The sequence below is a fragment of the Gordonia sp. GN26 genome, from assembly GCF_054823965.1.
In genome coordinates, this window is sequence record NZ_JSYC01000074.1 from 1 (window position 1) to 49,541 (window position 49,541).

General features: G+C 67.8%; 50 protein-coding genes and 1 tRNA gene. 25 read left to right on the top strand and 26 right to left on the bottom strand.

Features of this window, described 5'->3' with window-relative positions; genetic code table 11:
- Positions 1 to 30: 30 nt before the first annotated feature.
- The 7 genes from OK17_RS15545 to OK17_RS15575 form a co-directional block, all read right to left on the bottom strand.
- Positions 31 to 852, bottom strand: a complete 822-nt coding sequence (locus OK17_RS15545) for an MBL fold metallo-hydrolase (protein WP_461417984.1) — start codon at positions 850 to 852, stop codon at positions 31 to 33.
- A 76-nt stretch (positions 853 to 928) separates the two neighbouring features.
- Positions 929 to 1,345, bottom strand: coding sequence for a DUF2628 domain-containing protein (locus OK17_RS15550; RefSeq protein WP_232715649.1), 417 nt, complete (start codon positions 1,343 to 1,345; stop codon positions 929 to 931).
- A 93-nt stretch (positions 1,346 to 1,438) separates the two neighbouring features.
- Complete coding sequence (locus OK17_RS15555; RefSeq protein WP_232715695.1) at positions 1,439 to 2,668, bottom strand: MFS transporter; 1,230 nt, start codon at positions 2,666 to 2,668, stop codon at positions 1,439 to 1,441.
- Between the two features lie 75 nt (positions 2,669 to 2,743).
- Complete coding sequence (locus OK17_RS15560; RefSeq protein WP_461417986.1) at positions 2,744 to 4,303, bottom strand: MFS transporter; 1,560 nt, start codon at positions 4,301 to 4,303, stop codon at positions 2,744 to 2,746.
- Positions 4,304 to 4,421: 118 nt separating this feature from the next.
- Positions 4,422 to 5,183, bottom strand: coding sequence for a TSUP family transporter (locus OK17_RS15565; protein ID WP_232715651.1), 762 nt, complete (start codon positions 5,181 to 5,183; stop codon positions 4,422 to 4,424).
- Between the two features lie 7 nt (positions 5,184 to 5,190).
- Positions 5,191 to 5,664 (bottom strand): RidA family protein, encoded by a 474-nt coding sequence (locus OK17_RS15570; RefSeq protein ID WP_232715652.1) that lies wholly within the window; start codon positions 5,662 to 5,664, stop codon positions 5,191 to 5,193.
- 2 nt (positions 5,665 to 5,666) lie between these two features.
- Entirely contained in the window at positions 5,667 to 5,831 is a 165-nt protein-coding gene (locus tag OK17_RS15575) for a DUF4177 domain-containing protein (RefSeq protein WP_004022081.1), read from the bottom strand.
- A gap of 43 nt (positions 5,832 to 5,874) precedes the next feature.
- Here OK17_RS15575 and OK17_RS15580 point away from each other — a divergent pair, with 43 nt between their 5' ends.
- Positions 5,875 to 6,945, top strand: coding sequence for an ArsA family ATPase (locus tag OK17_RS15580; protein WP_232715653.1), 1,071 nt, complete (start codon positions 5,875 to 5,877; stop codon positions 6,943 to 6,945).
- The gene (locus OK17_RS15585; RefSeq protein WP_232715654.1) at positions 6,945 to 8,039 is read left to right on the top strand and encodes an ArsA family ATPase; all 1,095 of its coding nucleotides are present in this window, start codon (positions 6,945 to 6,947) and stop codon (positions 8,037 to 8,039) included. The genes OK17_RS15580 and OK17_RS15585 overlap by 1 nt, the downstream gene beginning before the upstream one ends.
- 87 nt (positions 8,040 to 8,126) lie before the next feature.
- Here the strand turns inward: OK17_RS15585 and OK17_RS15590 are convergent, their stop codons facing one another.
- Entirely contained in the window at positions 8,127 to 8,438 is a 312-nt protein-coding gene (locus OK17_RS15590; protein WP_024499565.1) for a WhiB family transcriptional regulator, read from the bottom strand.
- A gap of 283 nt (positions 8,439 to 8,721) precedes the next feature.
- Here OK17_RS15590 and OK17_RS15595 point away from each other — a divergent pair, with 283 nt between their 5' ends.
- The 4 genes from OK17_RS15595 to OK17_RS15610 all read left to right on the top strand — a co-directional run bounded on the left by OK17_RS15595 (position 8,722) and on the right by OK17_RS15610 (position 13,197).
- Positions 8,722 to 11,172, top strand: coding sequence for a penicillin-binding protein (locus OK17_RS15595; RefSeq protein ID WP_461418009.1), 2,451 nt, complete (start codon positions 8,722 to 8,724; stop codon positions 11,170 to 11,172).
- Between the two features lie 96 nt (positions 11,173 to 11,268).
- Positions 11,269 to 12,264, top strand: coding sequence for a metallophosphoesterase (locus OK17_RS15600; RefSeq protein ID WP_232715656.1), 996 nt, complete (start codon positions 11,269 to 11,271; stop codon positions 12,262 to 12,264).
- Between the two features lie 34 nt (positions 12,265 to 12,298).
- Complete coding sequence (locus OK17_RS15605) at positions 12,299 to 13,009, top strand: haloacid dehalogenase type II (protein WP_232715657.1); 711 nt, start codon at positions 12,299 to 12,301, stop codon at positions 13,007 to 13,009.
- Positions 13,006 to 13,197: a hypothetical protein gene (locus OK17_RS15610; RefSeq protein ID WP_232715658.1), complete on the top strand. Its 192-nt coding sequence runs from the start codon at positions 13,006 to 13,008 to the stop codon at positions 13,195 to 13,197. The genes OK17_RS15605 and OK17_RS15610 overlap by 4 nt, the downstream gene beginning before the upstream one ends.
- A gap of 104 nt (positions 13,198 to 13,301) precedes the next feature.
- On the opposite strand, the gene OK17_RS15615 is transcribed toward OK17_RS15610, so the two are convergent.
- Positions 13,302 to 13,375: transfer RNA gene (locus OK17_RS15615), tRNA-Pro, on the bottom strand.
- 200 nt (positions 13,376 to 13,575) lie between these two features.
- On the opposite strand from OK17_RS15615, the gene OK17_RS15620 reads away from it, so the two are divergent.
- Together OK17_RS15620 and OK17_RS15625 are read left to right on the top strand one after the other, a co-directional pair.
- The gene (locus OK17_RS15620) at positions 13,576 to 14,001 is read left to right on the top strand and encodes a DUF7144 family membrane protein (RefSeq protein WP_006866583.1); all 426 of its coding nucleotides are present in this window, start codon (positions 13,576 to 13,578) and stop codon (positions 13,999 to 14,001) included.
- A 142-nt stretch (positions 14,002 to 14,143) separates the two neighbouring features.
- Positions 14,144 to 14,758 carry a lipocalin family protein gene (locus OK17_RS15625; RefSeq protein WP_232715659.1) on the top strand — a complete coding sequence of 205 codons (615 nt, stop codon included), beginning with the start codon at positions 14,144 to 14,146 and terminating at the stop codon, positions 14,756 to 14,758.
- A gap of 82 nt (positions 14,759 to 14,840) precedes the next feature.
- Here OK17_RS15625 and OK17_RS15630 read toward each other — a convergent pair whose 3' ends face one another.
- Positions 14,841 to 15,296, bottom strand: coding sequence for a helix-turn-helix domain-containing protein (locus tag OK17_RS15630; RefSeq protein ID WP_154882019.1), 456 nt, complete (start codon positions 15,294 to 15,296; stop codon positions 14,841 to 14,843).
- 195 nt (positions 15,297 to 15,491) lie between these two features.
- Between OK17_RS15630 and OK17_RS15635 the strand changes: the two genes are divergently transcribed.
- Complete coding sequence (locus OK17_RS15635) at positions 15,492 to 16,553, top strand: acyl-CoA dehydrogenase family protein (protein ID WP_461417988.1); 1,062 nt, start codon at positions 15,492 to 15,494, stop codon at positions 16,551 to 16,553.
- On the opposite strand, the gene OK17_RS15640 is transcribed toward OK17_RS15635, so the two are convergent.
- The 3 genes from OK17_RS15640 to OK17_RS15650 form a co-directional block, all read right to left on the bottom strand.
- Complete coding sequence (locus OK17_RS15640; RefSeq protein WP_461417989.1) at positions 16,550 to 17,941, bottom strand: M20/M25/M40 family metallo-hydrolase; 1,392 nt, start codon at positions 17,939 to 17,941, stop codon at positions 16,550 to 16,552. The genes OK17_RS15635 and OK17_RS15640 overlap by 4 nt on opposite strands.
- A 69-nt stretch (positions 17,942 to 18,010) precedes the next feature.
- Positions 18,011 to 19,402, bottom strand: a complete 1,392-nt coding sequence (locus OK17_RS15645; protein WP_232715662.1) for a DUF2252 domain-containing protein — start codon at positions 19,400 to 19,402, stop codon at positions 18,011 to 18,013.
- A 64-nt stretch (positions 19,403 to 19,466) separates the two neighbouring features.
- Entirely contained in the window at positions 19,467 to 20,921 is a 1,455-nt protein-coding gene (locus OK17_RS15650) for a hypothetical protein (RefSeq protein ID WP_461417991.1), read from the bottom strand.
- A gap of 208 nt (positions 20,922 to 21,129) precedes the next feature.
- On the opposite strand from OK17_RS15650, the gene OK17_RS15655 reads away from it, so the two are divergent.
- On the top strand, positions 21,130 to 21,657 hold the full coding sequence (locus tag OK17_RS15655) for a hypothetical protein (RefSeq protein WP_006866576.1): 528 nt from the start codon (positions 21,130 to 21,132) through the stop codon (positions 21,655 to 21,657).
- 105 nt (positions 21,658 to 21,762) lie between these two features.
- Here the strand turns inward: OK17_RS15655 and OK17_RS15660 are convergent, their stop codons facing one another.
- From OK17_RS15660 to OK17_RS15685, 6 genes are all read right to left on the bottom strand, one after another.
- The gene (locus tag OK17_RS15660) at positions 21,763 to 22,236 is read right to left on the bottom strand and encodes a Dps family protein (protein WP_232715664.1); all 474 of its coding nucleotides are present in this window, start codon (positions 22,234 to 22,236) and stop codon (positions 21,763 to 21,765) included.
- 106 nt (positions 22,237 to 22,342) lie between these two features.
- Positions 22,343 to 22,774, bottom strand: a complete 432-nt coding sequence (locus OK17_RS15665) for an organic hydroperoxide resistance protein (RefSeq protein WP_005194509.1) — start codon at positions 22,772 to 22,774, stop codon at positions 22,343 to 22,345.
- A 156-nt stretch (positions 22,775 to 22,930) separates the two neighbouring features.
- Positions 22,931 to 23,605 (bottom strand): hypothetical protein, encoded by a 675-nt coding sequence (locus OK17_RS15670; protein ID WP_232715665.1) that lies wholly within the window; start codon positions 23,603 to 23,605, stop codon positions 22,931 to 22,933.
- A gap of 87 nt (positions 23,606 to 23,692) precedes the next feature.
- Positions 23,693 to 24,982, bottom strand: coding sequence for a lipase family protein (locus tag OK17_RS15675; protein WP_461417993.1), 1,290 nt, complete (start codon positions 24,980 to 24,982; stop codon positions 23,693 to 23,695).
- Between the two features lie 231 nt (positions 24,983 to 25,213).
- A complete protein-coding gene (locus OK17_RS15680) occupies positions 25,214 to 26,608 on the bottom strand; it encodes a GntP family permease (RefSeq protein ID WP_232715667.1) in 1,395 nt (464 codons plus the stop codon).
- A gap of 2 nt (positions 26,609 to 26,610) precedes the next feature.
- Entirely contained in the window at positions 26,611 to 27,114 is a 504-nt protein-coding gene (locus tag OK17_RS15685; RefSeq protein WP_232715668.1) for a gluconokinase, read from the bottom strand.
- A gap of 122 nt (positions 27,115 to 27,236) precedes the next feature.
- Here OK17_RS15685 and OK17_RS15690 point away from each other — a divergent pair, with 122 nt between their 5' ends.
- Entirely contained in the window at positions 27,237 to 27,986 is a 750-nt protein-coding gene (locus OK17_RS15690; protein ID WP_461417994.1) for a FadR/GntR family transcriptional regulator, read from the top strand.
- Here OK17_RS15690 and OK17_RS15695 read toward each other — a convergent pair.
- Together OK17_RS15695 and OK17_RS15700 are read right to left on the bottom strand one after the other, a co-directional pair.
- Positions 27,983 to 29,008, bottom strand: a complete 1,026-nt coding sequence (locus OK17_RS15695) for an aspartate-semialdehyde dehydrogenase (protein ID WP_232715670.1) — start codon at positions 29,006 to 29,008, stop codon at positions 27,983 to 27,985. The genes OK17_RS15690 and OK17_RS15695 overlap by 4 nt on opposite strands.
- 2 nt (positions 29,009 to 29,010) lie before the next feature.
- Positions 29,011 to 30,276 carry an aspartate kinase gene (locus OK17_RS15700; protein ID WP_461417996.1) on the bottom strand — a complete coding sequence of 422 codons (1,266 nt, stop codon included), beginning with the start codon at positions 30,274 to 30,276 and terminating at the stop codon, positions 29,011 to 29,013.
- A 168-nt stretch (positions 30,277 to 30,444) separates the two neighbouring features.
- Between OK17_RS15700 and OK17_RS15705 the strand changes: the two genes are divergently transcribed.
- The gene (locus OK17_RS15705; RefSeq protein WP_232715671.1) at positions 30,445 to 31,770 is read left to right on the top strand and encodes a hypothetical protein; all 1,326 of its coding nucleotides are present in this window, start codon (positions 30,445 to 30,447) and stop codon (positions 31,768 to 31,770) included.
- Positions 31,771 to 31,810: 40 nt separating this feature from the next.
- On the opposite strand, the gene OK17_RS15710 is transcribed toward OK17_RS15705, so the two are convergent.
- Positions 31,811 to 32,485 carry a TetR/AcrR family transcriptional regulator gene (locus OK17_RS15710; protein ID WP_461417998.1) on the bottom strand — a complete coding sequence of 225 codons (675 nt, stop codon included), beginning with the start codon at positions 32,483 to 32,485 and terminating at the stop codon, positions 31,811 to 31,813.
- Between the two features lie 120 nt (positions 32,486 to 32,605).
- Here OK17_RS15710 and OK17_RS15715 point away from each other — a divergent pair, with 120 nt between their 5' ends.
- Both OK17_RS15715 and OK17_RS15720 read left to right on the top strand, forming a co-directional pair.
- Positions 32,606 to 34,198 carry an MFS transporter gene (locus tag OK17_RS15715; RefSeq protein ID WP_461417999.1) on the top strand — a complete coding sequence of 531 codons (1,593 nt, stop codon included), beginning with the start codon at positions 32,606 to 32,608 and terminating at the stop codon, positions 34,196 to 34,198.
- Positions 34,186 to 34,764 (top strand): nitroreductase family protein, encoded by a 579-nt coding sequence (locus OK17_RS15720; RefSeq protein WP_461418000.1) that lies wholly within the window; start codon positions 34,186 to 34,188, stop codon positions 34,762 to 34,764. The genes OK17_RS15715 and OK17_RS15720 overlap by 13 nt, the downstream gene beginning before the upstream one ends.
- Positions 34,765 to 34,834: 70 nt before the next feature.
- Here the strand turns inward: OK17_RS15720 and OK17_RS15725 are convergent, their stop codons facing one another.
- Positions 34,835 to 36,265 carry an MFS transporter gene (locus tag OK17_RS15725; RefSeq protein WP_232715675.1) on the bottom strand — a complete coding sequence of 477 codons (1,431 nt, stop codon included), beginning with the start codon at positions 36,263 to 36,265 and terminating at the stop codon, positions 34,835 to 34,837.
- A gap of 180 nt (positions 36,266 to 36,445) precedes the next feature.
- Complete coding sequence (locus OK17_RS15730; RefSeq protein WP_232715676.1) at positions 36,446 to 36,853, bottom strand: RidA family protein; 408 nt, start codon at positions 36,851 to 36,853, stop codon at positions 36,446 to 36,448.
- A 74-nt stretch (positions 36,854 to 36,927) separates the two neighbouring features.
- Between OK17_RS15730 and OK17_RS15735 the strand changes: the two genes are divergently transcribed.
- From OK17_RS15735 to OK17_RS15765, 7 genes are all read left to right on the top strand, one after another.
- On the top strand, positions 36,928 to 37,341 hold the full coding sequence (locus tag OK17_RS15735; protein ID WP_461418001.1) for a winged helix-turn-helix transcriptional regulator: 414 nt from the start codon (positions 36,928 to 36,930) through the stop codon (positions 37,339 to 37,341).
- A 208-nt stretch (positions 37,342 to 37,549) separates the two neighbouring features.
- Entirely contained in the window at positions 37,550 to 39,400 is a 1,851-nt protein-coding gene (leuA, locus tag OK17_RS15740; protein WP_461418002.1) for a 2-isopropylmalate synthase, read from the top strand.
- Positions 39,401 to 39,572: 172 nt separating this feature from the next.
- Positions 39,573 to 40,184, top strand: coding sequence for a TetR/AcrR family transcriptional regulator (locus OK17_RS15745; RefSeq protein ID WP_461418003.1), 612 nt, complete (start codon positions 39,573 to 39,575; stop codon positions 40,182 to 40,184).
- 66 nt (positions 40,185 to 40,250) lie between these two features.
- Positions 40,251 to 41,270, top strand: coding sequence for an LLM class flavin-dependent oxidoreductase (locus OK17_RS15750; protein WP_461418004.1), 1,020 nt, complete (start codon positions 40,251 to 40,253; stop codon positions 41,268 to 41,270).
- An 89-nt stretch (positions 41,271 to 41,359) separates the two neighbouring features.
- The gene (locus OK17_RS15755; RefSeq protein WP_461418005.1) at positions 41,360 to 41,680 is read left to right on the top strand and encodes a putative quinol monooxygenase; all 321 of its coding nucleotides are present in this window, start codon (positions 41,360 to 41,362) and stop codon (positions 41,678 to 41,680) included.
- 215 nt (positions 41,681 to 41,895) lie between these two features.
- Entirely contained in the window at positions 41,896 to 42,564 is a 669-nt protein-coding gene (locus OK17_RS15760; protein ID WP_006866554.1) for a TetR/AcrR family transcriptional regulator, read from the top strand.
- 36 nt (positions 42,565 to 42,600) lie between these two features.
- Positions 42,601 to 43,752 carry an acyl-CoA dehydrogenase family protein gene (locus tag OK17_RS15765; RefSeq protein ID WP_006358975.1) on the top strand — a complete coding sequence of 384 codons (1,152 nt, stop codon included), beginning with the start codon at positions 42,601 to 42,603 and terminating at the stop codon, positions 43,750 to 43,752.
- A 64-nt stretch (positions 43,753 to 43,816) separates the two neighbouring features.
- On the opposite strand, the gene OK17_RS15770 is transcribed toward OK17_RS15765, so the two are convergent.
- Complete coding sequence (locus OK17_RS15770; protein ID WP_461418006.1) at positions 43,817 to 44,701, bottom strand: LysR family transcriptional regulator; 885 nt, start codon at positions 44,699 to 44,701, stop codon at positions 43,817 to 43,819.
- A gap of 68 nt (positions 44,702 to 44,769) precedes the next feature.
- Between OK17_RS15770 and trxA the strand changes: the two genes are divergently transcribed.
- Together trxA and OK17_RS15780 are read left to right on the top strand one after the other, a co-directional pair.
- Positions 44,770 to 45,132, top strand: a complete 363-nt coding sequence (trxA, locus tag OK17_RS15775) for a thioredoxin (protein WP_232715683.1) — start codon at positions 44,770 to 44,772, stop codon at positions 45,130 to 45,132.
- A gap of 101 nt (positions 45,133 to 45,233) precedes the next feature.
- Complete coding sequence (locus OK17_RS15780) at positions 45,234 to 46,262, top strand: EamA family transporter (RefSeq protein WP_461418007.1); 1,029 nt, start codon at positions 45,234 to 45,236, stop codon at positions 46,260 to 46,262.
- Here OK17_RS15780 and OK17_RS15785 read toward each other — a convergent pair.
- A complete protein-coding gene (locus OK17_RS15785) occupies positions 46,259 to 47,353 on the bottom strand; it encodes an alpha/beta hydrolase (RefSeq protein ID WP_461418008.1) in 1,095 nt (364 codons plus the stop codon). The genes OK17_RS15780 and OK17_RS15785 overlap by 4 nt on opposite strands.
- 75 nt (positions 47,354 to 47,428) lie before the next feature.
- On the opposite strand from OK17_RS15785, the gene OK17_RS15790 reads away from it, so the two are divergent.
- A complete protein-coding gene (locus OK17_RS15790; protein WP_232715686.1) occupies positions 47,429 to 48,730 on the top strand; it encodes a Mur ligase family protein in 1,302 nt (433 codons plus the stop codon).
- The gene (locus OK17_RS15795; RefSeq protein ID WP_232715687.1) at positions 48,727 to 49,449 is read left to right on the top strand and encodes a type 1 glutamine amidotransferase; all 723 of its coding nucleotides are present in this window, start codon (positions 48,727 to 48,729) and stop codon (positions 49,447 to 49,449) included. Before OK17_RS15790 ends, OK17_RS15795 begins: the two co-directional genes overlap by 4 nt.
- Positions 49,450 to 49,541: the final 92 nt, after the last annotated feature.

Consider the following 49,541-nt stretch of genomic DNA (forward strand, 5'->3'; position numbering starts at 1 on the left):
TGAGGTGCGAGCGAAGCGAGCCTCGAAGGGTCAGACCTCGCGCAGATACTCCAGCTGCGCCTTCACCGACATCCGCGCGGCCGGCCACAACTTCTTGTCGACGTCGGAGTAGACCCGGCGCACGACCTTCATCGGCTTCGCCTCGTGCGGAGACACGCCCATGTCGTCGAGGGCGGCCACGATCTGGTCGATCCGCTCCTCGCGGTGGGCCTTGTAGAACCGGGCGACCGGGACGAGATCGGGATGGTCGGGGCCGTGCGCGGGAAGCAGTGCGGCACCGTCACCCTCGACGATCAGCCGGTTGAGGGAGTTCAGGTAGTCGCGCAGCCCGCCGTCGCTGGGGTCCAGTACGGTCGTGCCACTGCCCAGGATGGTGTCACCGGTCAGGACCGCGCGCTGGTCCTCGTGCTCGACGAGGAAGCTCACCGAGTCCCCCGTGTGTCCGGGCGTGTGCAGCACGGTGATCCGCAGACCGGCGATCTCGATGACCTCGCGGTCGCGCAGCGGTTCCGCATTGCGGCAGAACTTGTCGAGACGTGCGCGCACGGGTGCGCCGGTGCGCTTGTGGAGGCGCTTGACCCCACCGGTGTGGTCGAAATGACGGTGGGTGATGAGGGTCAGTGCGACCCCGGGCAGTTCGGCGAGGCGTCGTGCGTGGTGCTTGTACTTCGGCGGGCCGGGGTCGACGACCACACACTCGTCACTGCCCGGTGCCCGCAACACATAGGTGTTGGTGCCGTCGAGCTCCATCATCCCGGAGTTGTCGCACAACAGGACCGAGGCGAAGGGCGTGACCTCCCGCAGCACCCCGTAGGCGGGATGTGCGGGAACAGCATCGTCGGAGGCACTCATGACTCCGAGCCTATCCATTGACGGCGACCCGGGTCACACTGCTCCGCGCATCCGACCACGCTGAGTCGATCCGCGGTCAGCTCTTGCTGCGGCCCATACCCTCGAAGGGGTTCCACGACCGGTTGTCGTTCCGGACGTGCAGGTACCACGCGTAGTTCGCGGTCGTCGCGTACAGCGCACCGACACCACACGCGATGGCCAGGTCGAAGCTGCTCGGGACGTTCAAGGTCATGAGCACGAGGTTGAGCACCAGCGTCAGCGCGAACAGCGTCAGACCCTTGCGCCACATACCCTTCACGGCGAAGTAGATCGGTCCGAAGAAGAACGCGAGAGGATTGAACGTGAGCCGCGCGCGCTGTCCGAAGGACAACTGCCTCATCGCCTCCCGGGCGGGCGGGTCGGCCGGCGGCCCGTAGGCGTCGAAGAAGGCGAACCGGCTGTGCCAACTCGGCGGTACGGCCTGATCACGGATGGGTTGTTCGGAGAAGGTCATCTGTTCCTGTTCCTCGGCCCCCGACCGGGGTTCCTGTCACGTGTTGCTCGTCGGCCGCCTCGTTCACGCCGCGGCACTGCCTGCGGTCGAACTCTAGGCCATCGCCGCCGGCCGTCGCCCGCGTGCACCGTCGACGACGACGTACACCGCGGTGACGACGGCGATCGTCCCGGCGCCCAGGACGAGGGCGGCGTAACCGAACGCCCCCACCACGACTCCGGCGAGCGCACCCGCCCCGGCACCCGCGAGACTCATCGACGTGTCCGAGACACCCTGCGCAGCAGCTCGTCTCGTCGTGTCGACAGCGTCGGTCAGCAGGGTCGACGCCGCGACCGTGGACGCCGACCACCCGATGCCGAGCAACACCAACGCGACGACCAGACCGGCCTGCGAGTCGACGAAGACGAACCCAGCGACGCAACTGGCCACCAGCACCGCCTGTCCGCCGAGGATGACCGGCACCCGGCCCACCCGGTCGGCGAGAACACCCATGACCGGCGAGAGCGCGTACATCCCGGCGAGGTGGGCGCTGATCGACAGTCCGACGAGCGTCACCGACGCACCGCCGTGATGCATGTGGACGGGAGTCAGAGCCATCACCCCGACCATCACCGCGTGCGCGGAAACCACCGCGGCCAACGCCGCCCGGGCCGACGGAGACCCCACGATCGCCGAAAACCCCTCTGCCAGTGACGGCTTCGAAATCGACTCCGGGGCCCCGCGCCTGGCTTCGATCAGCGGGTCGGGCCGCAGAGCGATGACGAGTACGGCTGCGGCACAAAGGCATCCGACAGCGCCCAGCAGGAACGGCCCGGCCAGGTCGGCCATTCCGACCCATCCCGCGACCGTCGCACCCAGCGGTACCAGCGCGGGACCGACGACAGCGCCGACCATCGTCATCCACACCACCAGCGACAGGTCACGTCCCCGTGTCTCCGGCGCCGCCAGATCCGTTGCCGCGAAACGCGCCTGGAGGCTCACCGCGGTGCCGGACCCGAGGGCCATCATCCCGGCGAGCATCACCGGGAACCAACCCCGATCCACGCCGAGGGCCACGATGAGCGCGCCCGTGGCGGCGATGAGCAGACCGGTGGCGAGTGCGGGCCGTCGACCCCGCGCTGACGCCAGGGCGGCCAGCGGCAGGCCGGCCGCGGCCGCACCGAGGGTGAGCACCGTCGTCGGCAGCCCGGCCAGCGACTCCGTCCCGGACAGTTCCTCGCCGAGGATCGCGCCGAGGGCCAGCGCGCCGCCCATGGACACGCCACCCAGGACCTGGACCAGGCACAACAGGACGACGGTGCGGCACTGGATCATGGCACGCATCGGATCGAAGACGGGTTCACTCGGGGCGTTCACCCCCACAGCATCGACGTTCCGGCGCGAGACCACCAAGCCATTTCAAACCGCACGGCGCATGCGCAACGCGTTCAGGGTGCCGAGCGCACCCGCGACCAGCGGGATCCCCAGGGCAACCTGCAACGCCAAGGGCCGGACGTCGGTGTTGATCCGGAGGATCTCGGCACGGACATCCTCGGGTTGTCCGGCAAGCAGTTCGGACAGGTGGGAGTTGCTCATGACCTGCGCGTCGTCGTCGAGCACCTGTGCGACACGTTGCTGCTCGGCAGGTTCCAGCACCGCGCTCGACTCCGACTCGCGGGTGAACCCGAACGCCAGCGACGCCAGCAGGACCGCGCCGGCGCAGGCCAGGCCGAAGGAGAGTCCGAACGACCCGGCGGCGGAGTTCGTCCCGGCGGCCTCGCTCACCCGTTCCTCGCTCATCGGTCCCAGCGTGTAGTCGTTGAGTTGGGAGACGAGCAGTCCGAGTCCCGAACCGACCACGAGGAGCGGGACGATCAGTCCCCAGCCGAATTCGGCGCGCGGCACGATCGGGATCAGCACCGCGATGCCCGCGGTGAGGAGCGCGAAGCCGACGAGGACGATGGCCGATGCGGGTCGCTCGCCCGCCTTCCTACCCGCGAGCAGTGCCACCGCGAACATGCTGAGCGACAAGGGCGCCAACGACAGCCCGGCCTGCATCGCGTCGTACTCGAGCACCATCTGCAGGTAGATCGGCAACGCGATCATGATGCCGCCGAGCGCGATCTGTTGGAGCAGTTGCTGACTCACGCCGAGCCGGAACGGCTTGGGCCGGAACAGGTCCGGGTCGAGCAGAGTGGACCGGCCGGCTCGTTGCCTGCGGATCAGCCACCAGGTCAACCCCGCGAGTGCGGCGGCCCCGACCACCAGCAGTGCTCCAACGGCTTCACCACCCTCCTGCCACACCAGGATTCCGAGGACGATGCCACCCATGCCGATCACCGAGAGCAGGGCACCGACGAGGTCGACGCCGCGCGACCCCGTGAACTCGACATCACGCACGAGCCCGATGCCGCACAACACGATCGCGATGATGACGACCTCCCCGAGAAACGCGAGCCGCCAGGAGAGGTACGTCGTGATGAATCCGCCGAGCAGCGGGCCGACCGCCGCCGCGATCGCTGCGGCCGCACCGACGAGGGCGTAGACCCGCTTCTGGTCGTCGCCGGTGAAGTTCCCGTGGACGAGTGACTGCATCGCCGGCAACAGCAGGGACGCCCCGATGCCGCCGATGATCGCCCAGAAGACGATGACGGCCATGAGTCCTTGCGCGAACACCATCGCCATCGCTCCGACGGCGTAGCCGAGCAGGCCGAGGACGTAGGCACGGCGTCGTCCGATGAGATCCCCCACCTTGCCGCCGATCAGGATGAACGCCGCCGACACCAGGGCCTCGAGCGCGATCGCGGACTGCACGCCGCTGACGGTCGTCTCCAGGTCGCGGACGACGGCCGAGATCGATACGTTCATGACCGACGTGTCGACGACGAGCACGAACATGGCCATCGCAAGCAAGAGGGCGAGGACCCGTTGCTTTCCCGACAGTGGCGCGGCCGTTCCGGGAGTCGTGGCATCGGTCATTCCGCACCGCCTCGCCGGGCGGCCGTCGAAGCATCGGGTGACGCATGCGACCGACCTGATGACGAGGATAAGTCCGCGGGTCGCTCCCGGTTCGTGGTTCGGTCCTCCCGGTCCCGGATCAGTCCGTGATCAGGTCGTACCCAAGCTTCCCGACCATCACCACGACGACGGCGAGCAGGACCCACCGGACGAAGGAGCTTCCGCGCCCGATGGCCATGTGCGAGCCGATCTGGGCGCCGACGATGTTGGCCGCCGCCAGCCCGAGGCCCAAGAGCCACAGCACATTTCCCTGGAGCCCGAAGACCGTCAGCGCCCCGAGGTTGGTGCCGGTGTTGATGACCTTGGCCATCGCCGAACTCTCCAGGAACGACGTCCCGACGAGCGCGGTGAGGCTGATGATGAGGAAGGTGCCGGTACCCGGCCCCATCACCCCGTCGTAGAAAGCGATCACGACACCGGCGATCACCAGTCCGGCGATCGTGGACAGCCGCGACCGCGGGCCCGTTGAGGCGTCACCGCCGAACCCGGGGTTCAGCGCGACGAACAGGCCGACGCCGACGAGCATCACCAGCACGATAGGGGTGAAGATCTCGGTCGGCAGCGAGATGGCCACCAGCGCACCGAGAGCCGAGAACACGAGGGCGGCGGCGAACACCGGGACGAGCCGGCGCAGGTCGATGCGCACGTGCCGCACATAGCGCCAGGCGGCCGACGCGGTGCCGAAGACGGCGGCGAGTTTGTTGGTGCCGAGAGCCGTCGCCGTCGGCAGGCCGGGCTGCGCGATCAGCATCGCGGGGATCAACACCAGTCCCCCGCCGCCGACCACGGCATCGACCCAGCCGGCAGCGGCGGCCGCGACGATCAGTAGCGCGACGTCCAAGGAGACGTCAGGCCACTTCGACGATCAGTTCCACCTCGACGGGTGCACCGAGCGGCAACTCTGCGACACCGACGGCCGACCGGGCGTGGACACCCGCATCCCCGAAGATCTCACCGAGCACGTCCGATGCGCCGTTGATGACCTTCGGCTGCCCGGTGAAGCCCGGGGCGGACGCCACGAAGCCGACCACCTTGACCACGCGCACCACCGAGTCGATGCCGACCAGCGCGTGCACCGCGGCGAGCGCGTTCAGCGCGCAGATCCGTGCCGCGGCGGTGGCTTCGTCCGGACGCACGACGCCCTCGGCACCGTCGTGCACCTTGCCGTTGACAGTGAGTTCGCCGTCGACGATCGGGAGCTGCCCCGAGGTGTAGACGAGGTTGCCCGTCCGCACGGCCGGCGTGTAGCTGGCCACCGGCGGCACCACGTCGGGCAGCGCGATACCGAGCTCGGCGAGTCGATCTGTCCAGGTCGCAGCCATGTTCAGCCCTTCGGTCGCTTCAGGTAGGCGACGTGCTGCTCACCGGTCGGGCCGGGCAGCACCGACACCAGTTCCCAGCCGTCGGCACCCCACTGGTCGAGGATCTGTTTGGTTGCGTGCGTCAGCAGCGGCACCGTCACGTATTCCCACGCGGTCACTTCACTCATGGACTCACCCTAACTGCCGACGATGAATGGATAAGGTGTTGCGGTGGCCAATGAACAGGGCTCACGTTCCGGGGCGGGGGAAGGTCTCGATTCCGGCGTGACAGACAAGTCTTCAGTCACTGTCGACAACGAGTGGCCGGACGCGGCATCGCGCGCCCGGTTGCACTTCGTATCGGGCAAGGGCGGAACAGGTAAGACGACGATCGCGGCGGCGCTGGCACTCGCGCTGGCCGCCGACGGCAAGAAGGTCCTCCTCGTCGAGACCGAGGGTCGGCAGGGCATCGCGCAGCTCTTCGACATCCCGCCGCTGCCGCCGACCGACACCAGGATCGCGACCGCCGAGGGCGGCGGCGAGGTGTCGGCGCTCGCCATCGACATCGAGCACGCACTGCTCGAATACCTCGACATGTTCTACAACCTCGGCTTCGCGGGTCGGGCGATGAAGCGCATCGGCGCCATCGACTTCGTGACGACCGTCGCGCCGGGTCTGCGCGACGTGCTGCTCACCGGCAAGATCAAAGAGCGCATCATCCACACCGACAAAAAGGGCGACCGCGTGTACAATGCGGTCGTCGTCGACGCGCCGCCGACCGGCCGGATCGGCAACTTCCTCGACGTCACCCAGGCGATGGCCGACCTCGCCAAGACCGGCCCGATCCGCAATCAGAGCGAGGGCGTCGTCCGCCTGCTCCATTCGGAGGAGACCGTCGTCCACCTGGTGACGTTGCTCGAGGCGATGCCGATCCAGGAGACCATCGAGGCGATCGACGAGCTGCGCGGCAAGAACCTCAACCTCGGCAGCCTCATCATCAACCGGGTCAGCGCCCCGCACCTGCCCGCCGACGCGATCGACGAGATCGCCGAGGGCCAGATCGATGCCGCGCGCATCGAGGAGAACCTGACAGCCGCCGGGATGAAGCTCGCCGACGGCGACCTGTCCGGCCTGCTCACCGAGACGATCGAACACGCGACCCGCCTGCAGGCGCAGCAGATCGCGAAGGCCCAACTCGACGAGGTGGAGCTGCCGACACTCGAACTGCCGTCCCTCGGCGACGGCATCGACCTCGGTTCCATCTACGAGCTGGCCAACCTCCTCCAGAAAGCGGGTGCGTGATGCCACTCGACCTCAAGATGGGAGCGGTGCTCACCGACCCCGGGACACGTGTCGTCATCTGTTGTGGCGCAGGCGGCGTCGGCAAGACCACCACCGCGGCCGCCATGGCGATGTACGCGGCCGAGCAGGGGCGCACGGTCGCAGTCCTCACCATCGACCCGGCCAAACGGCTCGCCCAGTCACTCGGCATGTCCGAGCTCACCAACGAGCCGCAGCCCGTGCCGATCGAGGGCAAGGGCACGCTCGACGCGATGATGCTGGACATGCGCCGCACCTTCGACGAGATGGTGCTCGAGTACTCCACTCCGGAACGCGCCGAGGCGATCATGCAGAACGCCTTCTATCAGACCGTCGCATCCTCGTTCTCCGGCACGCAGGAGTACATGGCGATGGAGAAGCTCGGCAAGTTGCTCGAGCAGAACCACTGGGATCTCATCGTCGTCGACACCCCGCCGTCGCGGAATGCACTCGACTTCCTCGACGCCCCGCAGCGCCTCGGCTCGTTCCTGTCGGGTCGGCTGATGAAGGTGCTGGTCGGCGGCGGACGCGGCGTGGGCCGCATGGTCACCGGCGCGATGAGCCTGGCGATGCGCGGCGTCTCCACCATCATCGGCGGCGACATGCTGCGCGACGTCGCGATGTTCGTGCAATCGCTCGACTCGATGTTCGGCGGTTTCCAGGATCGGGCGCTGAAGACCTACGAACTGCTGAAGCAGCCAGGAACGCAGTTCGCGGTGGTCGCGGCGGCCGAGGCCGACGCCCTGCGTGAGGCCGCGTTCTTCGTCGACCGACTGTCGGAGGAGACGATGCCGCTCGCGGGTCTGATCCTCAACCGGACCCACCCGAACCTCACCTCGATCCACGAGGAGGCCGCGCTGGTGGCGCTGGAGTCGGTCACCGACGACCTGACTCGCGGGGTGCTGCAGATCCACGCCGATCGCGCCGCCACCGGAAAGCGCGAACTCCATCTGCTGCAACGGTTCACGGCCGCCCATCCGCGGGTCCCGATCGTCGGGGTCCCGGCGCTGCCGTTCGAGGTCGCGGACGTGACCGCCCTCCGCGCCGTGGCGGAGCAGATCACCGGACGCGGCTGAGTTCTTCTCACCACCCACGATGACAATTCGGCTCGGCCGGCATCTGCCGGTCGAGCCGAATTGCTCTGACTGAAGGGTCTGCGGTGATCAGACCGCGTCGGCGCGCTGGCGACGACGCTGCGCTTCGAAGAACGCCGACCACGAGGTGACCTCGGGGTGCTGGCGCAGGAGAGCGCGACGCTGACGTTCGGTCAGGCCACCCCACACACCGAATTCGACGCGGTTGTCGAGCGCGTCCGCACCGCATTCGAGCTGTACCGGGCAGTGCCGACAAATGGTCGCGGCCTTGCGCTGAGCTGCTCCTCTCACGAACAGATCGTCCGGGTCTCCGCCACGGCATCGTGCCCTGGCCACCCAGGCCAAGCGATCTTCTCCGGTAGAAACTGCCGCTGTCGCCATCCGCCACCCCTACTTGTCGTGTTCCGCATAGCCCCGAGCTCGGGACTCAACTCGCTGCTCAGACCACATTTACAACTCACTGTTAAGTGAGTCACATTCTGCACTCAATCTAGGGATCTGTGCATGGGTGCGCAACCCCTGGGGCGCAACAAAGTGGGACCACCGTGCAAACTCATCCGATCGGAGGGTTGCGAGATCGTGGTCCGGGCGCAGCGGCCCCCGCGGATCCCCGGGGGCGAGGCTGGGCGATGTTCCGGCCGATCGCACGTATCCTGTCGGGGTGATGTCGAAGAAGCTGTGGTCACTGGCCTGGGCGAGCCTGCTGGCCGGCATTCTCGTCGCGGGCCTTCTCTATCCGGTGGCCAGTGGGGTCGGCGTCGTCTCCAACCGGGCGGCAGCGGCAGTCGAGAACGTCTCCTCCGAACTACTGAACGGCACGTTGCCGGAGGTCACCACCATGACCGACGTCAACGGGAAGCCGATCGCGGTGCTGTTCGACCAGTACCGCTACCAGGTCGGATACAACGACATCTCGCCCGACATGATCCGCGCGATCATCTCCGTCGAGGACCGACGCTTCCTGGAGCACGACGGCGTCGACTGGAAGGGCACCATCCGCGCCGCGCTGAAGAACTCGTCGTCGGGCGAGGTCCAGCAGGGTGCGTCGACGCTCGACCAGCAGTACATCAAGAACTATCAACTGCTCGTCCTGGCCCGCACCGACGCCGATCGCCAGGCCGCGGTCGAGACGACCCCCGCGCGCAAGCTGCGCGAGGTGCGCATGGCGCTCACGCTCGAACAGACCCTCATCGACCAGGCCAAGCGCGACAAGGGCCTCGACGACGCCGCCGCCAAGCAGGAGGCGAAGAAACAGATCGTCACCCGCTATCTGAACGTCGTCCCCTTCGGCAACAACGCCTACGGCATCGAGGCGGCCGCGCAGACGTACTTCGGCATCCCGGCCAAGGATCTCCAGGTCGAGCAGGCCGCGATGCTCGCCGGCATGGTCCAGTCCAGTTCGGCGCTGAACCCCTACAGCAACGCCGAGGGCACCCTGACCCGGCGGAACCTCGTGCTGGACACGATGATCGACAACTTCCCCGAGCGACGCGCCGAGCTGGTGGCGGCCAAGGAGAAGCCGCTCGGCGTGTTGCCGCGTCCGCGGACGCCGACCCAGGGCTGCATCGCCGCCGACAGCGAGGGCTTCTTCTGCGACTACGCGCTGCAGTTCCTCGCCGAGAACGGCATGTCGCGCAATTCCGTGTTGCGCGGCGGCTACATCATCCAGACCACCCTCGACCCCGACGTCCAGCGCGCGACGGATCGAGCGGTGAAGGCCCAGGCCTCCCCCACCGCCGACGGCGTCGCCGACGTCATGAGCACCATCCGTCCCGGCGCCAAGTCCCACGACGTGCTGTCGATGGCATCGAGCCGCCGCTACGGTCTGAACCTCGCCGCCGGCGAGACGATGCAACCGCAGCCGTTCTCCACCGTCGGTGACGGCGCGGGCTCGGTGTTCAAGATCTTCACCGTCGCCGCGGCCATGGAGAAGGGACTCGGTGCGGGCTCGAGCATCCCGGTCCCCGGCTTCGTCGCCGTGGAGGGCATGGGTAACAGCGCCGGAGCCAACGGGTGTCCGGCGAACTCCTACTGCGTCAAGAACGACGGCCGCTACCCGGCGTCGCTGTCGGTGTCCGATGCGCTCGCCCAGTCGCCGAACACCGCCTTCGTCAAACTGCTGCAGCAGGTCGGCGTGAAGCCGGCGGTCGACATGGCCGTCCGCCTCGGACTCCGTTCGTACACGGTGCCCGGCTCGTCGGGTTACGGCGAGAAGAGCATGGCTCAGTACGTCAAGGACGGGAACTTCGGCTCGTTCACGCTCGGACCGCTCCCGCTCAACGGACTCGAACTCGCGAACGTCGCCGCGACCCTCGCTTCCGGCGGGGTCTGGTGCCCGCCCAACCCGATCAAGGCGATCAGCCGCGTCAAGCGCGACCAGTACGGCAACCCGGTGATCGGCCCCGACGGGCAACGCGCCCTCACCTCGGTCCCGTTCAACGCGCCGGGCTGCGAACAGGTCGTCGACAAGGGTCTTGCCGACACGCTTGCCAACGCACTGAGCAAGGACGACAAGGGCGGCGGCACCGCGGCCGGCGCGGCAGGTTCCGCCGGGTGGACACTCCCGATGTCGGGCAAGACCGGTACCACCGAGGCTCACCGCAGCTCCGCGTTCATCGGTTTCACCAACCAGATCGCCGGCGCCGCCTACGTCTACAGCGACGGCCCGAACCCGCAGGGCGTCTGCAGCAGCCCGCTCCGGTCCTGCTACGACGGCGACCTGTACGGCGGTATGGAACCCGCGCGCACCTGGTTCCAGGCGATGAAACCGGTGGCCACGAAGTTCGGTCCGGTTCGACTGCCCCCGGTGGACCGCGAATACTGGCGCGGCAGCGATCGCGGTCGGATTCCGCAGGTCAGCGGCCTGACCGCCAGTGAGGCCACGTCGCGGCTCCAGCGGGACGGTTTCAAGGTCAACGAGCTCGAGGTCGACAGCGGCCGCCCGAAGGGCACCGTCGTCTTCACCGCGCCGTCGGACTCGGCGATGCCCGGCAGTACGGTGACGATCTACGTGAGCAACGGTCGCCGCGCCGGCGGGGACAGCGGCAACGGTCCCACCGAGACCACCGTCGTGGTTCCGGGCGTCGGACCCGTCGTCATCCAGCTGCCCGGCTGAGTCACCGGCCAGAGCACCTCTGCTCTCGACGGTGGGTCGCCCGTGCGGCCCACCGAAGGGGGTGGGCATGGGCTCGGAGGTGCGTATTCTGAACAGATGCAGCACTCCGAACTCGACTTCCGCTCACGCCTCGGTTCGTCCGGTTCCGGGGTCGGTTCGCGCGCACTCATCGGTGCCGCGGGGCTGGCCGCCGCCGGCCTCGTCTACTCGACCGTCATCGAGCGCAACGCCTTCGCCCTGCGCCACACGACGCTGTCGGTCCTCGAACCCGGCGCCTCTCCCCTGCGGGTCCTGCACATCAGCGACCTGCACATGATGCCCAACCAGCGGCTCAAGCAGGCGTGGATCTCCGAGCTCGAGGCCCTCGAACCCGACCTCGTGGTGAACACCGGCGACAACCTCGCGCACCCGCAGGCAGTGCCCGCGGTGATCCAGTCCCTCGGTGGCCTCCTGTCGCGGCCGGGCCTGTTCGTCTTCGGGTCCAACGACTACTTCGGCCCCAAGCCGAAGAACCCGTTGAAGTACTTCAAGAAGGACCATCAGCGAACGCACGGTGAACCGCTCCCCTGGCAGGACCTCCGGGCGGCGTTCACCGAACGCGGCTGGCTGGACGCCACGCACACCGTGCGGGAGCTCGAGGTCAGCGGCGTCCGCGTGGTCGCATCCGGCGTCGACGATCCGCACATCGAGCGGGATCGCTACGAGACCATCGCCGGGCGCCCCAACCCGCTCGCGCATCTGCGCCTGGGCCTCACCCATTCGCCCGAGCCGCGGGTCCTCGATCGCTTCGCCGCCGACGGCTACGACCTCGTGATGGCCGGCCACACCCACGGCGGGCAGCTGTGCCTGCCGTTCTTCGGCGCGCTCGTCACCAACTGCCACATCGACCGCTCCCGGGTGAAGGGGCCGTCGAACTGGGGCTCGTCGATGAAGCTGCACGTCAGTGCCGGACTGGGCACCTCCCCGTACGCACCCGCACGCTTCTGCTGCCGTCCGGAGGCCAGCCTGCTGACCCTCACCCCGGTCTCACACGGCGACGCCGACTACGACGCCGACCAGTCGCTGCCGCAGCTGGCCCGCGAGACCCTGTGACGGGCAACCGAACACGTCGGGAGCACACCGGCTCGTGAACTCCCTCGGGGTGAAGGTCCTGGCGTTCGACACCTTCGGGACGGTCACCGACTGGTTCACCGGCATCTCCGGTGCCGTCGCACGCACCGTGCCCGATGTCGACGCCGCCGCCTTCGCCCGCGAGTGGCGCAGTCGCTACTCACCGATCCTCGCGCGCGTCGAGACCGGAGAGCTCCCCTGGCGCCGTCTGGACGATCTGCAGACCGAGACCCTCCACGAGATCGCGGCGGTCTTCGACGTGGCTCTGGACGCCGATCAGAGCCGTGCGCTCGTACGTGCGTGGCGTGCCATCCCCGGTTGGCCCGACGCCGCGGACGGGATTCGACGACTCAAGCGGGACTTCATCGTGTGCGCGCTCAGCAACGGCACCGTGGCGCTGCTGACCGACATGGCCCGGCACAACGACTTCGCGTGGGATGTCATCGGCGGCTCCGACCTGTGGCGGCACTACAAGCCCGCACGTGAGACCTACTGCGGCCTGGCCGAACTCCTCGAGGTCGAGCCGAACGAGGTGATGATGGTCGCGACGCACCAGGCCGACCTCGACGCCGCACGCTCCTTCGGCCTGCGCACCGCGTTCGTCGAGCGCCCGGACGAGTGGGGTGGCGAACCCAAGGACGATTCCGGGTCACCCGACAACGACTTCCACGCGACGGATCTGCTGGACCTCGCCCGGCAGCTGGGTTGCCGGTCGGCCACCGAATGACCCTCGACGACCTGCGGCGCTGGGAGGACTCCGGGGCCGGATGGCGGGTCGTCCACCGCGGCGCGGAGAGCGTGACGGTGAGCCTGTTGCGCTGCGACGGCGGTGAAGAGGTCGACCGATTCGTCACCGCCGACCCGGCGATCCTCGCCCATATCGCGGGGCGCACGTCCTCCGAGCAGGACGCCTGAAAGACCCGGAAACGAGGAAACCCCGGCCGCATCTCTGCGGACCGGGGTCTCACTGCTGTGTCTCAACCAACACATCTTGTTGACCGGTCGAACCCGGCCTTCTGTCGGGGTGGCGGGATTCGAACCCACGACCTCTTCGTCCCGAACGAAGCGCGCTACCAAGCTGCGCCACACCCCGTGTGTAGCCTGCGATAGCTTATACCGGACCCCCGCCGAGTACTAAATCGCCTGGTCAAAGATGTGCCCGAAGTGAGCGAAACGCTGTGGGATGCGGGTCGGACGTCCCATTCTTGGTTAAGGTCCACCCGCAACAACGCCACCGCGCCGTCGTTCAGGATCACTGGGCGCCGGTGTTCACCAACACGAAAGGACGCCATCATGAGCGCCTCCCCCGATCAGCAGGCGAACTCGTCCGCCAAGCAGGGCTTCGCCTTCGGGATCTCGATCGTCGCCGCCGCGCTGCTGTTCGTCGCCGGCCTGGTCTCGGTCTTCCAGGGCATCTCGGCGATCGCCAACGACGAGCTGTTCGTCGTGGGCCGCAACTATGTCTTCGAGTTCGACCTCACCGCGTGGGGCTGGATCCACCTGATTCTCGGCATCGCCGGCATCCTCATCGCCGGTGGTCTCGCGGTCGGCGCCGACTGGGCGCGCATCGCGGCCATCGTGATCGCCTCGCTGTCGATCATCGCCCAGTTCCTGTGGCTGCCCTACTACCCGGCGTGGGCCATCCTGATCATCGTCCTCGACCTCATCGTCATCTGGGCGGTGTCCACCTGGAACCCGAACAACGCCTACAACCTGTAATCTCCCCGCTCCACCAGCGTCGATGCCGGCCGACGAGGCCTGCAGGGTGCCCACGACCCATCCGCGACCCGCCGTGGTCCGAACCCTTCTCGACAGCCCATTGGGGCTCGACGGAGATGATCGGGCCACGAAAGGAAACACCATGCGCGTCACACGCACCCTCGCAGCCCTCGTGGCCGGCATCGTCGTCGGACTCGGTTTCGTCATCGGAACCGGTTCGGCACAGGCCGCGCCGCTCGCCCCGGTGGAGAAGGTCGACGTCGACCGCTACCTCGGCAAATGGTGGCAGCTCGCCACCGTGCCGTCGTTCTGGGGAGTGACCTGCGCCAAGGACACCAGCGCCTTCTACACCCGGATCGACGAGAAGACCATCGGCGTCGACAACCAGTGCACCGGACCCACCGGCACGAAGGGCGGCGTCCTCGGGCGCGCCACCGTCGTCGACGCGAAGTCGAACGCCCAGCTCAGTGTGCGGTTCCCGCAGACACCGGCGAGCATCAACCCCAACGGGGCACCGAACTACATCATCGCCCACATCGAGGACGGCGAGAACCCGGACGGCCCCTACAAGTACTCGATCGTCGGCGATCCGAGTCGCGCATCGGGATTCCTACTCTCCCGCGACAAGGTCGTCTCCGACAGCGAACTGCGTCGCCTGACCAAGGAGATCGAGAAGGTCGGTTTCAACCCGTGCACGTTCCTCGTCTCACCGACGACCGGTGGACGCAGCGACTACTCGCCGCTGTGCACCCTGTGACGGTCCGACCTGCGGCCGCGATGCGGCGCTGAACGAAACACGATTTCGGCGCAAGCACCCAAAGTGCTTGCGCCGAAATCGTTTAGCTGGCTTCTGCGTCGGTTGCCGCTGCAGCGCGCCGGAATTCGTCGGGGGTGAGCCCGTACTTGGCGCGGAAGCGGTTGCGCATCGTCGCCGTCGAGGCGAAGCCCGAAGCATGGGCCACCGCTTCGAGTTTCAGGTTTCCCGGCCCCGTCAACAGGCGCCGAGCCCACTCGAGACGGCGGTCGGCGATCATCTCGGCCAGCGACGTCGGACTACCGGCGAGAACACGGTAGAGGTGCCGGCGACTCACGTGAAGGTGCCGTGCCACGACCTCGACACTGAAATCGGGGTCGCGGAAATTACGCTCGATGAGGTCGGTGACCGCGGCGCGTAGATACCGCTCACTGGTACGCAAGTCGGACACTCCGCCACGAGAAACCTGTTCGCTGTGCGAAACACGTTCCGGCGCAATGCTCATCACTTGCCCGTCACCACCATTGGGACCTGCGCCCACCTGATTCCTTTCACGAGAGTCTCCTCCGACCCACATCAGAGGTTACCGACGGGTCGGCCCCCGGTCATGGGCCTTTGGTCCCAAATCGATCGGTCTTCGTCACGGGATTGTGCTGCGGGACGCGGACTTTCCCTATCCACTTCACTCAGGGAGTGGGTCATACGTCCACATCCGCTGCGACGTAGGGTGGACTCCGTGAGCACCCAGGACCCGGCCGCGCGCCGGAGCACCCTGCGCGCAGCGGCCCTTCGGATCGCCGACGACGTCCTGTTCCCCGCCGCCGCTCAGGTCGACCGGACCGGAGTCGTACCCCCATCCCATTGGCTGGCACTCGCCGACGCCGGCCTCTACGGGATCGCCGCGCCGGTCGAGGCCGGCGGACCCGGGCTCGAGTTCGGTGAGGTCACCGAGATCTTGGAGGTTCTGGTCAGCGGTTGCCTGTCGACCGCGTTCACCTGGCTCCAGCACCACGGTGTCGTCATCTCCCTGTCACGAACCCCGAACGGATCGTTACGAGACGAGCTACTCGAGCCGACCGTCGCCGGCCGACTACGTGCGGGGGTCGCCTACGCCGGAGTCGTCCCGACCCCGCCCCGGATGACCGCCACCCGCACCGACGACGGCTGGGTCTTCACCGGGCATGCGCCATTCGTCAGCGGCTGGGGAACCGTCGACCTCCTGCAGATCTCCGCCCGCGATACAGAGACCGACGACGTCATCGCCGCGATCCTCCCCACCGCCGAGCTGCCCACCGCCGTTCGGACATCCCCGGTCGAGCTGACCGCCGCGGCGGCGACGTCGACCGTGTCACTGCAGGTCGACGGCCTCCCGGTTCCCGACGCCCGGGTCGTCAGTCGCGTCTCGATCGACGAGTTTTTCGCGAACCAGAACGTGGGCGTCCGCCTCAACGGCACGCTGCCGTTCGGACTCGTCCGGCGCTGCACGGCACTCCTCGACGTCGCGGGACGGGCGCCCGCCGCACGACGTCTCCGTGAGCGCGCCGACGAGGCACGGATGGCCCTCGACTCGGCGATGGACGACGCCACGGCGTTGTTGGCCGCTCGCGCCGACGCCGCCCGGCTCGCTCTCGAGGCGGTCGCCGCCCTCGTCGCAGCACGCGGCGGCGAGGCACTGCTGCACGGCAGCGACGCGGAGCGACTGTTTCGGGAGGCCTCGTTCATCCTCGTCGCGGCGAGTCGGCCCGAGCTGAAGGACCTCCTCGTACGACGGTTCGCGGGCGAACCCGACTCTCGCTAGACCTCGCCCGCGGTGGTGGCGGCCGACTTCGGCGCCTCCGCCGCGCGGGACGCGTAATCACGCAGGAAGAGAGCCTCGGCGAGCGCGATCCGCTCGATCTCCGTCGGGTCGACGCTCTCGTTCGGCGCATGGATCAGACACTGCGGTTCCTCGACACCGAACAGCATGATCTCGGCGTCCGGAAACGTGCTCTGCAGGACGTTGCAGAGCGGGATCGACCCACCCTGCCCCTGGATCAGCACCTCGCTCCCGTAGGCGGCCGCCAGCGCGTCGGTCAGCGCTTCGTAGGCGGGCCCCGAGGTGGAACCGACGAACGGCGAACCCACCGCCTCGCGTTCGAAAGACACCCGCGCATTCCACGGGGTGACCGCGGTGAGGTGTTCGATGAGCGCGTCCTGGGCGTAGGTCGGGTCCATTCCCGGCGGCACACGCAGGTTGATGCGCGCCCGGGCCCGCGGCTGGACGGCTGCGGACGATCCGACCACCGGTGGGCAGTCGATGCCGAGCACCGTCGCCGCCGGCCGCGCCCACACCATGTCCGACACCGACCCGGACCCCACGAGTTCGACGCCGTCGAGAACCGTTGCATCCGAACGGAACTGCTCGGGAGGATAGGACACGCCGGGCCACTCGGCGTCGGCATCGAGACCGGTGATGGTGGTGTTTCCGTGTTCGTCACGCAGTGTGGCCAGCATCGCGATGAGGGCGGCCAGCGCGTCGGGCGCAGCTCCCCCGAACATTCCGGAATGCATTGCCGATTCCAGGGTCTCGACCGAGACGTCGATGTTGGCGATGCCACGCAGCGTCGTGGTGAGGCTCGGTTTGCCGACGGCGAAGTTACCGGAATCGGCGATCAGGATGGCGTCGGCGCGCAGGAGGTCGGGGTTCTCGACCGCGAAGTGCTCGAGTCCACCGGTCCCCTGCTCCTCCGAGCCCTCGCCGATGATCTTCACGGTGACGCCGAGGTCGCCGGCGAGCGCACGCAGCGCGGTGAGATGTACGGCGATGTTGCCCTTGCAGTCCGCGGCTCCGCGGCCGTACCAGCGGCCGTCGCGCTCGGTCAGCTCCCAGACCGGGGAATCCCATTCGTCGTCACCCAGCGGCGGCTGCACGTCGTGGTGGAAATACAACAGAACCGTCGGCGCGCCTTCCGGACCGGGGATCTGCCCGGTGACGGCCTTGGATCCGTCACTGGTCACGTGTGCGGCGACATCGTCGACGCCCAGCTCACGGAATGTCGTGATCAGCCAGTCGACCATGCCGTCGCATTCCTCCGGCGGGAACTGCTGCGGGTCGTGGACGGACCGGAACCGAACCATCTCCGCCAGATCTGATTTCGCGCGAGGCATCAACTCCCGCACCCGATCCCGCAATGTCGCATCGTCCATGCACACGTCTCCCTGTCGGCTTCGACTGTCGGTTCGCCCTGCGGCCTGTGTACCACAGCCGGGACCGGGTCAACCCTTTCCCTTCGCCTTCTCTTCCGCTGCGGCGAGGTCGTACACACTCAGCTCACCACGGTTGATCGCCGCCGTCATCTGGACATGGTCGGCGTCGTTGAGATCGGCGTAGGAGATCGAGAAGTCCGCCATCGCGTCGGCGAAACCCGTTGTCTCGGAGAGATACCTCGCGATGTCGAACCGTGTCGACGTGCGGGCGTGGGCCTGACCGAGAGCCATCCCACACAGGCGCGCATAGAGTTTCATCCCATCGGGTCGGAGCGCTTCGACGACGACCGACCCCTTGCCGTCGCGGAGCTGACGCACGTAGAAGTCGCGGCGATCCCCGTTCTCGTCGAGTCCCGTCGACCAGCCGAGGAAGAGGTCGCTGGCCGCCTGCAACAGCCGCTGCCCCTCGACGACGCGTTGTCCCTGGTTGTCGAAGCCCGACGCGTTGTCGAAACCCGACGACGACACGTGGTCGGCGAGGACCGACCGCTGCGCTTCCTTGACCTGGAGGAACAGCGGGTCCTCCAGGCTTCTGCCCATCATCAGCACGATCCACGCGCGGGTCCCGACACTGCCGACACCGACGACCTTGAACGCGATGTCGACGAGGGAGAACTGCGCGAGCAGGGTCTGCACGTGCAACGGCAGTGTCGCCCGGTAATTGTCGACCCGCTCCCGGATCCGCTCCTCGACCACGGCGGCATCTTCGTCGGTGAAACGTTCAGTCAGCGGAACGAGCAGGGGTGGGTCACTACGGATGTGCGCGTTGCCCTCCGGGTCGATCTCGCAGAGTTTGGCCAGGGCCTGCGCGCTGTTCCGGTGCCGGGCCTTGCGCAACGCCTTTTGCGTCCGTGCGGTCATCGAGGTGTCCAGGCGATCGCCCAGATCCGCGAGCATGGACTCGACATCGATTCCGGCGTACCAGCACTCGAGCGTCGTCATCGAGACACTGCGTCTGATGTTCCGGCGGTAGGCCTTCGCCACCGTCTTGGCGATCTTGCGGTTGGTCTTGTCGTCGAACCCGTTGTTGCGACCCGCGATCGCGAAACTCGCGGCCAGTCGTTTCACGTCCCATTCGAAGGGCCCGATGTGGGTCTCGTCGAAGTCGTTGAGGTCGAACACCATTCGACGCTCCGGGCTGAAGAACAGGCCGAGGTTGCTGAGGTGGGCGTCCCCGCACAGCTGGGTGATGATGCCGGTGTCGGGGGTCCGGGACAGATCATCGGCCATGACCGCGGCGGCGCCGCGATAGAAGGTGAACGGTGTTTCCGCCATCCGCGCATGCCGGACGGGGATGAGTTCGGGCACGCGGTTGCGCGCCTGCGCGGCGAGTAACGCCAACGGGTCGGCACGTTCGCCGCGTGTCGGACAGGCGGCCAGATCGGCGGGCGTGGTGGGCACCGGGACTCCTCCCTGTGGAGCGTGGCCCGGGCGCCCGTCGGAGCCCGGAGGTGGCCTCCCGGCGCTACTGGTACGAGACGAACCAGGGTGTCGGCGCGACCGCCATGGTCGTCGCCGGCGAGAACGTCGGCTTGTCCTCCGTGTAGAAATTCTTCCAGCCCATCCACACTCCCGCGGGCAGATCGTCGAGCAATCTGCGCCAGGTCTCCATCTTCACCGGCGGTGTCCCGTGCCCGTCGGCGTGCAGGACCACCTGCAGTTCGGGTCGATCGGTTCTGATGTTCTTCCGCTGGGCGAGCATGCAGGCGTCGAACTGGTGGAGCACGAACAACTTCTGCGGCAGTCCCCGATCGCGTACCAGCCCCGCGAGCCATTCCGACGTGCGGTTCACCTCGTCGGCCTCGACGGACCCGATCTGCGTGAGGTGCACCTGGTCCGGCTTGAGGCGCCACTCCGGGTCGAGCGCCAGCCCGACGTGCGGGAGGGCGAGGAGGTCCGCATACCGCCGGGCCTGCTCGAGGAAGTCCATGCGTCCGGGCTGGAGGTCGAGGGTCACGTAGACCCCGGCGCGTCCGGCCGCCTCGACCCACGGCCGCAGCACGGCCGGGTCGAGCATGTTCGTGTACCGGGAACCCTCGCCCGGTTCCGACGACGCGACGGACGCGATGATCTCGAATGCCGGGATCATCGGCTCGGCGCTGACCCGCTGATAGTCGGCCGCCAGGCGCCGGACGCGGTCGATCGACGCCTCGACGCCCTGCCGGCCCAGCGGACCCAGCGCCGGCGCGTCGGGTGAACCGTAGAGCGCGACCATCCGACGACCCGGGAACACGATCTGTCCGCCGCCGGGGAGCTCCGGCGTCCGACGCGCCTGATCGACACGTGTCGCGAACACCGCGTCGTCGCCGAAGCCGGGACCGACCGCGCGGATCGCGGTCGTCGGTGACGCGCCACTCACGGCCGCGACGGCGTCGCCATCGGCCCTGGGATCGGGCACGGGTACCTCGACGACGCGCCCCGCGGAACGGGCGGTCAGCGTCGCGTCCATCGCGGTACCGCGGGCAACCATCACGATCGGCTCGTCCGTGCTCGGGCGCAGGTTGCCGCGCAGGTCCTCGAGGTCCACCGTGGACCGGTGGTCGTCGAACCCCTCGATCTCGCCGACGCGGACCACCCGCTGTACTCCGAGGCGCCGCAACTCCTCGTCGACGCTTCGCGCGGTCTCCGGGCGCACGGTGAGCACGGGCACGTGGTTCTCGCCGGCGGCCGCCGCGACGCGCTCCCGGGTCCCGGGTTCGTCGAGCGCACCCGGCCCGAGGAGGATTGCCTCATCGGATCGGGAGTAGAACTCGCGGCTGACGAGCACCGAATCCGGCTCCGCGCCGGCCAGCACGGCGGCACCCGGCCGCGGGTCGGCGAGCGCCACGACCCCGTCGGTGTCCGCCTGCCCCGCCGATGCGCTGATGAAGAGCCCGACCATCACGCAGACGATCGCCGCCCCGATCATCCGGATCGTCACCAGTGCATTCCTCCCGTCTCGGCTCCGCTCGACCAGGGGTCGCCACGGGTCTCGGCCGACGTTGGCGCAGACGGTCGCCCAACGTATCAGCGGTCGCCCGTCCCCACGACCCCCGTCGCGCATCGAGATCCGGCCTGCACCGTCGTGACCCGCACCGACAGACGCCCTTGTGACCTGGTTCACGAGCGGTGTCGCACCGCGTTGTAGCGTGTGTGCCGTGGACTATTGGGGTGTGATGGTCGGGTTGGGACTCCTCGCGTCGGCGTTCGGTGCGGCTGCATTCGTGCGCTACCGCGAACGGGAGTCCGCAACCCTGCAACGACAGACAGCACTGGCGCGCGAACTGCGCGATCTCGCAGGCGATGACGAGGTCCGACTCGCAGCGGTGGACGAGTTCTCTCTCACCATCTATCAGCGCCTCTTCTACGCATCGGTGGTGGCGCCGTGGATTCGCTCCGCGGCCTGGGCACTGCTGGGCGCGGTCCTCGCCGCTGCCGGGGCAATCGCGGTCGGGCCGCTCGACGGCGTGTACGCCACCGTCGTGCACATCGTCACGATCGCGGCCTCGGCGATCTTCCTCCTGGCCGCGCTCGTCTTCGCCGGCATCGCGCTGTACCACTCGGCGTCGACCCCGCGTGTTTCCTTCCGCGACTCCTACGCCGACGACGATCCGGGCACGATCACGACCGACGCCGATGTGGCCGACAAGAAGGTCGGCGAGCCCGCCGTCGACTGACGCCGCGTCGACCACGCAGACAAACCGAACACAACGAACCCCGCCGGTTGGTACCGACGGGGTTCGTTGCTGTGAGAGGCCCCGATCGAGGGCTCATCCGGTTGGTCAGGCGGACTGCGCCTGCCACATCCAATGCAGCTGTTCCAGCTTCGACGCGAACGAGATGAGCAGGTCCTGCGTCACCGGGTCGGCTTCCTCGGTGACCGAGATGCGCTCGCGGAGACCGTCGATCACTGCCTTGAGGTTCTCCACGATGGCATCGACGACCTCGGTGTCCTTGGTCCAGCCTTCGCCGAAACCCTTGGTGTTCGCGGTCTTGGCCACGGTCTCGGCACGGCCGTCCGGGCTGACGCCGATGGCGGTCGCGCGCTCGGCGGCGGCGTCGGTGAACTCACGCGCCACGGTGACGAGCTCGTCGAGGTCGAGATGCACCGAGCGGAACTGCTTGCCCACGACGTTCCAGTGGGCCTGCTTGGCGATCAGGGTCAGGTCGAGCATGTCGACGAGGGTGTCCTGCAGGGCCTTGCCGGCCACGGACTGCTGCTCGTCGGTGAGAGTGCTGGTGATGGGGGTGGTCATGATCAAGAATGTCCTTCCTTGTCATATCTGGGAGTGCTATCGGGGTGCCGGCTCGGGCTGAGTTCGACGCCCCGTCGGAGAGAACGACTGGTTCGGGCGGCCGGTGTCAGACGGTGACAGTGACCTTCTGCTCGATGTTGCCGCGGGTGGCCTTGGAGTACGGGCAGAACTCGTGCGCCTTGTTCGCCAGCTCCTGGGCCTTCGCCTCGTCGACACCGGGAATGGAGACGTCGATCGCCACGGTCAATCCGAAGCCGCCGTCGGCGGGGTCCTTGCCGATGCCGACGGTCACGTTCACGGTCGAGTCGTCGGGCACCGGGCTACCGGCTGCCTTCGACGTGGCTCGTAGAGCTCCGAGGAAGCACGCCGCGTAGCCGGCCGAGAAGAGTTCCTCCGGATTGGAGCCGTCGCCGCTGCCGCCCATCTCCTTCGGCGGTCGGAGGTCGAGGTCGATCTGGCCCGAGGCCGAGACCACCTCACCGTCGCGTCCGCCGCCGGATGCCTTGGACGAAATGGTGTAGACGGGTTCGATTGCCATCGGAGGTCCTCCTGGGTTCAGGTGGTGGATGTTCGGCTCTGTAGAACCAACGTTCTGTCCAACCGACCTGTACCCGGATTCATTCCGATCAAACCGCCTGGTGGCGGGGGTTACAAACCTGACGCCGAGTGTCAGCGGCGATACGACACTCTCGTGTCAGCGGCCGCGCATCATGCGAGTCGGCTTCATCCGGGTCGACTCCGGCAGCCAGGTGTTGACGGACCGACGCGCGGTGAGAAGTGCCGCGATCACCAGCAACGCGAACTGCACCCAACTGAGAACGACCATCGTCGACGAGATGTCGGGATAACGGAAGAGGAGGTCGACGCCGACCGGGATGCAGAGGAGATGGACCACCACGGCGGCGAGGAAGAAGTTGCGGCAGTGTCGGCTGTGGTGGGTCACTGCGGCCACCAGGAGCAGGTACTCGATCACCAGGACGACGACGATCATGACCAGCATGAACGGCGGGAAGAACCCGGCCAGCGTCTCGACCTGGTCCTCCGGTGCGGAGTTGGCCGGGTCGGTCACGACCCCCTCGAGAAGGCGCTGCCGCAGGTCGTCGGTGATGGTGCCGAGGTTGAAGAAGCCGTAGATCGCCAAGATCAGCCCGATGACCGCCGCACCCCACCAGACGACGCGGGCGTGGAGTGCCAGGGCCGCCGGCGGGCTGCCCGGGTCGGACGGTCGCGGCGGGTAGAGCGCCGCCTGGTCCCGGTCACGCGACGAGCGTTCCAGCGCGGCGAGATCCTCGGCGTCGAGCTCGGCCTGGGTCGGGATGCGTTCGGGGTCTCGATCGTGGGGGTCCCCCGGCCCGTGCGGATCGTTCATTCCTCGATCCTGCCATCCGGGCCTCGGGAACGGACAGGGCCCGCCGGAGCTCTGCCGGCGGGCCCTGTCGTGTTCTGTTCTGTTCGACTACTTCCGGAACTCGCCGAGGACGAACTCCATGCCGGGCAGGAACGTGCCGAGCATCGGGACCACGTGGTTGACGATCGACTTGGTCAGGATCGGCGGCGTCGGGTCCGTGACGAACCGGACGTCGGCTCCCTGTGCCCGCCAGTCCGCGGCGAGCTGGGCGACCTGACCGTGCGGGATCACGTCGTCGCTGAGGCCACCTTCGAGGAAGACCGGCGCGTTCGGCTTGAGGCGACCGATGCGCTGTTCGCCGACGACCTTCTGCACCTCCGGCGACCGTGCGATCACCGCGGAGAGTGTCTCACCGGTGCGGGTCCAGTTCCTGGTCTGCTGGAAGCCGAAGGCGGGGATGATGTCACCGATGCAGCTCGTCGAGATCTGCTTCAGCGCAGCCTTTCCGGATGCGTTGGTCTCCCGCTTCACGACGTCGGCGACCACCGGGTACCGCTGCGTGAGGCCGTTGACGGCGAAGCCGATGGCGCCGGCGATGGTGCTCCCGTCGATGGCCGGGATGACCTTCTCCAGGTCGGCGGGCGGCGCACCGGCATAACTGGCACGGACGTTCAGTTCCGGTGCATAGGTCGCCGCGAGTTCGGCCGCGGAGGCGGCGGCGCCACCGCCCTGTGAGTAGCCGACGAAACCGACCGGCGCGTCGACCGGGGCACCGGACGCACGCAACGCGGCCCGCGCGCCGTCGAGCATGGCGTGACCGGTCTCCGAGCGGTTCACGTAGGTGTGGATGCCCGGGGTGCCCATGCCGATGTAGTCGGTGACGAAGACCCGCACACCGTTGAGCAGCATGTAGAACATCTCCGGAGCGGTGTAGTTCACGCCGATACTGGGCTTGGTGACATCGACCGACATCGGCAGGCTCATCAGCTTCGACGCCGCGCACTGGTCGCCCTGACCGATGGTGCCCGGGCCGACGACGACGGTCGGGCGCGGACCCTTCCCGGTCCACGGCGCGGTCGGCTCGACGACGGTCCCGGTGACCGCGGCAGGCTTTCCGTCCTGGTAGGTCGAGGTGTACATGACCTTGCGTGCTGTGCCCGGCCACTGATTCGGCGCACCCGGGATCTGGAGGAGCAGCGGGATCTGCTGGCTCCGGATCACCGAGCCGGGATCGGTCGCGAAGGATGCCGGCGGCGTGTAGAAATCGGCCGCACTCGCGTCCGGCGCCGGACTGATCACGGCGGCCGCACAAGCCGCAGCCACCGCACCCGCAATCGTGGTCTTTCGCAGGCGTGACCTGCGGCGCGACCCAACGCTCGTTCCCGACTTCAGCTTCATGGGCGAGTAACCTACCCCACAGTAAGTTGAGTCAGGTGACTGGGTCCTCATTCGCATCGTGACCATCCGCGCCGCCACCGAAAACCGCCCCCGGGATCCGCCCTCCACAGTGGACCCGACGACACCATGTCGCCGGCTCTGCTGGTGAGGGTCGATCCCAGGGGCGGTTCCGAGGGGCGCTTTTCAGCGGGACGCTTCCCAGGGGCGCTTTTCAGCGGAGCGTCAGCCCGGTCAGATCACCACACCGAGGGCCAGCACGACGACCAGACCGCTCACCGACAGCAGGGTCTCCATCATCGACCAGGTCTTGAAGGTCTGGCCGACGGTCATGCCGAAGTACTCCTTGACCAGCCAGAAGCCCGCGTCGTTGACGTGCGACAGGAAGACCGAGCCGGCGCCGATCGCCAGGACTACCAGGGAGACCTCACCCGAGCTCAACCCGTCGACGAGTCCGAGCATCAGCGACGATGCGGTGATGGTCGCGACGGTCGCCGAGCCGGTGGCCAGGCGGATCAACGCCGCGAGCACCCAGGCGAGGACCAAGACCGGGACGTTCGCGCCGGTGGCCCAGTCGGCCAGCAGCGTGCCGATGCCCGTGTCGACGAGAACCTGCTTGAATCCGCCACCGGCAGAGACGATCAGCAGGATGCCCGCGATGGCGGGCAGCGCCGCACCGGTGCACTTCGAGATGGTCTCGCGGTCCATCCCCGAGCCACGGCCCAGGGTGAACATCGCGACGACGACCGCGATCAGCAGGGCGATCAAGGGCGTGCCGAGGATGTCGAGCACGCGGCGCAGGAGCTGGTCCTCGTCGTCGATGAAGATCTCGGCGAGCGCCTTGCCCAGCATCAGGACGACGGGCAGCAGAACGCTGAACATGGTGATACCGAAGGACGGCCGCTTGGTGGTCGGGCCGTCGTCGGGATCGACGTCGAAGGTCGTCGGCGCCTGGACCGTCACCCACTTGCCGGCGAGGGTGCCGAACAGCGGACCCGAGACGATGATCGTCGGGATGGCAACGGCGACACCGAGTGCGAGGGTCAGGCCGAGATCGGCGCCGAGGGCGTCGATCGCCACGAGCGGGCCCGGATGCGGCGGCACGAAGCCGTGCATGGCCGAGAGACCGGCGAGCGCGGGGATGCCGATGGGGATCAGACCCAGGCCCGAGCGTCGGGCAACCAGATAGATGACCGGCATCAGGAGGACGAGGCCGATCTCAAAGAACATCGGCAGACCGATGATCGCGCCGACGAGCGCCATCGCCCACGGCAGCATGCGCGGGGAGGCATGGCCGACGATCGTGTCCACGATCTCGTCGGCACCCCCGGAGTCGGCGAGCAGCTTCGCGAACATCGCACCGAGCGCGATGAGGATGCCCACACCGGCTGCGGTGGAACCGAATCCGGTGGTGAAGGACTCCAGGACCGTCGGGATCGACTCACCCGCGACGATGCCGACCGTGGCACCGCCGCCGACCAGTGCGAGGAACGGATGGACCTTGGCGACCGTGATCGCGACGACGATGACCGCGATACCGGCCAGAGCCGCGACGACGAGCTGCCAACCCGGCGCGACCGGTTCGGGCAGATCCGCACTCGCGGCGAGGATCGTGGTGGTCGACAACATGTTCAGTTCTCCTCGCCGTCGGGGAGCGACGCGACCAGTTCGTCGACGATGGCGTCTACGCTCTGGTCCACGTCGACGGTCAGGCCGCGTTCGTCGGATGTCAGGGGTTCGAGGGTCTCGAACTGGGATCGCAGCAGCGCCGTCGGCATGAAGTGCCCCGGCCGCGATGCCTGCCGGCGGGCGATGACCTCGACCGAGCCGGCGAGGTGCGCGAACAGCACCGACGGCTCGTGCCCGCGGAGACGGTCACGGTACTCGTGCTTGAGCGCGGAGCAGCTCATCACCCCGCCGTCACCGTGTTCGGCCAGCCAGACCCCGATGGACTCCAGCCACGGACGACGGTCGTCGTCGTCGAGCGGTTGACCAGCCGACATCTTGGCGATGTTCTCCGCCGAATGGAAGTCGTCGGCGTCCGCGAACGGAACGCGTAGACGCTGCGCCAACGCGGCTCCCACGGTCGACTTCCCCGACCCGGAAACACCCATAACGACCACCGGTGATCGCATGCCAACTCCTCCACATCGCTGTGCTGCTGATCACGGAGACTGCCTCAATAGTCATACTTATGCAAGTCCCTCTCGTGTTAAGTACGCACATTTGCGTCAGGCGCCGCTAATGAGAAGATGAAATGGTGAGTCGGAGCACAGGTGGGACCACAGAGCGCCATGACGAGACCCTCGCTGCCATCGGCCGGCGCATCGTCTCGGGGACGCAACCGGCGGGCAGCGTTCTGACGCTCGACGCCATCTGCACCGAGCACGGGGTGTCGCGGACCGTGGCGCGCGAGGTGATCAAGGTCCTCGAATCGATGGGACTCGTCGAGTCGCGACGCCGGGTCGGCATCACCATCCAGCCGCGGACCCGGTGGAGCGTCTTCGACCCCCGACTCATCCGGTGGCGTCTCGACGGCGCGGACCGGACGGAGTTCCTCGCGACCCTGTCGGAACTACGACGCGGATTCGAGCCCGTGGCGGCCGCGCTGGCGGCCGAACGCGCCAACGAGCACCACTGCCGCATCCTCGCAGCCGCGGTGTCGGACATGTCGGTTCACGGACGCACCGGCGACCTTCAGTCATACCTGCTGGCGGACAAGGTCTTTCACCGCACCCTGCTCGAGGCGAGTGGCAACGAGATGTTCCGGTCGCTGGCCGACGTCGTCGGCGAGGTCCTGGCCGGCCGAACCCATCACGGGATGATGCCGCCGACCCCGAACCCGGCAGCCATCGCCCTTCACGACGACGTGGCGAGAGCAATACGCCTCCGCGACCCGGAGGCCGCGGAGGCGTCTATGCGCGAGATCATCACCGAGGCGGCGGCTGCCGTCTCCGATGACCCTCCGCTGCCTGAGGTGCGAGCGGAGCGAGCCACGAAGGCTTAGACCAGAAGCTCGGCGATCTGAATCGTGTTGAGCGCAGCACCCTTTCGGAGGTTGTCACCCGAGACGAAGAGCGCGAGGCCGCGGCCGTCCGGAACACCCGGATCCTGACGGATGCGACCCACGAGGGAATTGTCCTTGCCGGCAGCGGCGAGCGGCGTCGGCACGTCGGCGAGCTCGACTCCGGCTGCGGCACCGAGGATCTCCTGGGCGCGAGTCACCGACAGCGGCTCGGCGAATTCCGCGTTGATCGACAGCGAGTGGCCGGTGAACACGGGCACGCGCACGCAGGTTCCGCTGACGAGCAGTTCGGGGAGACCGAGGATCTTGCGCGACTCGTTGCGCAGCTTCTGATCCTCGTCGGTCTCGCCGGTGCCGTCGTCGACGAGCGAACCGGCAAGTGCCACAACGTTGAACGCGATGGGTGCGACGTACTTGTTGGGGGCCGGGAAGTCGACGGCCGAGCCGTCGTGGACCAGCTTCTCGGCGTCACCGGCGACAGCGCGCACCTGCCCGGCGAGTTCCTCGACACCGGCCAGACCACTACCGGAGACCGCCTGGTAGCTCGAGATGATCAGGCGCTGCAGTCCGGCTGCGTCGTGCAGCGGCTTGAGCACCGGCATGGCGGCCATGGTGGTGCAATTGGGGTTGGCGATGATGCCCTTGGGCGGGTTCTTCGCCAGCTCGCCGTTGACCTCCGAGACCACCAGCGGCACATCGGGATCCTTGCGCCACGCCGACGAGTTGTCGATGACGGTGACGCCGGCGGCGGCGAACCGCGGCGCCTGCTCACGGGACATCGTGGCGCCTGCGGAGAAGAGGGCGATGTCGAGACCGGCCGGATCGGCGGTCGCCGCATCCTCCACCACGATCTCCCCGTCGCCCCACGGCAGCTTCTTGCCCGCCGAACGCGGCGACGCGAAGAAACGCACCTCGTCGGCCGGGAAGTTGCGCTCTGCCAGCAGGGTTCGCATGACGGCGCCGACCTGACCGGTCGCGCCGACGACTCCGAGACGTACACCCATGGTTATCGGCCCGTTCCTGCGTAGACGACGGCTTCCTCTTCGCCACCGAGATCGAAGGCGGCGTGCAGTGCGCGCACGGCGTCGTCGAGTTCGGTGTCGCGGCACAGCACCGAGATGCGGATCTCCGAGGTGGAGATCAGCTCGATGTTCACGCCGGCCTCGCTGAGGGCCTCACAGAAGGAGGCGGTGACGCCCGGGTGCGACTTCATGCCGGCACCGACGAGCGAGACCTTGCCGATGTGATCGTCGTACAGCAACTCGGTGAAGCCGATTTCCTCCTGCAGCTTGGTGAGCTTCTCGACACCCAGCGGGCCGAGCTCGCGCGGCAGGGTGAAGGTGATGTCGGTCTTTCCGGTGTCGACCTTCGAGATGTTCTGCAACACCATGTCGATGTTGATCTCGGCGTCGGCGACGGCGCGGAACACCTTGGCGGCGTAGCCCGGCTTGTCGTCGAGACCCACGACGGTGATCTTGGCTTCGCTGCGATCGTGTGCGACGCCGGTGAGAATGGCTTCTTCCACGGGAATGTCCTCCATCGATCCGGTCACCACGGTGCCGGGTTTGGTCGAGTACGACGAGCGCACGTGAACGGGAACGTTGTACCGGCGGGCATATTCCACGCACCGCAGCATCAGGACCTTCGCGCCACACGCCGCGAGTTCGAGCATCTCCTCGAAAGAGACGGTGTCGAGCTTCTTGGCGTCGGAGACGATGCGCGGATCGGCGGAGTACACGCCGTCGACGTCGGTGTAGATCTCGCAGACGTCGGCCTCGAGGGCCGCCGCCAGCGCGACGGCGGTGGTGTCGGAGCCACCGCGTCCGAGGGTGGTGATGTCCTTGGTGTCCTGCGAGACACCCTGGAATCCGGCGACCAGCACGATCTTGCCGTCGTCGAGTGCGCTGCGAACGCGGCCCGGTGTGACGTCGATGATCTTGGCCTTGCCATGAGAGCTCGTCGTGATGACGCCGGCCTGCGAGCCGGTGAACGACTGAGCATGTGCACCAAGCGAACTGATGGCCATCGCCACCAGTGCGTTGGAGATGCGCTCACCCGAGGTCAGGAGCATGTCCATCTCGCGCGCCGGGGGCGCCGGATTGACCTGCTGGGCGAGGTCGAGCAGTTCGTCGGTTGTGTCGCCCATCGCCGAGACGACGACGACAACGTCGTTGCCCTGCTTCTTCGTCTCGACGATGCGCTCGGCAACGCGACGGATGCGTTCGGCCGTTGCGACCGAGGATCCGCCGTACTTCTGCACCACGAGGGCCACGTCGAGTTACCTCCCGCCGGCTCGTGCGCCGGTTCGATAGACGTCAGCTTGCTTCGGACAACCTTACCGGGCAGGAGGGTGCAGGCCTGACCTGGTCACCGGCATTCTGTGATCCGACGCACACGGCACGTCGCCTGTGGTCGCCGGCGACAACCTAGGATTCCACGGGTGGCCACCCCAACCGATGTCGACGATCCGGGCCGTCCTGATCCCGATCCGGGCACCGGCGGAGTCGACGGCAGGCCGATCTCCCCGGGCGGTTCGACACCGGTTCGGCGCCCCGCCGACCCGCGGCCTCCGTTCGCCGACGTGGTCCGCCGGTACCGCTGGTGCATCGACGCCCTTGTCGTCTATCTCGTCATCCGCGCGATCGGCATTCTCACGCTCGCACGGTTCGCGGACCTGCGCGACACGACGCTCGGCAAGGCCCTCACCGTGTGGGACGGGCAGTGGATGCTGGCGATCGCCACCCACGGATACGACGGAGTGCCCGCGAGCCTGACCGACGCGCGCGGAATCCACACCTCCGACACCGCATTCGCTTTCTTCCCCGGCTACCCGTACCTGGTCGGGTACCTCGCGAAGCTGCCCGGCGTGACGCCGTTCGGTGCGGCGCTGACCCTCAATCTCGTCCTCGGATGCATCGCCGCGATCGGCGCGGCCCGCCTCGGCATGGTCTGTGCGCGGCTGATGTCGCGGTGCTCCCCCATCGGCCCCGCCCCCGAACGCGCCACCGGGCTGTTCCTGGTGGTGCTGTTCGCGGCGACGCCGATGTCGATCGTACTCAACATGGCCTACACCGAGGCCATGTTCTGCGCCCTCGCGACGTGGGCACTCGTCGGAATCCTGGAGAAGCGATGGCTGCTGGCCGGGGTGATGGCCGGCCTCTGCGGCTTCTGCCGGCCGACCGCCGCCGTCATCATCGGCGTGGTCATCCTCGCCGCGATCGTGTTCCTGTGGACCGGCCGCAGCTCCACCGAGGTGACCGGCGCGGACCGTGTGCGCGCCGCCGCGGCGATCGCGCTCAGTCCTCTGGGCTATCTCACCTATCTGGGCGTCGTGTGGGCCCACACCGGTTCGCCGACTGGATGGTTCCGCATCCAGACCGACGGTTGGGACACCGAGTTCGACTGGGGCGTCGCCGCATTCAACTTCGTCAACGAACAGCTGGTGAACTCCGCAGAGGTCGCTCCGACTGCGACGTCGTGGATCGTCCTGAGCACCCTCGTGATGCTCGCCGTGGCGGTGTGGGCGCGTCTGCCGTGGCCGGTGCTGTTGTTCGGTTCACTGCTCGTCGCCCAGATCGTGCTGTCGAGCGGGCTGATGATGAGCAGGCCGCGACTCCTGTTGCCCGCCTTCGTTCTTCTCATCCCCCTCGCGATGACCCTCGCCCGGGCGCGGCCGGCGGTCGCCGGCCTCGTCGTCGTGCCGATCGTCGTCGGCAGTTCATGGTTCGGCGCGCACATGCTGACGGTGTTCCCGCACGCCATGTGACCGCAAGCCAAGCGGCCCGATCCGCTTCGGGCCCGGTGTCTCAGTGCGCTGCAGCGACGAAACCCGCGCAGAGGTAGCCGATTCCGGCGTCGAGCCGGGCGCGTGGGTCCAACAGGTGTGCGGCGTCGGGACGTCCGGCGAGGCGGGCGAGGTGTTCGGGCACCGCGACATCGGAGCGTCCGGCGATCACGTCGGACAGCCGGACCGACGACACCTCGGACTCGCCCCGGACCTGATCGTCGATCAGCTGGTCGCCGACCGCCATCAGTGCGACGCCGTGGACGAAACTCCACACGGTCAGCGCCATGTCGGTGGCGCGTTCGATGCCGACCCCGAGTTCGAGGAAACCCGCGGACAGCCAGTCGAGGCATTCCAGTGAGGCCTCGCCGTAGCTGAGGCGGGGTGACGAGTAGGCCAGCACCACCCATGGGTGCCGCTGGTACAGCTCCCAGTCGACGTCGACGGCGATCCGGACCCGCTCCTGCCACGACGGCGCGTCCTCATACGGGTAGGGATAGCGCTGCGTGACCTCTTCGGACATCGCCAGCAGCAGCGCCTCCTTGTCTGCGACGTGCCGGTACAGCGACATCGCCCCGACCCCGAGCTCGTCGGCCACTCGCCGCATCGAGAGACCGTTGAGTCCCCGGGCGTCGGCGATCCGGATCGCGGCGTCGACGATGACCGCCGGCGACAACTTGGTCGTGCCAGATGTCACCTGCTCGTCCTTCCGCTCACGACCGGGAATAATTGGATTGCGTACAGCGTACTCACCTGGCGTACGCTTTCCCGCGTACACCGTACGCAATCCACCAGCGAAACCATCGAGGAGCACATCGTGTCCACCCGTCTCGGCACGTCTGATCGGCAGCTTCCGGGTACTGCCGACCGACGAACCTGGCTGGGACTCGCGGTGCTCACGCTGCCCGTGTTCCTGGTGTCGATGGACGTGTCCGTCCTCTACCTCGCGATCCCCTCGATCACCGACGCCCTCGCACCGTCGGCGGCCCAGCAGCTGTGGATCCTCGACATCTACGGGTTCCTGATCGCCGGCCTGTTGATCACGATGGGCAACCTCGGCGATCGCATCGGACGACGCCGCATCCTGCTCGCCGGAGCCGCGGTCTTCGGCGGGGCGTCGATCCTCGCCGCCTTCGCGCCTACCGCCGGGATCCTGATCGCCGCGCGCGCCCTGATGGGTGTCGGCGGGGCGACGCTGATGCCGTCGAGCCTGTCGCTGATCGCCAACATGTTCTCCGACGATCGTGAGCGCGGTCGCGCCATCGGCGTGTGGACGGCTGCCTTCGCCGGCGGCGCCGCGGTCGGCCCGGTCATCGGCGGCGTGCTTCTGCACCACTTCTGGTGGGGCTCGGCCTTTCTCATCAACGTGCCGGTGCTGGCCGCCCTCCTCATCCTCGGCCCCCGGCTCATCCCCGAGTACAAGGCGCCCTCGACCGCACGGTTCGACGTCCTCGGCGTCGTGCTGTCGATGGCCGGCATCCTGCCCGTCGTCTATGCGATCAAGACCCTCGCGAGCGACGGCGCCGACGCGGGCGTCATCGTCATCGGACTCGCGGGTCTGGCGCTTCTCGCCGGATTCGTGGTGCAGCAACGTCAGTCCGCGGCCCCGCTCCTCGACCTCAAGCTCTTTCGGAACGCGCACTACGTGGGTGCGATCTCCGTGGCCCTCGTCGGCATGATGGCCCTGGGCGGCATGTCCTACCTGACCGGCGTCTACCTGCAGTCGGTGATGGGTCACGACGTCCTCGCCGCGGCTGTGGCCGGACTCCCGATGGCCATCGCGGTGGCGGTGTTCTCGATCGGCGCCTCCCGGATCGCGACGATGGTCGGCACCCGTGCCGCATTCCTCGGCTCGATCGTGCTGGCGGCAGCGGGCAACTTCGGACTGCTCGCACTGACCACGTCGTCGCCGATCTGGGTCTACCTCGTCTTCACGTTCATCGCCGGCATCGGCTACGGCATCCAGTTCAGCCTGGTGTCGGTCGTCGTGGTGGGCGCGGTCCCGCCGGACCGGTCGGGCTCGGCATCGGGCATCTCGGAGACGAGCTTCGAGCTTGGCAACGCCCTCGGCCTCGCTCTGTTCGGTTCACTCGCCACACTGGTGTTCCGCGGACATCGCGACGGCTGGTCATTCGGCGACACACTCGGTGAGACGCTGCATCGCGCCCTGGAGATGGGCGTCCAGGGAGACGGCCTCGCGGCCGCGGCCCGGCAGTCCTACGTCGACGGCATGCACGCGGCGTCCCTGGCGATCGGGATCTCGATGACCGTTCTCGGCATCGGGGTGTTCTTCGCGATGCGCAAGCCGCTGCAGCCCTGGACCGCAGATGCCGTGACCGCAGATGCCCGGACCGACACCGACGACTCCGAGGCACCGGCGCCACTACCCTCGACCGAGTGCATGAACTGATCGAAGGACGGTGGAGCGCGCGGGGGTACGACCCCGCCGCCACCATCTCCGTCGCGAACCTCACGACCATCGTCGACGCCGGACGATGGGCCCCCACCTGGGGACGCATGCAGCCGGTCCGGTTTCTCGTCGGCCGACGCGGTGACGCGACCTTCGAGACCCTCACCGGCGTCCTGACCCGTGGAAACGCCGGCTGGGCGCCGAGGGCGGCCGCGCTGGTCCTGGTGTGCACCACCGATCGGCCGGCCGATCCGAAGGAACACACCTACGCGGCGGTCGACGTGGGTCTCGCGGTGTCGCAGATGATCCTGCAGGCCGAGGCGCTCGGCTTCAACGGGCATCCGATGGCCGGCTTCGATGCCGCCGCCGCTACCGAGGCCTTCGACATCCCCGCCGGCCAGAGACCCCTCGTCCTGCTGGGGATCGGCACGCTCGCCGAGGACACCGCGTCGTTGCCCGAGGACATCCGCGAGCGTGACGAACGCCCGCGGACCCGCCTTCCGCTGGACGAGGTCGCGTTCGCCGGGCAGTGGGGACGACCCGCATTCACCACACCCGAGACGTGAAACGTCCCCGCCGCGACCGATGATCGCGACGGGGACGTCGTCGTCGGGAGGCGTGTATCCGTCTCCGACGTCAGCCGACGAGCTCGGGCTCCTGCTCGATCCGCTCGACCTCGGCACGCATGGCCTTGTCCTTGGTCTCCACGATCAGGATCGTGCAGACCACGCTGATCGCGGACAGGCCTGCCAGCAGGACACCCACCCAGATCGCGCCGGGTCCGGCGATCAGCGGGGCGGCGATCAGCGGCGGGATGGCTCCGCCGAAGATCCCGGCGAGGTTGTAGCCCATGCCGGCACCGGTGTAGCGGTAGCGCGCCTCGAACAGTTCGGGGAGCAGCGCACCCGCCGGACCGTAGGCGATGCCGAAGATCAGCAGGGTGCCGATCAGTCCGACGACGAAGGCAAAGCCGCCACCGATCTCGAGGATCGGGAACAGGACCAGCGCCCACGGGATGGCGATGATGCACGAGGTCAGGATGACCCGGCGTCGACCGACCCGATCGGACCACATGGCCGACGCGGCGGTTGACAGACCGAAGACGATCGCGGCGACCATGCCCGCGCTGAGGACGAAGGTGCGGGACAGGTCGAGGCTCTTGGTTCCGTAGTTCGTCAGGAACGCCGTGCCCATGTAGAAGAGCGAGAACAGGCTCGCCAGCGCACCGCCGGCGATGAGGATCTCCTTCCACTGGTAACGGAAGGCGTCCATGAAGGGCAGTGCGGGACCATCCGACTTCTCGGCTTCGAGCGCCTTGCGACGCTGCGCTTCCTGGAATACCGGGGTCTCGGCGACGGCGAGCCGCACCCAGAGGCCGACGGCGACGAGAGCGAACGACAGGATGAAGGGGATGCGCCAGCCGTAGTCGAGGAAGGCCGAGCTGGTCTCGCCGAGGGTCAGCGAGGCGATGAGGAAGGTCAGACTCGACAGGAAGAAGGCGAACGCCGGTCCCAGCTGCGGGAACATGGCGTACAGACCCCGCTTGCCGGGGGGTGCGTATTCGGCCGTGAGCAGCGTGGCGCCGGCCCACTCACCGCCCACGGCGAAGCCCTGCAGGAATCGCAGGACGACGAGGGCTATGGGGGCCGCGATCCCGATCCCCGATTCGGCGATGCCGAAGACGCCGGTCTCGTATCCCGGGAGGAGTCCGATCGCCACGGTCGCGATGCCCATGATCAGCAGCGTCCAGACGAGGGTCCGCTTTCGACCGATCCGGTCACCGAAGTGCCCGAACAGCATGGCGCCGACCGGACGTGCGAAGAACGCCACGGCGAAGGTCGCGAAGGATGCGATCGTGCCGGTCACCTCGTCGGCTGCCGGGAAGAACACCGTCGGGAAGACCAGCGCGGCCGCGGTTCCGTAGATGAAGAAGTCGTAGAACTCGATGGTCGTGCCGATGGAGCTGGCGGCCGCGACGCGTCGGAGGCTGGTGGGCTTCGCGTCGGGCGGCGTCTGGGGGTCCGGCGGTAAGTCAGCGCGAGGCGGATCGGCGGGGATCGTGGTCACTGGCGTCGTCCTTCTGTGCAGGCGGCCGCGTCGTGGTTGAGCGGCTCTGTCGAAGACCGGGCACGAAGCCCGTACACCTCACCCGGCACGGGAATGAGTTCCGTCACTCGCCGCGGCGGGTGAGACGCATGTCATAGCTTCGACGCGACTGCCGATACCCGGCACCCCCCGAAGAGGGGGTCAGGCCACGATGGCCGTCGCCTCGATCTCGACCAGCACCTCCGGCTCGTACAGCGCCTGCACCCCGATGAGCGTGGCCGGCGGCATCGGTGTGGGTAGTCCGACCTCGTCGGCCACGGCCTCGATCCCGGCCATGAAGTCCCCGATCTTCGCCGGTTCCCAGTCCGTCACGTACACCGTCAGACGCACGACGTCACCGAAATCCGCGCCCGCACCGTGCAATCCGCGGGCGACGTTCCGCAACGCCTGGGCGACCTGCCCGGCGAGGTCGGCCGGGATCGGTGTGCCGTCACCGGTGTGCGCGACCTGCCCGGCGAGGTACAGGTGTCGGGTACCGATCCCCACGGCGACGTGGTGGTACGGGGCGTCGGGCAGCATGCCTTCGGGGCTGGAGAGCGTGACGGTCATCGGTTCCTCCTGGTAGGTGCAAGTATCGTTTGTATACTTGGTGCCGTTCGGTTACTTCAACGAAACCAGGTCTCATGCCCGATACCCCTGCACCCACACCGCCCTCGTCGAGGGCCGACCACGAACTGAGGATCGACGCCGCGTCCCGCGAGTTGCTGGGGCAGGTTCTCGACAAGTGGTCCCTGAGCGTGCTCAACGAACTGTGCGAGGCGCCATCTCGGTTCAACGACCTACGCCGCGCCATTCCGGCGGTGTCGCAGAAGTCGCTCACCAGCACGCTGCGCCGCCTCGAACGCAACGGCATCGTCGAACGCCGGATGCTCAGCACCCGGCCGGTCTCGGTCGAGTACCGGATCACGCCGTTGGGCAAGACCGTTCGCGAACCGATCGACGGACTCCTGTCATGGGCGGCAACACATCTGCCGGCGATCGACGCCGCCCGACAACGGTTCGACGACGAGGTCCTCGGCCCGGGCGACGAGCCCTGATCACACCCCCGCCTCCCGACCGGCGACAGCACAGGAATACGCTGTCACCTGCACCTTTGGTCTCGATAGCACCGAGGAGTACAGTCGAGCGCATGCAGCGTGCACTCCTTCTCGGTTGCCGCGGCGGGGTCTGACACGACCGGCCCTCCGTCGCGGGGCCCAATCACGCGCCGGTCACTTTCCTTCCAGACACGGAGAATGACCACCCATGGCACCAGCAGACACCTTCACTTCCGGCGCCAGCCGAATCGTCGAGCCGAACGGCCCGATTCCCGCCGACCAGCCCGTATGGAATCCGCAGCGCAATTCCGCTATGCCGGTTCACCGCTACCGTCAGTTCGCCGACGAGGTCGAGACGATCTCGCTGCCCGACCGCACCTGGCCCGACAAGGTCATCACCAAGGCCCCGCTGTGGTGCGCCGTCGACCTGCGTGACGGCAACCAGGCATTGATCGACCCGATGAGCCCGGCACGCAAGCGTCGCATGTTCGACCTGCTGGTCCGCATGGGCTACAAGGAGATCGAGGTCGGCTTCCCCTCGGCGAGCCAGACCGACTACGACTTCGTCCGCGAGATCATCGAGGACAACGCGATCCCCGCCGACGTCACCATCCAGGTGCTGACGCAGTGCCGTGAGGAACTGATCGAGCGCACCTTCGACGCCTGCCGGGGTGCCGCGAACGTCATCGTGCACTTCTACAACTCCACCTCGGTGCTGCAGCGCCGCGTGGTCTTCCGTGCCGACAAGCCGGCCATCATCAAGATCGCCACCGACGCCGCCCACAAGGTGCTCGAGGTGGAGAAGAACTACCCCGACACCAACTGGCGCTACGAGTATTCACCGGAGTCCTACACGGGCACCGAGCTGAGCTTCGCGAAGGAGGTCGTCGACGCGGTCACCGAGATCATCGCGCCCACCCCCGAGAAGCCGATGATCGTCAACCTGCCGGCGACCGTCGAGATGGCCACGCCGAACGTCTACGCCGACTCGATCGAGTGGATGCACCGCAACCTGGCCCGTCGCGACTCGATCATCCTGAGCCTGCACCCCCACAACGACCGTGGAACCGGTGTCGCCGCAGCCGAACTGGGCTACCAGGCCGGCGCCGACCGCATCGAGGGCTGCCTGTTCGGCAACGGTGAGCGCACCGGCAATGTCTGCCTGGTGACCCTGGGCATGAACATGTTCAGCCGCGGCGTCGACCCGCAGATCAGCTTCTCCGACATCGACGAGATCCGTCGCACCGTCGAGTACTGCAACCAGCTGAACGTCCCCGAGCGCCACCCGTACGGCGGCGACCTGGTCTTCACCGCCTTCTCCGGCAGCCACCAGGACGCCATCAACAAGGGCCTGGACCAGATGAAGTACGACGCCGACGACGCCGACTCCGATGTCGACGACATCGTCTGGGCCGTACCGTATCTGCCGATCGACCCGAAGGACGTCGGCCGCAGCTACGAGGCCGTCATCCGCGTGAACAGCCAGTCCGGCAAGGGCGGCGTCGCCTACATCATGAAGGCCGACCACGGCCTGGTGCTGCCGCGTCGCCTGCAGATCGAGTTCAGCCGCGAGATCCAGAAGATCACCGACGGCGAGGGCGGCGAGGTCAATCCCAAGGAGATGTACGACGTCTTCGCGGAGAACTACCTGCAGCCGATCTGGCCGCTGGAGCGCATGCGCCAGAAGGTCGACGCGGCCGAGGTCGACGGCGGGGAGGACCACATCACCGCCGTGGTGAAGATCGAGGGCAACGAGCGCGAGATCACCGGCTCGGGCAACGGCCCGCTGGCCGCCTTCGTCGACGCCCTGAGCACCGTCGGCTACGACGTCCGCGTCCTGGACTACACCGAGCACGCACTGACCGCCGGCGGCGACGCCAGCGCGGCGGCGTATGTCGAGACCGAGGTCAACGGCGAAACCGTGTGGGGTGTCGGCGTGGCGTCGTCGATCACCACCGCGAGCCTGCGTGCCGTGGTCTCCGCGGTCAACCGCGCCTACCGCGTCACCTCGACCCCGCCCGCCGAGGCCGAGGCCGCCCCGCGCACCTGGGCCCCGTAGAGGCTCTCGGGTAACCGACAATCGAATACATCTCCGGCTGATGGGCCGGGACCACGTCGACGGGTGATCCTCGTCCGGGTCCCGGCCCATTGCGCATCTTCGTGCCAGTCCCCCGCGAAACACGGCACAACGCCGACATACCTCCCGGCGGGTTCTTGGATACGGTTGCCGCATGGGAGCCACGACAACCCGGGAGTTGTATCTGGAGACCGGCCTGGCCGTCCTCGCCGATTCCGGTTACAGCGCGTTGAAGCTGTCCGAGGTGTGCAACCGGCTCGGGGTGACCAGCGGCTCGTTCTATCACTTCTTCAAGAACTGGTCGGACTACACCACTCAGCTGATCGACCACTGGTTGGACTCGCGCACCCAGGTGGAAGTCGCTGCCGTGCAGTCCGAACCCGACCCGCTGCGCCGGATGGTCGAGCTCATCGAGTTCGCGGTGGCCCTCCCCCACAGCGCCGAAGCCGCGATCCGCACGTGGGCCGCGATGGACCCGGACGTCGGCAAGGTCCAGCAGGCCGCCGACCGTTCCCGATACGACGTGGTCTTCGACATCGCCATGGAGCTCCTCGACGACCGGGTCGCCGCCCATCGGTATTCGAGCTGGGCCAATTTCATCCTCACCGGATATGAGCAGACCACTCTTCCCGAGGACCGCGAAGCCCTGCGCTGGGCGGCCGAACAGTTCATCACGTCCCTGGCGGATGCGGCCCGGAACCGGGGTGAGCGGCAGGTCGTGACGACGGACGGACGACCCCAGACCCCGGTGGACGCCCACGACTGATCTGGCGTACCGGCATCCCGCACCCTCGGGCGGGAACAATCCGGACCGTGGTTTCATTTACCGATCATGAAGAAGATCGGTTTCCTGTCGTTCGGTCACTGGTCGGAGTCGCCCGGATCGCAGGTCCGCACGGCCGCCGACACATTGCTGCAGTCGATCGAACTCGCCGTGGCGGCCGAGGAACTGGGCGCCGACGGCGCGTACTTCCGGGTGCATCACTTCGCGCGGCAGCTGGCGTCTCCGTTCCCGCTGCTGTCGGCGATCGGCGCCAAGACCAGCCGCATCGAGATCGGCACCGGTGTCATCGACATGCGCTACGAGAACCCGCTGTACATGGCCGAGGACGCCGGCGCAGCCGACCTCATCGCCGGCGGGCGTCTGCAGCTCGGTATCAGCCGTGGATCCCCCGAGCAGGTCATCGAGGGCTACAAGTACTTCGGCTATGTCCCGCCGGAGGGTTCCACCGACGCCGACATGGCCCGCCAGCACACCGAGGTGTTCCTCCGCGTCATCGAGGGTGGCGGCTTCGCCCGCCCCAACCCGCGACCCATGTTCCCGAACCCGCCGGGCCTGTTGCCCATCGAGCCGCAGTCGCCCGGTCTCCGCGACCGCATCTGGTGGGGTGCCGGTACCCGCGCGACCGCGGAATGGACTGCGCAGCAGGGCATGAACCTGATGTCGTCGACGCTGCTGACCGAGGACACCGGCGTCCCGTTCCACCAGCTCCAGGCCGAGCAGATCCACCGCTTTCGCAAGGCCTGGGCCGACGCCGGTCACCCACATGAGCCACGGGTCTCGGTGAGCCGCAGCATCTTCGCACTCGTCGACGACCGCGATCGGGCCTACTTCGGCCGCGGTGGCGACGAGTCCGATCAGGTCGGCGTCATCGACAACAGCGTCGCCCGGTTCGGCCGCAGCTACGCCGACGAGCCGGACAAGCTCATCGAGCAGCTGCGCGAGGACGAGGCGATCGCCGCGGCCGACACCCTGCTGCTGACCGTGCCCAACCAGCTCGGGGTCGAGTACAACGCACACGTCATCGAGTCGATCCTCACCCACGTGGCGCCCGCACTCGGTTGGCGCTGAGTTCGGCCATCGGCGAATTCGCCACGCGAACGACCGCACTCCCATAACGTCACGAGCGATCCCGTCCCCATCCCGAGGAGTACTCACCCATGTCCGAAGTGATCGTCGTCGCCACCATCTCGCCGAAGCCCGGCGAGGAGCAGGCCGTCCGCGACGCGGTGCTGGCCGCCATCCCCGAGGTGCACGGCGAGCCCGGGTGCGGCAAGTACGCACTGCACGAGGCCACCGGCGACTCGACCGACCTGGTCATGATCGAGCGCTGGGAGTCTTTCGAGGCGCTGGCCACCCACGGCGGCGCACCGGCGCTGACCGAGCTCGGCAAGAAGATCGGGCCGCTGCTGGCCGGCCCTCTCGACGTGAAGACGTTCTCCCCCGTTCCCGCAGGTGACGCCGACAAGGGCGCGGTCTGACCTGGTGAACCGTCGACGCCCCCGCTCCGTATTCGACGGGGCGGGGGCGTCGTCTCTAGTCAATTCCCGCCGCGCCTGTTGATTCGCCGGACGGGCGCGTGCTACACCTGTATAACGATCGTTAGATAAAGTGATGGGCGCCATGCTGGGTCCGCACCGGTTCGCGACACCCCACGGGGAGGAAACCTCTATGCCCGATGCCACGATCACCGAACGTGTCTGACTCAGCGAAAGCCGCTGCCGGAAAACGGTTCACGGTCGACACCGAAGGATTGGACTGGCGACGGCGCGAGCCGGTACCGCTGCCGACGACCCTCGTCGCAGCGAAGCGCGCGTTCTACGAGCGCGGGTTCCACGGAACCTCGATCCGCGACATCGCGTCGCGCGCCGGGGTGTCCCTGCCGACCCTCTACTACCACCACGACAACAAGCTCGGCATCCTCGTGGAGTTGCTCGAAGCGGCGATGACGTCGGTCCTCGCCTGGGTCGGAGCGGCGATCGAGGAAGGGCGCACGCCGAGCGAGAAGCTGTCGAACGCGATCGAGTCCATCGTTCTGCACATGACCAGCGATCTCGAGCTGGCAAGTGTCGCAAGCGAGTTCCGCCATCTCGACCCGGAGGACCCGCGCCGCGAGCCCTACATCGCGATGCGGACCGAGACCGAGAACATGCTCGCCGATGTCATCCAGGCAGGCCTGGACTCGGGCGAGTTCCGATTCGACCAGGACGTCAAGGACGTCCTGCGCTATCTGTTCGGCGCCTGCCAGGCGGTCACCACCTGGTACCGCCCGTCCGGTGCTCGCACACCCGCCGAGGTCGCGGCGTCCTACGCCTCGATCGCACTGCGGGTCGTGGGTGCACAGGACACGAACAACAACGACTGACACAACGAGTTACGGTCCACGAAAGGGAGAAAATCCATGAAGCGCAAGATCTTCGAAGACGAGCACGAGGCCCTGCGGGAAACCGCGCGCAACTTCCTGATCCGCGAGTGCGGTCCGTACAACGAGGAATGGACCAAGGCCGGTCAGGTCGACCGTGAGATCTTCAAGAAGGCCGGCGACGCGGGCCTGCTGGGCTTCAACATCCCGGAGGAGTACGGCGGCGGCGGCGCCATGGACGACTTCCGCTTCAACGCGGTCGTCGTCGAGGAGTTCGCCAAGTTCGACGGCGCAGCTCCCGGCCTGAGCCTCCAGAACGACGTCGTCGCACCGTACTTCGTCCACCTGGCCAACGACGAGCAGAAGAAGCGCTGGATGCCGGGCATCGCCACCGGTGAGACGATCCTCGCCGTCGCGATGACCGAGCCGGGTGCCGGATCGGACCTCGCCGGCATCAAGACCTCGGCGAAGCTGGAGGGCGATCACTACGTCCTCAACGGCAACAAGACCTTCATCTCGTCGGGCATCAACTCCGACCTCGTCGTGGTCGTGTGCCGCACCAACCCGGACCCCGCGGCCGGCCACAAGGCGTTCTCGCTGCTGGTCGTCGAGCGTGGCATGGAGGGTTTCGAGCGCGGTCGCAAGCTCGACAAGATGGGCCTCAAGGCGCAGGACACCGCCGAGCTGCACTTCAACAACGTGCGCGTCCCGGTCGAGAATCTGCTCGGCCAGGAGGGCATGGGCTTCTACCACCTCATGCAGAACCTGCCGTCCGAGCGTCTGTCGATCGGCATCGGCGCGATCGCCGGTGCACGCGCGATCTTCGAGGAGACCCTGCAGTACACCAAGGACCGCAAGGCATTCGGTCGTCCCATCGGCACCTTCCAGGCGAACCGCTTCACGCTCGCCGAGATGGCCACCGAGCTCGACATCGCCGAGGTCTACATCGACCGCTGCCTCCAGGGTGTGCTCGACGGTGAACTCGACGCCATCGACGCCTCCAAGAACAAGTGGTGGTGCACCGAGCTCGCCAAGCGCGTCATCGACAGCTGCCTGCAGCTGCACGGCGGCTACGGCTACATGAACGAGTACCGCGTGGCCCGCGCCTACACCGATGCCCGCATCCAGACGATCTTCGGTGGCACCACCGAGATCATGAAGGACATCGTCGGCAAGAGCCTGGGCGTCTGATCCCGAAATCGAACCACAAGGCCGGTGGGTCACGCGAAATGCGTGGCCCACCGGCCTTTTTCGTTCACTGACCGTGATCGGCGCCCACGGCCGTCAGGTGTTCGACGACCTGCTGGACCGCCGATCGGGACCGTGGCCGCGCCAACGCCTCGTACACCCGAGCCGCCCGGACCCCTTTGAGTTCCAGACGTTTCACCTCCGGATGACGGACGGCGAACCGCGGCATCAGTGCGATCCCGTGACCGCCGGCGACGAGCGCCTCGATGGTGGTGAAGTCCAGCATGCGTTGGGTGACCCGGGGCGCGACCCCGGTCACCGCCGAGATCGACTGCAGCACATCGTCGACCGGGAATCCTCCCTCGACGCTGATCCAATCATGTTCGGCGAGTTCGGAGACCGCCACCTCGTCCGTCTCGGCGAGCGGACTGTCGACGGGGACGATCACGTCGACCGGTTCGCGCATCAGCTCGGCGACCCACACGCGCGACTGGTTGACCGCGGGTGTCCGCTCGTCCCGGTGGGTGACGACGACGTCGAAATCCGCGAGAGCAGGGGCGGCGTCGGAGTATCCGACGTCGAGATGGAAGGCGTGCACTTCGATCCCGGATTCGGCGGCCCGATCGAGCACGGTCGGCAGCAACAGCGTCGACCCCGACGGGAACATCGCGAGCCGCACCCGCGCCCGGCCCGACCGATACGACGCCATCTCCTCCTGCGCTCGTTCGACCGCGGCGATCACCTCGTCGGCGCGCAGGACCAGCGCGCGACCCGCCTCGGTCAGCCTGATGCGCCGGCCCTCGGGTTCGAACAGCGGCACACCGGCCTCGTCGGCCAGGACCTTCAGCTGCTGCGACACCGCCGACGGTGTCATGTGCATCGCGTCGGCGACCGCGCCGATCGACTCACGGTCGGCGAACTCACGCAACAACCGCAGCCGACGGACCTCCATGCGCCAAAGGTACCGACAAACCGGGCCCTACAAGGAATGTCTCCACCCCCGTATCCGTTGTGCGGATCATGGCAACACAAGACGTGACCCTGGAAACCTTCCAACCCACCATCGAGGCCGACGGCATCGTGCTGCTCGACTTCTGGGCGAGCTGGTGCGGCCCGTGCCGCATGTTCGGCCCCGTCTTCGAGAAGGCCTCCGAGACCCACTCCGACATCTTCTTCGGCAAGATCGACACCGAGGCGGAGCAGCAGCTCGCCGGGAGCCTTGGCATCCAGTCGATTCCGACGCTGATGGCCTTCCGTGACGGCATTCTCGTGTTCAACCAGCCGGGTGCGCTCCCCGCCGCACAGCTCGAGGAGCTCATCGGCGCGGTCGAGGCACTCGACATGGACGACGTCCGGGCGAAGGTCGCCGCCGCACAGCAGTGAACCGCTGATGCGCGCACAGGAAGGATTGTTCAGTAGATCTGAACAATCCTTCCGTTTAAATTCGATTGTTCTTCATCACGGCGACTCGGACGATGGTGACCATGTCGATTCGTGACCGGTTGCTCGCCCTCTGTGTCGTGTTCTTGTGGGGACTGAACTTCGTGGCGATCCACTACGGTCTCGAACACTTCCCACCGTTCTTCCTGGCTGCGTTGCGTTTCGCCGTGATGGCGATCCCGGTCATCCTGTTCGTGCGTTTTCCGAAGGTCCGACTCAAGTGGTTCTTCGTCTACGTGGCGGGGTTCGGGTCTGTGCAGTTCATGTTCCTGTTCCTCGCGATGAGCCTGGGGATGCCGGCCGGACTCGCATCGCTCGTCTTGCAGACGTCGGCGCCCTTCACGGTGATCCTCGGCGTGCTGTTCCTGCGTGAGCGGATGACGGTCGCCCAGGTGGTGGGCCTGCTCGTCGCCGTCGGCGGCATGGGCCTGATCGCCTTCGACCGGGCCACCGGCAGCGACATCGGTGTGGCCGCACTCCTCCCGATCGGACTCACCATCCTCGGTGGCCTCAGCTGGGCGATCGGCAACATCGGCGGCCGGCTGGCGCAGCCCGACGACTCGTTCCGCATGACGATGTGGATGGCCGTCGTCGCGACTCCGCCGCTCTATCTCGCGAGTCTGATCATCGAGGGACCGTCTGCGGGCTTCGACGCACTGATGACGATCGGCACGGACACCGGGCTGCGTGCGCTCGGCGGACTCGTCTACCTGGCCGCGCTGGGGACGCTCGTCGGCGCGGGCCTGTGGACCGTGCTCCTCAGCCGCAACGACGCGAGCCGGGTGTCGCCGATGTCGCTGCTGGTGCCCGTCGTGGGCATCAGCGCGTCGTTCGTCTTCCTCGGCGAGGTCCCGACGGTCGGCGAGATCGTCGGTGCGGTGATCGTCGTCAGCGGCTGCGCCGTCGGCGTGATGGCCCGGCCGCAGTCACGCAGACGCCGGCGGCTTGCGGCGGAGGCTGCAGCAACAAGCACAGCAACCACCGGTACAGCCACCCCAGGCCCCACCACGAACACGGCGTCGGCAGCCGACGACGACCTGACGTGCGCCGCAACAGCTGCCCGCGAGCGCTAGCCGGCGATCTCCTCCTGGCCCGCCGACGACGCCTCGTCGAGGGCTCTCCGGACCTCCGCACACATCCGGTCGACCGCCGCGCGGGCTCCGGAGCTGATGAGGGTCATGTTGATGAACCCGTGGATCATCGACCCCTCCCGACGCAGCGTGACCGGAACCCCCGCCTCTTCGAGCCGCTTGGCGTAGGCAAGGCCTTCGTCACGCAACGGGTCGAAGCCGGCGACGACGACGTGCGCCGGCGGCAGTCCGCTGAGATCGTCGGCGAGCAGCGGCGAACAGCGCGGGTCCTTGCGCTGCCCGACGTCGGGCACGTAACGATCGTTGAACCACTCGATGCCGTCCGCGGTCAGGAAGAAGCCGGTCGCGAACTCACGCCGTGACGCCGTGTCCGCGGTGGCGTCGGTGACCGGGTAGATCAGCAGCTGGAAGACCGGCGTGATCGGCTCGTCGCGGACGAGTCGTGCGACCACGGTCGCCAGGTTGCCGCCCGCGCTGTCACCGGCGACGACGATCCGCTCGGGGTCGAGACCCCACCGCGGTGCCACGTCGACGGCGAAGTGCCACGCCGCGACGGCGTCGTCGACTCCGGCCGGGAACGGGTGCTCGGGTGCGAGCCGGTACTCGACCGACAGGACGTCCAGTCCGGTGCCGTGGGCGAGCCGGCGCACGAAGGTGTCGTGGCTGATGCGGCTGCCCGTGACGAAGCCACCGCCGTGGTAGTAGACGATCAGCCCGTCCGACCGGGTCGACGAGCGATACCGCGTGGCCGGGATCGGGCCGTCCGGGCTGTCGATGACCAGGTCCTCCTCGACCGCCATGGGCGGCAGGTTCTCCGCCATCGACGCGCCGCTCTCGTCGGTCGCGAAGCGTGACCGGGCAACCTCGCCCGCGAACGGGTTGAGGCCGGGGACGTGCTGGTTGGCCCAGCCGATCGCGGCGAGTTCGGGCGCCACGCGTTCACCGTCGGAGTTCACCGGCGCCCGCCGACCGAGGACCGACATCGCGGCGTCGGGAATCTTTCCCGCGGCGATCAGCACGCCGCGCTGGATTCGTGCGGGCAGGGACAGGCTCAGATGGGTGTCACGGCTCACAGTCGCCGAGCCTACTTGCTGGTCGGCGGTCGGCACGAGCAACCCGCAGATCGACGCTGTGGAACACTCGTGGCCATGCCCGACCGCCCATCGTCCGCCGGATCCGCATCTCGCACGAGCACCCGTGTGCCCGCCCGCACCTCGGTCGCGTTGGCCGCGGCTGCTGCGGCTCGCTGGGCCTCGCGCACCGCGGGACGCGGCAAGGGTTCGATGATCGGCGGACTCGTCGCCGCCAAGATCGATCCCGACATCATGCGCCGGCTCGCCGCCGGCAAACGCTCCGCGATCATCACCGGCACCAACGGCAAGTCGACGACCACCCGGATGACCGCCGCGGCGATGGCCGAACTCGGCGAGGTCGCCACGCAGGCCGACGGCGCCAACATGGACGCCGGCATCATCGCGACCCTCACCCTCAGCCGCAATGCGCCGCTGTGCGCGCTCGAGGTCGACGAACTCCACGTGCCGCATGTCAGCGATGCGGTCGATCCCGAGGTGTTGGTCCTGCTGAACCTGTCGCGCGATCAGCTCGACCGGGTCGGCGAGATCAACATGATCGAGCGCAGGCTCCGCGAGGGCATCGCCCGTCACCCGTCGACCACCGTGATCGCGAACTGCGACGACGTGCTGGTCACCTCGGCCGCCTTCGACGCTCCCGACGTGGTGTGGGTGGCCGCGGGCGCGAGCTGGGTCGGCGACTCGGTGAGCTGTCCCCGCACCGGCGAGCCGATCGTGCGGTCCGCGGACGGCTGGCAGTCGACCGGCGACGAGAACTTCCGTCGGCCCACCCCCGACTGGTGGTTCGACGACGAGAACATCTACGGCCCGAACGGCTTCTCCGCCCCGCTGACCCTGGCCGTCCCCGGCCGGGCCAACCGCGGCAACGCGGCGCAGGCGGTGGCCGCCGCGGTCGCGATGGGCGCCGACCCGGGCAAGGCCGTCGCCGCGGTCGGGACGGTCGGCGAGGTCGCCGGCCGCTACGGCGTCCACCAGATCGGCAACCACTCCGTCCGTACGCTTCTCGCGAAGAACCCGGCCGGTTGGCAGGAGGCCCTGTCGATGATCGACCAGGACGCCGACGGACTGGTCATCGCGGTCAACGGACAGGTCCCCGACGGCGAGGACCTCTCCTGGCTGTGGGACGTGCGATTCGAGGCCTTCGAGACCATGCAGGTGGTCGCCGCCGGTGAGCGGGCGGCCGACCTGTCGGTGCGCCTGCTCTACGCGGGTGCCGAGCACACCACGGTCCCCGACCCGATGGCGGCGATCGCCTCGTGTCCGCCGGGACGCGTCGAGGTGCTCGCCAACTACACCGCGTTCCGCGATCTGGGGATCGCCATGGAACGCGCGGCACGTGCACGGAAGGCCGAACAGTGAGCGAGTCGACACTGCGGATCGGGCTGGTCCTGCCCGACGTCATGGGTACTTACGGCGACGGCGGCAACGCCCTCGTCCTCAAGCGTCGCGCCCTCATGCGCGGCATCGACGCCGAGGTCGTGCACATCACGCTCGACGACCCGGTACCGGATTCCCTCGACGTCTACACCCTCGGCGGCGCCGAGGACTACGCCCAGCGTCTGGCCACCCGCCACCTGACCCGCTACCCCGGTCTTCAGCAGGCCGCCGCGGCGGGACGCCCGGTTCTCGCGATCTGCGCGGCCATCCAGGTGCTCGGCCACTGGTACGAGACCTCCGCCGGTGAGCGGGTCGACGGCATCTCGCTGTTCGACCTGACCACCGCACCGCAGGAGACGCGCAGCATCGGCGAGCTGGTCACCGAACCGACCCTCGCCGCACTCACCCAGCCGCTCACCGGTTTCGAGAACCACCGCGGCGGAACCACATTGGGCTCCGATGCCAAGCCGCTCGGGCGGGTGAAGCACGGCATCGGCAACGGCGTCGGCGACGGCACCGAGGGCGTCGTGCAGGGCAGCGTGATCGGCACCTACATGCACGGTCCGGCGCTGGCCCGGAACCCCGAACTCGCCGACCACCTCCTCGCCACCGCGATGGGCGTCGAATCGCTTGCGCCGCTCGACCTCCCGGAGGTCAATCGGTTGCGTAAAGAACGCCTCGCCGCCGGGCGTCGGCGCTGACACCACCTGACCTCGACACGGTCCTCGGGTAGCCCCTCGAACTTACTCGGCCGGCAAAGGAATCCGCTGGTTGAGCAGGCGACGAGCGCAGC

Bases quoted from the DNA above. Each gene is read 5' to 3' on its own strand.
- OK17_RS15660 (WP_232715664.1), bottom strand. From the start codon at position 22,236: ATGACCACCCCCATCACCAGCACTCTCACCGACGAGCAGCAGTCCGTG.
- trxA (WP_232715683.1), top strand. From the start codon at position 44,770: ATGGCAACACAAGACGTGACCCTGGAAACCTTCCAACCCACCATCGAG.
- OK17_RS15550 (WP_232715649.1), bottom strand. From the start codon at position 1,345: ATGACCTTCTCCGAACAACCCATCCGTGATCAGGCCGTACCGCCGAGT.
- OK17_RS15640 (WP_461417989.1), bottom strand. From the start codon at position 17,941: ATGGACGATGCGACATTGCGGGATCGGGTGCGGGAGTTGATGCCTCGC.
- OK17_RS15770 (WP_461418006.1), bottom strand. From the start codon at position 44,701: ATGGAGGTCCGTCGGCTGCGGTTGTTGCGTGAGTTCGCCGACCGTGAG.
- OK17_RS15745 (WP_461418003.1), top strand. From the start codon at position 39,573: ATGGGAGCCACGACAACCCGGGAGTTGTATCTGGAGACCGGCCTGGCC.
- OK17_RS15570 (WP_232715652.1), bottom strand. From the start codon at position 5,664: ATGGCTGCGACCTGGACAGATCGACTCGCCGAGCTCGGTATCGCGCTG.
- OK17_RS15780 (WP_461418007.1), top strand. From the start codon at position 45,234: ATGTCGATTCGTGACCGGTTGCTCGCCCTCTGTGTCGTGTTCTTGTGG.
- OK17_RS15755 (WP_461418005.1), top strand. From the start codon at position 41,360: ATGTCCGAAGTGATCGTCGTCGCCACCATCTCGCCGAAGCCCGGCGAG.
- OK17_RS15595 (WP_461418009.1), top strand. From the start codon at position 8,722: ATGTCGAAGAAGCTGTGGTCACTGGCCTGGGCGAGCCTGCTGGCCGGC.
- OK17_RS15750 (WP_461418004.1), top strand. From the start codon at position 40,251: ATGAAGAAGATCGGTTTCCTGTCGTTCGGTCACTGGTCGGAGTCGCCC.
- OK17_RS15560 (WP_461417986.1), bottom strand. From the start codon at position 4,303: ATGACCGATGCCACGACTCCCGGAACGGCCGCGCCACTGTCGGGAAAG.
- leuA (WP_461418002.1), top strand. From the start codon at position 37,550: ATGGCACCAGCAGACACCTTCACTTCCGGCGCCAGCCGAATCGTCGAG.
- OK17_RS15600 (WP_232715656.1), top strand. From the start codon at position 11,269: ATGCAGCACTCCGAACTCGACTTCCGCTCACGCCTCGGTTCGTCCGGT.
- OK17_RS15575 (WP_004022081.1), bottom strand. From the start codon at position 5,831: ATGAGTGAAGTGACCGCGTGGGAATACGTGACGGTGCCGCTGCTGACG.
- OK17_RS15735 (WP_461418001.1), top strand. From the start codon at position 36,928: ATGCCCGATACCCCTGCACCCACACCGCCCTCGTCGAGGGCCGACCAC.
- OK17_RS15585 (WP_232715654.1), top strand. From the start codon at position 6,945: ATGCCACTCGACCTCAAGATGGGAGCGGTGCTCACCGACCCCGGGACA.
- OK17_RS15545 (WP_461417984.1), bottom strand. From the start codon at position 852: ATGAGTGCCTCCGACGATGCTGTTCCCGCACATCCCGCCTACGGGGTG.
- OK17_RS15765 (WP_006358975.1), top strand. From the start codon at position 42,601: ATGAAGCGCAAGATCTTCGAAGACGAGCACGAGGCCCTGCGGGAAACC.
- OK17_RS15665 (WP_005194509.1), bottom strand. From the start codon at position 22,774: ATGGCAATCGAACCCGTCTACACCATTTCGTCCAAGGCATCCGGCGGC.
- OK17_RS15680 (WP_232715667.1), bottom strand. From the start codon at position 26,608: ATGTTGTCGACCACCACGATCCTCGCCGCGAGTGCGGATCTGCCCGAA.
- OK17_RS15790 (WP_232715686.1), top strand. From the start codon at position 47,429: ATGCCCGACCGCCCATCGTCCGCCGGATCCGCATCTCGCACGAGCACC.
- OK17_RS15675 (WP_461417993.1), bottom strand. From the start codon at position 24,982: ATGAAGCTGAAGTCGGGAACGAGCGTTGGGTCGCGCCGCAGGTCACGC.
- OK17_RS15625 (WP_232715659.1), top strand. From the start codon at position 14,144: ATGCGCGTCACACGCACCCTCGCAGCCCTCGTGGCCGGCATCGTCGTC.
- OK17_RS15555 (WP_232715695.1), bottom strand. From the start codon at position 2,668: ATGCGTGCCATGATCCAGTGCCGCACCGTCGTCCTGTTGTGCCTGGTC.
- OK17_RS15620 (WP_006866583.1), top strand. From the start codon at position 13,576: ATGAGCGCCTCCCCCGATCAGCAGGCGAACTCGTCCGCCAAGCAGGGC.
- OK17_RS15610 (WP_232715658.1), top strand. From the start codon at position 13,006: ATGACCCTCGACGACCTGCGGCGCTGGGAGGACTCCGGGGCCGGATGG.
- OK17_RS15730 (WP_232715676.1), bottom strand. From the start codon at position 36,853: ATGACCGTCACGCTCTCCAGCCCCGAAGGCATGCTGCCCGACGCCCCG.
- OK17_RS15685 (WP_232715668.1), bottom strand. From the start codon at position 27,114: ATGCGATCACCGGTGGTCGTTATGGGTGTTTCCGGGTCGGGGAAGTCG.
- OK17_RS15695 (WP_232715670.1), bottom strand. From the start codon at position 29,008: ATGGGTGTACGTCTCGGAGTCGTCGGCGCGACCGGTCAGGTCGGCGCC.
- OK17_RS15590 (WP_024499565.1), bottom strand. From the start codon at position 8,438: ATGGCGACAGCGGCAGTTTCTACCGGAGAAGATCGCTTGGCCTGGGTG.
- OK17_RS15670 (WP_232715665.1), bottom strand. From the start codon at position 23,605: ATGAACGATCCGCACGGGCCGGGGGACCCCCACGATCGAGACCCCGAA.
- OK17_RS15690 (WP_461417994.1), top strand. From the start codon at position 27,237: ATGGTGAGTCGGAGCACAGGTGGGACCACAGAGCGCCATGACGAGACC.